This is a genomic window from Jatrophihabitans sp., from assembly GCA_036399055.1.
Taxonomy (GTDB): domain Bacteria; phylum Actinomycetota; class Actinomycetes; order Mycobacteriales; family Jatrophihabitantaceae; genus Jatrophihabitans_A.
Window position 1 is genome coordinate 1 of the sequence record DASWNX010000039.1, and the last position, 57,671, is coordinate 57,671.

Consider the following 57,671-nt stretch of genomic DNA (forward strand, 5'->3'; position numbering starts at 1 on the left):
GTTTGTCTGTGGTCGGTAGGGGCGGGTGCGTTTGTGGATGATGCCTAGCCGAGTGCAGGCATCACGCCAGGCGTGTGAGCGGTAAGACGAGCCGTTGTCGGATAGCACGCGTTCGACGGTGACGCCGCGGTCGGCGAACCAGGCGGTCGCGCGTTGCAGGACGGCGATGGCGGTGTCGGCTTTCTCATCGGCGCAGATCTCGGCGTAAGCGACTCGGGAGTGGTCATCGATCACGGTGTGGACGTAGCCAGTTCCCAGGAGCGGGCCGCCCCAGCCGGCACGGGGTGTCGCGGTGCGTGCCGCGGTCGCCCACCGGTTGCGGCGGCCCTGCTCCTTGCCCACGTAGCGCCAGCCGCCGCCGTCGGGGATGTTGCCGAACTTGGTGACATCGACGTGGATCAGCGAGCCGGGGTGATCGTGTTCGTAGCGGCGGATCGGCTCGCCGGTGACCCGGTCGATCCGGCTCAGGCGGTTGATCCGGCAGCGGACCAGCACCGCGTGCACCGTCGAGGCCGGCAGGCCGAGCCGGCCGGCGATCTGCACAGGCCCGAGCCGCGACCGCCACCGCAGCCGCACAATCCGCCGCACCATGGCCGGCGGCGTCTTGGCTGGGCTCGTGCGTGGCCGTGAGCTGCGATCGAGCATGCCGGCCGGGCCTTCGAGGCGGTAACGATCGGCCCACTTACGGGCCGTGCGCGGGGCAACCATGAACATCTTCGCCGCGCTCGAATACGTCCACCCGCCTTCGACGATCAACATCGCGAGTCGGAGTCGGGCGCGAGGGGTCAGAGCAGCGTTAGCGTGGGACACGAAGGCCTCCGGTCAGTGAAGCGGTTCCTAGACAGCTCCACTTCACAACCGGAGGCCTTCCCTCGTCTCAACGACAGGCCGACGTCAGCTCAGACGGGACAACGTCCCTGGGCATCACAGCTAGGGCAACGTGGGAACCGGCTCTGGACCGGGGGTCGCCGGCGTCCGGATCAAGCGGTGGATGAGATCCGGGCAGCGGCTGGCGACCAGCACGGCAATCGCTGACAAGCGCCGGACGTCGACGGCGGTCAGTGTTTTGTCCAGAGCGGATCGACCGCCCGGACAGGTGGCGGGGAGCGCGCCCAGGCCGGTAAGACATGAGGAGCGACAGTGCCGACGATTCTGGGTTCGGTTCGAGGACTGGTGCTGGCCCCGTCACTGGAGGAGGTGAGCTTCGACGGCAGGGGGTTCGGGGTGAGCCCGACACCGGCCACCGACCGGCTCGAAGCCGTGCCGCAGGCTGTGGTGTGCGGATTCGAGTGGGCCATCGCCGCCCGCGATCTCACCGACGTCAGGCGCAGGCTGCGCCTGGTAGATGAGGAGCAGCGCGGCTTCGCCTACGAGGGCGCGGCGATGGCGTGCACCATCCTCGACGCCGTCCGGGGCAACCGCACCCGTGAGCTGCTCAGCGGGGCCGGCGAGAAGTACATTCTGCTTGCCTACATAGGCATTGGGTTCGCGATGGCCAGGTTGCCGCGGCCACTCTGGAAGAAAGCGCTGCCTGACCTGGCCTCGCGTTATCACCCGACGATGAGCTGGCTGGCGGTCGACGGTTACGGCTTTGACCGCGCGTATTTCCAGACCGAACGCTGGGTCGACCGGCAGGAGATCCCGGCTGCCTATCCATGGCAAGGCTCGCCGGAGTACTTCCCGCGCGCGGTGGACCAGGGCATCGGCCGGGCGCTGTGGTTCATCTGCGGCGCGGACCCGGCCAAGGTGAGCACGGCGGTCCGTCGCTTCGCGCCGGGCCGGCAGGCTGACCTGTGGAGCGGGGTGGGTCTGGCGGCGACGTTCGCCGGTGGCTGCCCGCGCGCCGGGCTGGCCGAGCTGCGCAAGTCTGCCGGTGACTACTGGCCAGAGCTCGCGCTCGGGTCGGTGTTCGCGGTCAAGGCCCGTGCCTACGCCGGCTTCGTCCCCGAGCACACGGTGCAGGCCAACGAGCAACTGACCCACCTGTCCATCGAGGGCGCAAACGCGCTGGCCGACCGCACCGAGGTCACATCCCTGGCCAGCGGGTCGCTGCCGGCCTACGAGATCTGGCGCCGGCGCATCCGTGAGCAGGTCGCGGCGGTCTGAGTCCGGCTCACGACGTCACCGACAGGAGTCCGCCGCCTGCCAACCCCCAGAGGCTGACAGGACAGGCCCGCCGCCGTGGCCCCGGTGAGTAGGCACGACGGAGTAAGCGCCCCGCCCCTGCCGCTGACAGCATTCGTTCATCGAGGAATCCGGTCGTGAGAAGACCCGTCGAGGGAGAATAAATTGCCCGGCTTGAGAGCGCTACGGCGTCGCATCCTTACCCCGAACATGTCCGCGACGAAGCTGGATGTCCGTGGTTTCAACGAGAAGGACCAGGCGGCCAAGCAGTTGCTGGAGACGGTGGGCGCGACGTTCCTCACCGGCTACGGCTACGCCGTCCAGGCGCGGACGGTAGCTGAGTGCGAGCAGCGGCTGGAGCAGATCGCCCCGCAGTTTCGAGGCTTCGGCTACGAAGGCGCGGCGATGGGCTACGCGGTGCTGGACGGCCTGCCGATCGGCGGCTCCCGTCATGTGTCGGAGTTCCTGGCCGGCCGGGGCGCCCAGCACGCCTACATGGCCTACATCGGGGTGGGTTGGGCGATGGCGAGGTTGCCACGGTTTCGGTGGTCGAGGGTCACCGTCGCCGATCCGCTGATGCGATGGCTGGTGCTGGATGGCTTCGGCTTTCATCAGGCCTACTTCAAGACCGACAAGTACGTGACCCGGCAGTACCAGGAGCCGGAGTTCCCGTGGCCCGCCGAAGGCCAGCAGTGGTATGCCAATCACGCGATCGATCAGGGCATCGGCCGGGCGATGTGGTTCGTCGGAGGCGCCGAGGCCGAGCTGGTGGCCAGCATGATCGAGAAGTTCCCCGAGTCCCGCCAGCCCGACTTGTGGAGCGGCGCCGGCTTGGCGGCCACCTACGCCGGTGGCGCTGACGAGCAGGAGCTGCTCGCGTTCTGGCATCGCGCGGGCAAGCACCGCCCGCAGGTCGCTCAGGGTTCTGCCTTCGCCGCGACCGCCCGGCTGGAAGCCGGCCTGGTGACCCCGCACACCCGCCTGGCCACCGAGGTGTTCTGCGGCATGAGCCCGGAGCAGGCCTCCCAGGCCAGCGCCGACCTTCGTCCTGAGGGGCCGGCGGCCGATGACCTGCCGGTCTACGAGCTGTGGCGGCAGCGGATCGCTGACTCCTTCGTCAGCCTCGGACGGGTCTAGCCTGATGGCCGAATCGACCGTCACCCTCGCTCTGCCACGGCGCACGCCGCCCGGACCGCCCCGCTCTGCCACCCTCGGACTGCTCACCAAGCTGACCTCGGACCGGCTGGGTTTGATGAACCTGGCGGCGTCGAACTACGGCGACGCGGTTCGCCTGTCGATCGGCCCGAAGACCTTGTACCTGTTCAACAATCCCGAGTACGCCAAGCATGTCCTGGCTGACAACGCCGGCAATTACCACAAGGGCATCGGCCTGGTCCAAGCCAAGCGAGCGATCGGCGACGGCCTGCTGACCAGTGACGGCGAGTTGTGGCGCAAGCAGCGCAAGATAATCCAACCGGTGTTCAAGGCCAAACGGATCGCCCAGCAGGCCGGCGTGATCGCGGTCGAGGCGGGCAGGTTGGTGCAACGGTTGCGCCGCTACGACGGCGGCGGACCGGTTGACATCATGCAGGAGATGACCGGGCTCACCCTGGGGGTGCTGGGGCAGTCCTTGCTCGACGCCGACCTTGGCGTCTACGCCGGCGTCGGCCACTCGTTCGAGGCCGTCCAGGACCAGGCGATGTTCGAGATGGCGTCGATGGGACTGGTCCCCATGTGGGTGCCCCATCCCAAGCAGTCGCGCTTTCGCAAGGCCCGGCGCCACCTCGAGCACGTCGTGGACGCGCTGGTGGCAGACCGGATCGCTCGCGGCGACGGTGACGGCGATGACGTGATGTCGCGGTTGATCGACTCGACCAGCCGTGAACCGGACCCGGCCGTGGGAAAGCAGCGGCTGCGCGACGAGCTGGTCACCTTGCTGCTGGCCGGTCATGAGACCACCGCGAGCACTCTGGGCTGGACGTTCTACCTGATCGACAAGCATCCCCATGTCTGGCAGCGGCTGCACGAGGAGGCCGTGGAGGTGCTCGGTGACCGGCCGCCGACGTATGAAGACCTGCGCCGCTTGACCTATACCTCGATGGTGGTCGAAGAGGCGATGCGGCTCTACCCCCCGGTCTGGATCCTGCCGAGGCTGGCGCAGGCCGATGATGAGATCGGCGGTTATCACGTGCCGGCCGGCGCCGATGTGGTGGTCTGCCCGTACACGATGCACCGCCATCCTGAGTTCTGGACCGATCCGGAGCGTTTCAATCCGGAGCGCTTTGATCCGAGTGACACGACCAGCCGGCCAGGCTATGCCTACATCCCCTTCGGCGCCGGGCCGCGGTTCTGCGTGGGTAACCATCTAGGCATGATGGAAGCGGTGTTCGTCCTCTCCTCGGTCGTGCGAGAGTTGCGGCTGACCAAGCTGCCCGGTTACCGGGTGACGCCGGAGCCGATGCTCTCACTGCGGGTCCGGGGTGGGTTGCCGATGCTGGTCAGCTCCGTCGCCGAGCCCGCTTGAGCTTCCTCACCGGAGTAGAGCTGGTGCGTCTGCCGGCAGGCGCACCAGCTCTGAGGCTCTGTAGCTCTGAGGCTCTGTCCGGTGTGGGCCCCCGCGGCCGGACGTGAGCCCGGCAGCCTCAGCCCACCACCAGGCAGGAACTGCCGGCCCAGGTCGTGCTGGAATCGGCGTCGGCAGCGCTTCGTCGCTGCTGACCTGGCGCAGGCCGCGCGTCCACCACTGCGGGCGCCGCCGGCGTCCGGCTGTCCAGCTCGGGTAGAGCCAGCAAGATCGGCAGGTCGGTCAGCCGCGGTGGGCGCAGCTCGATGTTCGCGGTCACGGTGCGGCCGGCCACCACCCTGATCGGCCGTCCGGCTGCCACCGACACCGGCCTGCGCGTCCACGGCCGCGGGTCCAGATCGCGCACCGCGACCGCGGTGGCGTGAAGGAACCACTGCCCCTCCGGCACTGCGTTGAGTTGGTAGCTTTCGGCGCCGTCGAGCACCGCGTATGCGACCGGTGTCCCCTGCGGGATGGCGCTGTCGAACAGCGACACGTACACCCTCATCGGCACGTCGGCCTCCGGAGCCGTCACCGTGCCTCGCAGCCCACCAAGGCGCTGGCCGGTCGCCGCCATGACCTGCGGAGCCGGGATGCCGACCTCGGACAGGTAGCGATAGCGCGCCGGTGAGATGCTGACGCTGCGGGTGAATCGGCTGGAAAACGTGCCAGGACTGTTATAGCCGACCTGGTATGAGATGTCGGTGACACTCATGGTGGTCTCCAACAACAGGTTTTTGGCCTTGTAGAGCCGGATGGCGGTCAGGAACCTGCCGGGTGACGTGCCGGTGATGCCGCGGAAGACGCGGGAGAAGTAGAACCGGCTGAACACCGCCAAGTCCGCCATCTCTTCGAGGGACAGCGGTTCGTCGTACCGCTCCCACATGCTGGTGATCACGCGTTCGACGGCAGTTTGCACAGTTCCTCCTTGGATCTGTCGTACCAAGTGCGAGTCCGGCATCTGTTTGATGCGCGAGGGGGTGAACGAAGGGGCAAGGGTGGGGAGGTGATCACGGCGTCCGCCACCAGCCGCCACCACGTTGATTCCGTAACGGCAAGACGCCTGACTCAGAGCAAAGTCAAAGATCATCGAGCCAAGAGCAATATGTCGCTCGGCATATTTCGACTCGGCTATTATGCTAATGGGTCTGGACAAAGACATAAATGTGCCCACCTGGCATTCGTAATGAGTATTTGCTGCATTAGCCGCCTCGTGGAAGCCGACCTTAGCAGCATGTATGTAAAAGCGACATACCGACTTCGGACGTTACCCACAGCATGTGGCCTGTCGCTGTGGGCCAACTTTAGTCTGCCGCTCCGGACGCTGAAAGGAAAGGTTTGGAGCAGATTGCGCACATTAGAAGAAGCGAACCTTAGTGTCTGCACGAAGCTCTATTTCGGGCACTGGATGGCTCTCTGGAAGTGGTGTTCGCTAGTGCTGAACTGGGACCGCATACGGCCTTGCAGGGCCGGAAGCGAGCGCTACTGAGCCTGGGAGAGCAGTGCGACCCGGCCGGTGGAGACACTCCAAGATCGGCCTGGGGTTGCTGTCCTGGACTGGCGACGGCGATCGGAATTCTGCTTGTCAGGCGCAAGTACGGGAGTTGTATGCAACCAAACCTGTTGGTTTTACTGGGGTTTCCCCCTCATCGTGGCTACCGCGTCGGCGGCCGGCGTCAGGTGGCGGGTCCTGTCTCCAGCTCCCCGGCCCGCTCGGGCCAGACTGCGACTTGGCGCACAACGGAACTGTGATGGTGTATAGGGGGCCTAACTTGGTGTCTGCAATATTGTGAAAGTCGAACGATTTTCATATTGCATATGGACACAGTCGTGCGCATGAGGTGACCGGGCTGGCCGATCGAATGCAAGGCGTCGCTGAGCCGTTGCGCAGTGACGCTGAAGCGCAAGTCGAGCGGCAGGTGGACCGATTATCCAGGGTTCAACAGTTTCCTCGCTCAATGATTTATCTTGACGGCCGGAAGGGCTCTGCGCAGCAAGTCCCACAGGGGCTCCCACCGAACTCACCGATTCAGCTCGGCGCTTTCGGGCCGCTGGCCTTGCGGGCTGGCAGCCCACGCCGCCAAACCCACCAGCTCTGGCGCGTCCGGCGCAGACGGCGATGTCGATATTCAATAAAAGTGCGACTGCGGCCTCGCGCTGATCGCCAAGACCGCCCGTGCCGTGACGGGCACAAAGCCGGGTAATAGTCCGCGGCCGCCCTGGTCACAGGTCTGCCCGCGCTCGCAGTGGCTGGCGCGTGCGGCGGCGCGTGCGGCAGCGCGTCGGTGCGAGGCGAAAGGGTGTGCACCCACGGCGCGGGCGAGGCGGCAGGCGAATTCCGCCTGATCCCGAGCTGTTCGGATCGCGGGCAGACTGCGCCTCTGATGCTCACCCGCGGCGCTGCAGCCGCAGCGCCGCAGCCCGCGAGGCCGTGCCGCCGCGAGGCTTGAGAGACTGAGCGGAGCGCGAGGCTGTGGCGTCGGCAGGACGCGGTAAGGGCAGGCGCGCCAGGGCCCCGCTCGTGACCCACCCAGTGGCCGCGGCCTGCCCTCGCCAGGGCCGAATGCCGCTCAGATGTAGAGCGTGTTGGGCTCCTTGCCGCACAGGACGCGGCCGTAGAGCTCAGAGTTGGTGTCCGGGTGCATCAGGGCGTGCAGGTTGATGGCCTGGACGTCACGCCAGATCCGCTGCATCGGGACGTGGGAGTAGATCGAAGAGCCGCCGCTGGCCGAACTGAGGATCTCGACGGCATCCTTGACCAGCTTGCACACCGCGCCCATGTCAGCACGCGCCTTGGCCCGCTCCTCGATGCTCCACTCCGAGCGCTGGGCGCATTTGGCGTCCACCACAGAAGCCAGCCGATGCGCGTGGAACTCTGCCGCGTCGATTTTCATCGAGGCCTCCGACACCTGAAGGTGGGTCAGCGGCGCCTCGCTCTGGCTCTCGTAGGTGGTGTAGCTGATCTTCCGGTCCGGAAGCCATTGGAGAAAGGCGTCCCTGGCTGCGAATCCGAGGCCGAGCACGGCGCCCACGGAGGAGGCCGAGGCCACCGGCAGCAGCGGCGCGTTGTAGATCGGGGACTGGGCGTTGACCGTGGAAGCGCCCTGCCCCTGCAGTATCGCGGGCAGCGGCATGATCCGTTCCTGCGGAATGAACACCTCGTGCGCGACGGTGCTGACGCTGCCGGTGCCCTTCAGCCCAGAGGTGTGCCAGTCGTCGATGACCGTCAGGTCAGACATCGGGACGAGGGCGATGACCGGCATCGGCTCGCTGTGCGGACCGACCTGGATCGCGACGATCTCCTGCCAGTGAGCATGCGGCGCGCCGCTGATGAAACCCCACTTGCCGTTCACCACGACGCCGCCGTCAACCGGGGTGGCCATCGCGGTCGGGCTCAGCGTTCCGCAGATCCGGACATCCGGGGTCGAGAACACCTCGTCCTGCACCTCGTCGGGGAACTGGCATGCCATCCAGGTCGGGATCCAGTACACCGACGCCGCCCACGAGGTGGAGCCGTCCGCCCGGCCGAGCTGGGCGGCGACCTCCACCAGGGTGCGGGTGTCGGCCTCGTAGCCTCCGTATCGCGCCGGTGTCCGGAGGCGGAACATGCCGGCAGCGGCGATGGCGTCGATCACCACGTCGCTGATCCGCCGGTTCTCCTCAGCCCAGGCAGCATGCTGCTGGATGAGCGGCGTCAGTTCCGAAGCTCGATGGACCAGCTCAGACCGCGTCGGAACTTCGGTCGTCAACACATTTTCCTCCTAGACAGGTATCCGATTCCAAGAGCTGTTCGTTCAGCGCTTGTCATCACCGGCGATGCTCGAAGCAGAGACCGCCCGCGCGGGTGGGTCTGCGCTGGACCACCAAGCCCACGGCAGCGCTCGGAGTTCCGGTTAGACCGTCGCACCCCTCGGCTTTGTCCGGCATCTCTCCCAGTGCGGAGTAGCGGCGCGCGTCCTGCCAGGCGCAGGCCGGCTGACGGGGGCGCCAGGCGTACGCGGCCATATCGCAACCGACTTGTCTGCGCGCGCGAATCAGCAACGGCGATCGCGAGGATCTGCGTCACGCCCGGCCGCGGGAGGACGCCACGCTGAGCGACAGCCGCCCGGCCCTGCGGCGCCAGGGCGGGCGGCTGTCGGGCATGATGTCGCTGCCACACCGGCTTACAGCAGAGAGGCCGTCGCATGAGCTCGACCAGGACCGAGACGGTGGCGGTGCCCGGAGCGCGGCTGCACTGCGAGGTCACGGGCTCGGGACCGGTGCTGCTGCTGATCGCGGGCGCGGCCGCCGACGCTCGAGTCCTGTCCGGCCTGGCCACTCGTCTTTCAGGCAAGTACCGGGCAGTGACCTATGACATGCGGGGGCTGTCGCGCAGTGAGCTCGACGGGCCGGCCGAGGACGTCGGCATCGAGGCGCTGGCTGATGACGCGCACCGGATACTGGCCGCGTTCAGCTCGGAGCCGGCCTACGTGCTCGGCTCCAGTGGCGGGGGCCTGGTCGGGTTGGAGCTCACGGCCCGCCATCCTGAGCAGGTGCGGGCTCTGGTCGCGCACGAGCCGGCGGCGATGGCGCTGTTGCCCTACAGCCAGCAATGGCAGGACTTCGTCGGCGAGCTGGAGGAGCTGCATCGCAGCGCCGGCGCCGGCGCGGCGATGGGCCGCTTTCTGGACGGCATCGAGGCAGTCCCCGGCCCCGGCGTCGCCAAGCTCGGGCAGCTGGCCACACCACCGGCCGGCCAGCCACCGCAGGTCCGGATGTCGGCGCGGACCCGCGCGTTGATGCGCCGCTCGCAGGCGAACCTGGACCACTTCTTCGCTCATCAGATCCGCCAGGCGGCGGGTTACCTGCCTGATATCCAAGCCCTGAGCCGGCTTGGGGGCCGGATCGTGATCGGAGTGGGGGCGACCTCCCGGGGCCAGGCGCCTCACGAGGCCGCGCGTGAGCTGGCGCACCGCCTCGGCGTGGACGTCGTGGAATTTCCGGGCGGACACCAGGGATTCGCAACCGCGCCCGGTGAGTTCGCCAATGCCGTGGACCGGGTGCTGTCGCTCAGCTGAGGCTGATCGGCCGGCGCAACGGCGGCGCCGCGAGCGACACTCGACGGTGGGCCTGCTGCTTGCTGGACCTGCGTGGCCTAGGGACCGATCCGGAAGGTGTTGGCGAATTCGGACAACAGCTCGGGGTCACCGGTCACGTGCACACTGCCGTTCTCCAGAGCCTCTGCCGCGCTGATTCTGCCCGTGAGCAGGGCGGCGAAACCGTGGCCGGTCTCTATCACCAGGTCAGGCTCGGACTGCGGGCCGTCCGTGACGCCGAGTTGGCCGTCCTGCACGGTCAGGCCGATGACGACCCCCGTGACCCTCAACTCGTAGGTGACCGGCTCCGGGGCGGCCGAGGAACAGCCGCCCTGGTAGGAGGCGCGCATGGCCATCATCAGCGAGTCGGCGGTGTAGATGTCATCGGCGTCCGGAGGGCCCAGCGATTGACTGCCCCACCGCCCCAGCGCCAGCAGGATGTCATCGAGTTCACGGCCGTAGGGGGTGAGCTCGTAGACGACGGCCGTCGCAGGGCGGGGCAGGATGCGCCGCTGCAGCACTCCGTGGTGCTCCAACTCCTTGAGCCGGGCTGAGAGCACGTTGGTCGGTATGCGTGGCAGTCCCTGCCGCAGGTCGGTAAAACGCTTTGGGCCGATCATCAGGTCGCGGATGATGAGAAGCGCCCAGCGCTCGCCCACGATCTCCAGGGCACGGCTGAGCCCGCAGATCTGCCCATAGCTTCGTCGTGCCATAGCCGAACTCTACAGCTTGCTTGTTTTGAGAGAGTGGCAAAGTGGCGCATTATGTTATGAAATATCCGCGAAAGCGTGCAGACTCTAGCGTGCGTTTGCTTTCGTTATCAGCAGGGCGATTAAGTACGCCTGAGGATGAATGGCTTGCTAGCACCAGCGACGACGTCCTCAGCGACTCAGAGTCCGTGCCCGCTGCCGTGCCTGGGTGGCGCCCGGCCCATGCGGCCGGGCGCCACCGATCAGCCCGATCCCCCCGTCAGATCTGCTGGACGCCGGCGAGAGTGGGCGCCTGCCCCGCCGGGCCGAAGGAGGTCGTCGCGAACGGCGCCAGAGCAGCGCGCAGGGACTCTGGCACCCGGGTCGGCTTGGTGTCGGTGTTCGGTCCGCGCATGCACGCGATCCGTTGCCGGCCCCGGGCCACCAGCACCTCCATGTCGTCGCCTAGCCGGACGTAGTCGAAGGCGAAACCGATCTGGGTCTGGGTCAGGTCTTCCAGCCGCATCCTGATCGAGAGCTCGTCGAAGGCGGTGATCTCGACCAGGTACTCGCACTCGCATCTGAGCGTGAACAGCTTCAGGTCGTTCTGCAGGTCCTTCAGCACTGCCGGGGCCCGCTCCCGCAGGAACATCTCCCGGCAGCGGCCCTGCCACCTCAGGTAATTGACGTAGTAGACATTGCCCACCAGATTCGTCTCCTCGAAGCCGACCAGGTGCCGGTACTCGTAGTACTGCCGCATCGTCAGTTCCCGCCTTCGCTCAGCATCGTGAACACCACTGGGTCCTTGACATCGCGAACCGTGGTCGGGAACGTCGTGATCCGCGCGGCGCCCGAACGCAGGACGACCCAGCGGTCGGCCCGCTGCTCCTCGACCGTGATCGGCTCGATTCGAGCCCGGCCCACCTTGCGCAGGCACTCCACCGCACCCCATACCCGGGTGGCGGCCAGCGACAGCTCCTCACCCTGTTCGGCGGCCAGCAACCGCGCCAGGGCGAACGGCTCCCGGCCGAGCAGCTCGGCCCAGTCCTGCTCGGACCTGCCGATGACCACTTCCACGTCGCAGCTGACCGGCTTGGAGCCGCCTGCCACCACGAAGGTCAGCCCGGCCGAGTGCGAGGACGACACCTCGACGCCACCGTCGACCTCGGGCTTGCCGTCCGGGCGGTAGCGCACCGTCGTGGGCTCGCCCAGCGCCCAGCCGAGCGCCTTGGCGGTCTGCTCGCGCCGAGCAGTCTGGCCCTGGGCCGGATAGGCCCCGTCTGGCAGCACCGCGCACCGCAGGTCGAGGTCGCCCAGGATCAGCTCGGCGCGCCGCTGCAGATATGGCCCCAGCAGGCTGGCAAGCCACGGACCGGTTCCGTCCTGCTTGCGGACCGCCTGCAGTCGCAAGCCTTCCCAGCGCTCGACCAGCTTGCCCGCCAGATCGCAGACGTCGAGGTCGTAGAGGTAGGTGTCACCCTCACGCAGGCGTTCCACCGCATGCAGCGTGACCTTCTCCTGGGCCAGCACGTCGCGGCGGTCGGCCAGATACAGCCGTTGGATGCCGGCCGGCAGCAGCGTCGCCTCCGGCACGCAGCACTGGATAGCGTGCATCAGGGCGTCGCGGGTCCCCGGGTCTGCCAGCACCAGATCCTGGGCGAGGAAGCCTGCGAACCAGTCCTGCGAGGGCTGGTTGCCGATCTCGGCCACGCAACTCTTGGCAGCCAGCTGCCGGTAACCCAGCAGCCGCTGGAACCGGCCGCCCTGGAACAGGATCGAGCCGTAGAGCTCCCGCGCCGGATCAAGCGGCAGCAATTCCGACCGCCCGCTCGAGCCGACCGTCTCAGGAAGGCTCTCCGAATACCGCAAGATCGCCCGGAAGTGGTCGGCCTGGAAACCGGTGTCACTGCTGCGGATCACCGCCTCGACGTCGCCGTTGTCGGTGACCAGCGCCGCGATACGGATCGTGGTGCGGCCCTGCGCCGGCACCACGATCGGGCGCAGGAACTCCACGTCGGTGAGCACCGGTGGCCGCTCGTTGCCGGTCAGGGCTGCCGCGGCCTGCGCCATGGCCTCCATTCCCAGCACCGCCGGAAACAGCAGGTCGCCGTCGAGCAGATGGTCGGCGAGGTAGAGGTCGGCAGTGGCCGACAGGTCGGCCTCGGCGACCAGTTCCACGCCCGGGTAGTGCACCTGCGTCCGGTCCAGGAACCGCGACAGCGCAATCTCGCGCTGCTCGAACGTGATCGTCGGCAGTCCCTCCGCGCGGCCCATCACCACCATGGTCGTGGGCGCGCTCGGATCGGCGAGCGCCCTGTTCAGAATCTCGATGCCGTCCTCGGTCCGGATCGGAGAGATGCCTTCCCGCATCAGCGATTCCAGCACCCCCAGGCGCTCACCCATGCCCGAGCCTGACCACACCGACCACTCCAGTGCCAGGCACCGGCAATGGGGGTAGTCCTCGGCCACCCGGGCAGTCAGGTCGGTGAGCCAGTCGTTGGCGGTGGCGTAGTCGGCCTCACCCCGCAGGCCCGCTCGGCCGATGATGCTGCCGAAGGTGACCAGCAGCCGCAGCGAGCCCGGATCGGTTGCCGCGAGCACTGCCTCCAGCCCGCTGATCTTGGGCGCCAGCGTGCGCTCGAACGAGGGTTGGTCGAGGTTGAGCAGGGGCTTTGGCTCATTGCGGCCGGCGCCGTGCAGGACGCCGGTGACCGGTCCGAGCGCGCCTCGGATCTCCTCGACCGCGGCCTTCACCTCATCGGCGGAGGTGACGTCGGCCCGGACGTAGCGGTAGCGCACTCCGGCCGCGGCCATCCGCTCCAGATTGGCGGCTAGCTCCGAGTCGGCCTCCGGGCCGGACCGGCCGAGCAGTCCGATCGCCGCGCCGGTGCCCTGGGCCAACGCCAGCGCGCACTCGGCCGTGATCCCCTTGCCGCCGCCGGTGACCAGCAGGACGTCCTGCGGACCCAACGGCGAGCGGCCCTCAGCGCCGGCGCCGAGCTGCAACGGGCGCAGCACCGGAACCCGGCGAGTTCCGGCAGCGTCGTAGCCGACCTCGCTGAAGCCGTCGGTGGCGACGACGTCGGCGATGATGCGGCGCACCGCGGTCCTCACCTGGTCAGGAGTCAGATCCAGCGGCAACGGCAGGGTGATCACCGTGGTCGACACCGTCGGCGACTCCAGGCACAGGGTCTTGGCCAGGCCAGCCGCGCCGCGACGGTCACCGACCACCACGAAGCGGGCCGGCGACGGCAATGCCAGCACCGCCTTGGCGGCGGCCAGCATCAGCGGCACATGGCTCTCATCGCAATCGCGCGGTAGGCAGAGCGCGACTCCGTCGCCGAGCTGAGCACCTTGCAAGGCCTGCCGCAGCTCGGTAGCCAGCGGATGCCGTTCACTGGCGAAGACCTGCCAGCTCCCAGCGCCCGCGGGCCCGGCGGCTGGTCCGGCCGCTGCCGGCGTCTGGTCGATCGCGAAGGCCCGCACCCAAGGCGCGACCCCCAGCGCCGCGGCCGTGGGCTCCTCCTGCGCCAGAGCGCTTCCGCCCAGATCATCGAGCATCTGGGCTAGCTGGGCCAGCGTGGAGGTGGCGAACGTCGAGGTCGCCATCGGGGCGGCCAGCCCCAGCTCACGCGAGGCCTGGTTGACGATCTGGCCGACCGTGATCGAGCTCAGGTGCAACTCATCCAGCGGATGGCTGCCGGCGCTGACCGCCTCCAAGGGCAGTTCGGCCCGCTCGGCAGCCAGCCGGCGAAGGACGTCCACCGCGCTCTGCGGCGGCCCGTCCGGCACGGCCTCCGCCGGCGTGGCCTGAGCCTCAGGCTGGCCCGACGGGACGCTGTCGGGCGCCGCCGGCGCCGGTGGCCGGGGGGCAGGCGATGGCAGCGCCCGGACGGCCGGAGCCGCCGGCGTGGCTGCCGGTCTTGGCATCCCCAGCTCGTCGGTCGGCGCCTGCTCGCAGGGGCTGGCGAAGAACCGGAACTGCTTGCCGGGTTCGAGGACCCTGGTGAACCGATCGCGGTGCAGTTCGGCATGGCGGACCGGCGCGCCGAGGACGTAGCACGCAGCGACCGCCCGCAGCAGGCCCGCGAGTGAGTCGCTGTCGGTCTCGAGCGAGATGGTCGGGACGAACGGGGCGATCTCGCTGGCCAAACCGCGCAGGATGGTGCCCGGACCGACCTCGAGCAGCAGGTCGACGTCACCGGCCAGGGCCGTCACCGCCTCGGCGAAGCGCACCGGCTCGCGGACCTGGCGGGCCAGCAGGCCCGGCAGGTCGGTGTCGGCGGCCAGGGTGTCCCCGGTCACCGTGGACACCACCCGGCGCCGCACCGGTGAGAACCGGTGGCCCTCCAGGTGGCTGTGCAACGCCTCGGCAGCCGCCGACACCAGCTCCGAATGGAAGGCGTGGGACACCGGCAGCCGCATCACGGTCAGCGACTGGGCCGCGGCCCTGGCGCAGACTCGATCGACGGCGTCGGCCGGGCCGGACACCACGGTCTGGCGGGGGCCGTTGTAACCGGCGATCACCACCGGCTCGCCTGCCAGCATCGGCGTGACCAGCTCGGGCGCGGCCATCACGCCTGCCATCGCGCCGTCGCTGCGGCCGGTCTCAGCCATGATCTGGCCACGAGCGGCTGCCAGCGAGAGCAGGGCGCTCTGGTCATATGCGCCGGCCCAGTGCAACGCGGTCAGCTCACCGAGGCTGTGCCCGGCAGCGGCCACGCCCTCGATCCCGAGCAGGTCCAGCAGCCGGAGTCCGGCCACCGACGAGGTGGCGATTCTCGGCTGGGCCGCCGCGGTGTCGGCCAAGCTTGCGCCCGCCGGCAGCGGGTGATCGCGGTAGAGCTCCTGGACCACCTCGAAGCGGCGGGCGATGGCGCCGCCGTCACTGCGTCGGCCGGCGCCCTGGCCCGGGAACAGGAACCCGATGCGCGGTGTGCCGCCGGCGGCGCCGAGGAAGACACCACCGTCGGGGTCGAGCACAGACCTGGCGCCGTTGTCCAGCAGCATCAGCAGCTTGCCGAACTGGCGCTCGGCTTGCTCGGGGCTGTTGAGGACCACCGCCGCCCTGATCGGGCGGTCGGCGAGGCCGGCCTCGAGGGTGCCGGCCAGGTCACCGAGGTCGGCGAAGGACATCCGCGTCGACATGGCCGCCAGCTGGCTGATCTTGCCACGCAGGTCGGCGATGCTGTCGGCGTCGATCAGCAGCAGCTCGCAGTCCTGCCTGGAGCGCACCAGCCGCGCCACCTCCGGGGCGATCTCGGTCCGGCGCTCGCCGTCGGACTGCTCGAGGACGACATGGGTGTTGATCCCGCCGAAGCCCATCGAGGACACCCCGGCTCGGATCGGCCCGCTGGCCGGCCACAGCTCGGCCGAGCTGGGAACGCGCAGCGCGGGACGCTCACCCTGCAGCTCCGGATGCGGATTGATGTGGCTGGTCGCCGGCGGGATCACCTGGTGGTGGACGGCCAGGACGGCTTTGAGCAGGCCGCCGACCCCCGCAGCCGCCTTGGTGTGCCCGATGTTGCCTTTGAGCGTGCTGATCGCGGCCGGCGGGGCGTCGGGGTCGGCAAGCCGGCGGGCCGTGGAGAAGGCCCGCAACTCGGTGGCGTCACCGACCGCGGTCCCGGTGCCGTGGCCTTCGAGATAACCCACCGTCTCAAAGCCGAATCCGGCGCTGCGATAAGCGCGTTTGATGGCCAGCTGGTGACCGGCTGCCTCGGGCCGGGTGATCCCGCCCTTGCCGTCAGAGGAATAACCCCAACCGACGATGCTGGCGTAGCGCTTGAGTCCCTGCTCGATCGCGTCCTGCTCACGCATCAGGACCAGCATTCCGCAGCCTTCACCAGGCCAGAACCCGTTGGAGTCCTTGTCGTACACCCGCATCTCGGTGGTGGCCAGCGCGCCGGTCTTGGCGAATCCGATCACCTCGAACGGGTCGATGCTCAGGTCGACCCCGCCGGCGATCACGGTGTCGAGCTGCCCTTCGGCCAGCGCGTTGCACGCGGTGGTCACCGACAGCAGCGATGAGGAGCAGGCGCCGTCGACGGTGTAGCCGCCCCCGTTGAGATCGAAGTGATTGCAGATCCGTCCGGCGATGGTGTTGGCCAACCCGCCGGCCAGCATGTCCTCGTCGACCGGCGCGAACGGGCTCTTGTAGCGGGTCTCGAGCTGATCGAGGAACCCGCTGAGCGCGGCGTCGTCCCAGCCCTGCTCGCGCAGGGCGGCCCCGACGGTGCGCCGGACGTAGGGCCAGCGCAGCCGCATCATGCTCGCCCGGCTGAACTCGCCGGTCAGGCTGTTGCCGATCACCACGCCGGTGCTCTCACGCTTGAGGCCCTGGCCATCGGCGAACCCGGCGTCGGCCAGCGCCCGGGCGGCGGTGTCCAACGCCAGCCAGTGCGTCATGTCGGTGGAGCGGTAGGTGCTTCCGGCGACTCGGTACTTCACCCGGTCGAACTCGAAACCCTCGATGACCGCTGCCTTCTGCGAGTAGAACCGGTCAGGTGCGGCGGGGTCGGGGGAGTAGTAGTCCTCCAGCCGCATCCGCTCGTCGGGCAGCCGGCGAAACGCCCGTCGTCCGGCGAGCACGTTCTTCCAGAGGTCCTCGGGGGAGTCGGCGTCGGGGTAGCGGCAGGAGATGCCGACGACTGCGATGCGATCGGCGCTCATACCGCCACCGCCGCGGGGGCCTGGCTGATGGAGCGCTCGGCGCCTGCGGCCCGACGCTGCTTGGACTTGGCGATGAAGTGCGCGCCCCACCAGCCCAGACCGCGCAGGGCACACACCGCGGTGGTGGCGAAGAACAGCGTGTAGACGACGTTGAACTGCATCATCACCGCGTAGACGAAGGCGACCGAGGCGCCGAACATGAACTGGCTGCGAGCCTTGAACGGCGTGGTGCCGGGGTCGGTGATCATGTAGTTGGTGAACAGCACGAAGGCGACTCCGGTCATCGCGCCGAGCGCGGAGAACAGCGAGACGTCCCAGATCCAATGCCGGACGAAGGCCTGGATGGCGAAGGCGCCCAGCCAGCCGACGATCAGGGGGATTTTGCGGGTGAGCATGGCGTTGATCACCGTTCCGGAGGTGACGATGATGAGGGGGATCATCACCCGAAAGAATGTGTTGGCGTTCTCGGTGAACTGGTAAGGCGGGGCGATGCTGCACCAGTGGCTGAAGCAGAGCAGCACCGCGGTGATGCCGAAGTTGGACGGGTTCATGAAGTGCCGCATCCGCCCGGCGATCGGCGCCTGCAGGACATGCTTGGCGCCGACGCCCACCACCACGCCGAAGGCGACCGGCCAGAACTGGTTGTTGGTGTAAAGCAGCATGCTGACGGCGAGGCTGGTGATGTGGGCCGGCAGCAGTGACTCGTAGAGGCCGCGGAAGCCGTTGCCCCGGTACTTCGGCTGCCGCCGGTGCACCCACGCGCTGATGGTCTCGAAGAAGATCTCTGTGGAATAGCCCACCAGCACCGACAGGATCGGCCACAACCACGGTTGCTCGAAGCCGAGCCACGCGTAGCCGAAGATGTTGAGAACGCTGATCGAGATGGCGAAGTTGCGCAGCGCGATATAGCGAGGGTCGGCCTTGGGCTTGCCGGCCGGCGCTGGAGCCGCGACCAGCGGCGATGGGCTAGGCGCAGCCGGTTGCTGCTGGATAGTGGCGGTCATCGGCTTGATACCTCCTGGACAGTGTCCGTCAGGACGAGGGAGTGGACGCCAGGCGTCATCTTGAGTTGTTGCTTGTGCAGTCGGCCGTCGACGTCGCGCCATTGCAGCTCCACGTCGGCTTCTGCGCTGAAGTCACCGAGGCCGAAGTGGACCTCGAAGCTCCGGAAGCCGCCGTGACCGCCGCCGCCGTCGAGTTGAGAGATCCTCTTTCCGTCCGGGGTGGTCACGGTCACCGTCGCGTTGTAGGCCGGCGCCCCGATATTGGCCAGTCCCTTGCCAGCTACCGCGCTGCTGTCACTGGCAGGGCGGTAGAGGTGCAGGTTGAGGTAGTTGCCCTTGTTCGGAGACTGGTTGGCGTAGAAGGCCGGTGGCCCCCACTGCCGTGCGATCGCGAAGTCCAGGGCTCCGGTGCCGGTGGTGTCAGCCGTGGCGAGCCCGCGGCTCGGAATGGGCACATCGGTTCCGATCTGAGAGCTGATGTTGACGTACTTGCCATCGGAGTTCTTGGCGTAGAAGGCCATGTGCTGATTGCCGGCGACGTCGTCACCGGGGCCGACGTTCGGCCACATCGCGGGGTTGCTGAGCAGGTCGTCGTTGGTCATGGCCATCTCCTGTAGCCATGGCCACCGGTCGATCTTGCCCTTGACGAAGCCGGTCGCCTGCAGGACGGACAGGTCACCGTTGTTGAGGAAGTCGCCCATCTTGACGTCCCAGCACCAGCCGGTCCAGCCCATTCCGTACTTGACGGCCTGCTGCTCGAAGGGCGCGATGCCGGCGTCGAGCTTCTTCTTCATCTCGGCTTGGTCCTTGGCCTGGTTGATGAAGATGAAGTTGCTCTCCTGCAGGCCCCACTTGGCGGTGATGTTGCTGACCGCGAGGTCGAACTTGCCGGTGCGGTTGAGATCACCGAAGTCCGCGCCCATTCCCTTGAACGAGTCCTTGCCGAGCACGAAGGACTTGGCAGTCGTCGGCGCGCGCTGCCCGCTGGCCTCCTTGAACCTGATGTCGCCCGGGGTCGAGATGTTGTACAGCAGGTGGTCGTGGCCGAAGTCGTTGGCGATGTAGATGTCAGGCAGCCCGCTGCCGGTCAGGTCGGCGCCGGTGATGGCCAGCGTCCACCCGGTGGAGACCTGGTAGGGGATGGCGGCCTGCTGCTCGATGTAGTGCACGGTCGGCTTGTCGCCGGAGGTGGCGCTGTGCCAGCGCAGCACCCGGTCACCGCCGCCGTTCTTGGCGGTGGACAGCGAGTTGTTCATCTCGACGTTGTTCTGGCCGTGGGGATTGAGCACGTCGGACTCGGGGAAGTAGTTGCCGATGATGATGTCGGGGTGGCCGTCGCCGTCGAGGTCGCCGACATAGTCGGCGTCGGTGTTCCACCGCGGGCCGTGGTACCTGCCGTCCAAAGACTGCGAGGGAATGAGCTCCTGGGGCCGGTAGGAGGCCATGGACAGGGTGGTGGCGCTGCTCTTGGCCAGGAACAGGATGGGGGTCCGGCCCCAGTAGGTGACCAGCAAATCCATCCGGCTGTCGCCGTTGAAGTCGCCAGGGTTGCAGCCTGTCGGCGCCATCGCGGCGTCCATCGGCAACGGGCTGGGGTCGAGCACGAACGGCGAGAACCGGTCCGCCGCCACCGCGGTCGGCGTGTAGGTGACGATCACGTCGTTGGTCCGGGTGTCCACGATGCACATGCCGTCCGAGCGCCCGTTGCCCACCAGGTCATTGATCGCGATGCTGGCGCCGACCGAGGAGATCCAGGCCGCGATCTTGGCGTATGCGCGGTTGACCGGGCGGATGGTCTCCATCTTCTGGTCGTTGTAGCCGGCAGGCATGGCGATGGGCAGCTCTTTGAACTTGTACTTGCTCGCCACTGTCTCCGCGCCGTAGGTCGCCACCCGGCTTTGAGCGACCACGTACAGGGAGACCAGGACCACGGCGGCCACCAGGCCGGGAACCAGCTTGCGGACACGTTCACGGGACACTGCCATGATTAACCCTTCGCGGAGTAACAAGATCGACTGCATTGACGTTGCTGTCGGGGGGATCGGTGCGAAGTGCAAGCGCGACGCGAGGCGACGCCTGGGCCACCGTCCTGCTGTGAGCAACAGGACAAGGCCTCAGGCGCCGCTTTGCCTGCCTGCCATCGCCTACCGTTGTGAATTGGCCACCTTCGTCGATCAAGAATGCGACCCGGCCGGTTCGCTGGCCTCTCCCACCTTGCCCGGCTAACGCCGATGGTCTTTCAACATGTTTTCAAGGCGATAACGAATCCGACGAGCTCCGGGTCGAACTGCCCAGCGGGCGCCAGGCGCCTGTCATCAGCCGGCGACGCAGCCGGCGATCGAGGACTGCGCCAGGCGCGCTCAGCAGCTGATCTGCAACCAGCTGGCGATCTGGCGGGCGGCTGCCATGCTGGCCCACGAGGTGGTGGCGATCAGCGCTTGGTCACCGGGCTGCTCGCGGCCGAAGGCGTCGATGACCGACTGGTCGACCTGGAAGGGCGCCAGCGCGGTGAGCAGCACGAGCCGGCCGCTGGCCTGCTGGCCGGCCGGCAGCGCCAGCACCTCTTCCTCAACCCAGGACCGGCTCAGGCCGAGCTGCCGGCCGTCCCAGCCGGCCAACCGTGACCGCAGCGCAGTCCGCACGGGTGTCGGGACGTGCGTGTGACCGGCCGCCTCGATGGCTGCGCTCGCGCGGGCGAACGCCTCGGCGATGTGCGGGCTGCCGGCCGCCCACCACAGCTCCGGCGGCAGCGGCGCCGCGGGCAGTAGCTCCAGTGAGGCGCCCGGCTGATGAGGATGACCGGCGGTGGCGCTGATGAACCGTCCGAGCACCCGCAGAACGCCGCCGCGGGCCAGCGTGGGAAGGGCCGGCGGCAGTGGCGAGTCGTCGAGGAAGATGTCGACCATCCGGTTGACGTAGTGAAAGGAGACGGCGACGCCGGCGATCTCGGGCGCCTGCTCCAGAGAGAAGGGCGCGTCCTGGGGTCGGCCGTCTGGGCGCATCCCCGACCGGCGCGCCCACTGGGCCAGCGCCCGCACGTCAGGATCTGCGATCGAGTCCATGTCGCCGGAGGTGACCGCGGCCGCGGTCGGGCCGCCCAGCAGCCCGGACAGCGTCGCCGAGTGCACCGTGACGCAGTACGGGCACGCGTTGCCCAGCGACACGGCCGCTGCGACGGCTTCCTTGGCGCCCCGCGAGACCTGGCCGTCAGCCAGCAGCGGCTCCCGCAGCATCATCCAGCTGGCGGCCAGCGGCCCGGGCGCCGGCGAGTGCAGCGCCACCGGCGGCGCCAGCATGCCGAAGTCCCGCTCGGCCTGCCGGTAGACCCTGGTCACCATGTCGTCAGCGCCGCCTGTTCGGGCCGGGGTGACGTGCTTGATGCGATCCAGCGATCGGCGAAGCGCCTTCTGCAGAAGTGACTTGGCCATCGACGCTCCTAGTGGGTGCACATGGGCCGACGTCAGCCGGCGAGCAGCCGAGCGGCTGCCTTGTCGGCCTGGTTGCGGGCGCTGACGGCGCCGTCCGGAGACGGGGCGCCATAGCGGACGTCGACACCGCGTCGCTGGGCCGCCCGGATGATCGCCGGCATGGCCCGCTCGGCCAGGGCGGCGATGGTCATCGCCGGATTGACGGTCAGCGCGCCGGGCACCGCCGAGCCGTCGGTGACGAAGATGCCCGGATGACCGCGCAGCTCGTGGTCAGCGTCCAGCGCCGAGGTCTTCGGGTCGTCGCCGATCCGGCAGGACGCCAGCGGGTGCACGGTGACCGCGCCCACCACGTCATTGGTCCAGGGCATCACCTTGGCCAGGCCGTCCTTCTCCAGGATGCTCCTGACCGCGGCGTCTCCCTTGGCCCAGCCGTTGAGGGTGTTCTTGGTCGGCTGGTACCTCAGCGGGCCCAGACCGAACATCTGCTGGGACACCCGCATCGAGCTACCGGTAGGCGGCGGCGGTCCGAAGACGCCTTCGTTGTCGTCCTCGGACATGATGAAGACGGTCAGCCAGGACTGCCAGCGCCGCAGCATCTCCTTCTTCTCCTTGCCGAACCAGGTCGGTCCGGTGGCGTCGGCCACCTGGGCCAGGGTGGTGCCCAGCCCCGGTGGGAAGTACAGCTGCTCCAGGGAGAACCGGTCGTACTCCGGCAGCGAGCCGTCCTGCCAGTCCCAGCACGCGGCGACCGGGCCCTTGCCGATCTGCCCTGCCTCGAAGGCCTTGCCGCCACCGCGGTTCAGGCCCAGCACGTCACGAACCCGGTCCTCGTTCAGCACGGCGGTGTTGAGGCGCTCGCCGTTGCCGGAGAAGTACTTGCCGACCGCCTCCGGCATCGTGCCCAGGCTGGGCTCCGAGCGCCGCAGGATGACCGGTGTCGCCACCGAGCCGGCCGCCAGCACGATGAGCTTGGCGTCGATGACGCCGTTGCCGGTCTGCTCGCGGTAGTCGACCTCGTCCAGGGTGTTGTAGTGCACCCGGTAGCCGCCGTCGGAATCGCGGGTGATCTGCTGGACCTCGTGCAGCGGCCGGATCTCGGCGCCGTGCGCGAGCGCGGCGGGAAGGTAGTTGAGCAGCAGTGAGCGCTTGGCGTCGAACTTGCAGCCCGACATCATCCAGTTGCAGTTGACGCACCGCGAGACGTCGACCGCGGCCGGAGCCGGATTGCAGGTGTGACCGGCGTTGGCGCACGCCGCTGCCCACAGCCCGCCGGCGTAGGGCACGGTCTCCCACGTCTGCTTGGTGACCGGCAGCGACTCGGCCACCCGGTCATACCAGGGCTCCAGGCTGTCCCGACTGACGGCGGCCGGCCACATCCGACGGCCGACGCTGCCCTGCCGGTCGAAGATGAAGCGCGGCGCGCGCGGCATGGTGGCGAAGTACACGACGCTGCCGCCGCCCACGCAGTTGCCGCTGAGCACGCTCATGCCTTCGCCCACGGTGAAGTCGAGCATCCGGGTGGTGGACGAGCCGAGTGCGAAGTCATGCTCGAAGTCCTCGGCCTCCAGCCATGGGCCGCGTTCGAGCACCACCACCCGGGCGCCGCCGGCAGCCAGGTGGTAGGCCGCGATCGCGCCGCCGAAGCCGCTGCCGATGACGAGGACGTCGGTGCTTTCGGTGCTGCTCATGCGGGACTCCCAGAAGCGGTGGTGGCCGGATGGATCTCGGCGAGCTGACGGCCGTAGGTGTAGTCGGGGAACCGCCACAGGCCGTCGGCGTCCGGCGGCCTGAAGCCGAGGGTCAGCAGGCCGGGGTGTCCGCCGGCCAGCGCGTCGACGGTGTGCAGGTGCGCGCCGCTGTCGAAGGACATGGTGGAGAACATCGCCAGGTTCACCCAGCCCTGGCGCTCCGGGTGATCCCCGGCGGTCAGCCGCAGCACCAGGGCGGCCCGGTGGTCGTAGTCGAGGCTGACGAAGGCCGGGACGCTGTCATCGAGCTCGATTCCCTGCTCGCCCGCGTACTCGCGGGCGTGGCCGTTGAGCATCGCGGCCAGGATGGGCAGGTACAGGGACAACCCACCCGCCGGGGATTCGAGCAGTTCGACGGCGCCCGCCGCCACCGCCCCGCCGTCATGGGACACCCCTGCCACCGCCCGGTCACCAGGCCAGCGCTTGTTCCCGGGAACGATCGTGTCGGCGAAGGCCTCGAGGGTCATCACCTTGATCTGCTCCTCGTCGGAGGTAGTCGGTTCCATCGCAAGCCTCTCCTGTTGCGCCGGTAGCTGGTTCTGGCCCGGAGCCGCCTCAGCGACGGGCGGCCAGCGTGCTCAGGTGGTGGTGAAACTGCCCGGGCCGGCGACCCTGGCCGGCCGGTCCTCGGTAGGCCTGAGCGATCTGGAGCCAGTGCTGGGCGTCCGGGCCGACGGCGGTGATCGCGAGGTCCTCGGGGTGCCGGCGGCGGGTGACCAGCAGGCAGAAGTCCTCCGCCGGGCCGCTGATCCGCTGGTCGGCGTCCTCGGGACCGAACTGCCACTGGGCGCCGGAGGGCGCGGTCAGCTCGAAACGGAATCGCACGTCCGGGACGGGCTCATCGCGAGCCAGGTAACCGAAGTCCCAGGTGCGCACCGCGAACGCGACGAGGAATCTGATGCGGTCAGTGCGGCGACGCTGGACGCCGAGCGTGTCGGCGATGTCCTGGCCGTGCGCGAAAGCCTCCGTCATCCCGGCCATCATCAGGATGCCGCGCGGCAGTGGTCTGACCAGCCACGGCACCAGCTGGTCCGCGGGCACCGAGGCCAGCGCCTGCATCGCGGCGGCCCGCTCGGCCCGCCAGCGGCTGAAGAGCACCTCGGGCGGGTGGGGCAGGTACTGGCTCAACGCGTTGGCCACGCTGACGGTGAAGTCCGGGTCGAGTCCTCGCATCAGCGCGATGAAGGCATCCGGATCGGAGGCGGACAGCCCGGCCATCCGGAACGTCGCGGCCAGGTGCGCGACCTGATGTGCCACGGTCCAGCCAGGCGCCGGGGTGGGCAGCTTCCACTGCTCGTCGGCCAAGCCGGCCAGCAGCTCGTCCAGCTCGTCACATTCGGCTGTCAATGCCTCGGTCGGGTCCGGGTGCTGGATCACGTGATCGTCCTCTCGCCGCTGCGTCGCTGCGTGCCGGTTGTCGCTGCGTGCCGGTTGTCGCTCCGTGCCGGTTGTCGCTCCGTGCCGGTTTGTCTGATCGAGCGTCCTGCAGCGCCTTGGCGAGTGTTTCTCTGTCCGTGCCCGGAAGGCGGCAGTCGGCCGGTTGGAAGTCCGGGAGTCCCGGGCCGCGGCACCCGCGGCTGAAAGCGGCGAAGCGGGCGGGTGGCGAGGCAGCCAGGGAACCGTTCGCACCTCATCTGAATCTCACATCGGTTACGCTGCGCGTATGTCATGGAAACGGTGCGTGATGAAGTGGAGGTCTCCGGCGCGCCGGGCGACCGCGCTGGTCACGGCCTGCGTCGTGGCGAGCCTGAGCACTAGCATGCTGCAGGCGCCGCGAGCCTCGGCTGCCTCGCCCGCGATCACGGCGAGCTTGCAGGCGCCGGCCACCGTGCTCGCCGGCAAGCCGGTGAGCTTCACCCTGACCGCCGCGAACCCCTCGGCCGCCGGTGCGCAACCGGAGTACAACACCTCGTTTCGCGATCTGCTGCCGCCGGGCCTGACCTACCAACCCGGCTCGACCACGCCCGCCGACCTGGGCGAGCCGACCGTCCTGACCGACCCCGGCAACGGCCGGCAGACCCTCATCTGGAGCGACGTCTTCGACCTGGCCATAGGATCCTCGGCCAGCCTCAGCTTCTCGGCCACCGCGAGCCTGCCGGTCGGCAGCACGGCGAACAACGTCATCACCGCCTATGCCAGCACCGAGCCGCGCTACGTCGCGCACTTCACGGCGGCCGGCCTGCCGATCGCCGACTCCCGGATCCAACCGGCGGCCAGCAATCAGGGCTCGACCGTGATCACCGCCTTGCAGCTGAGCAAGACCGAGTCCAGCCCGGCCGCCAAGCTGCTACGCGGCGCGCACCAGCATTCCACGGTCTACACCCTGCGGCTGGGCAACAGCAGCCAGGCCGCCACCACCGGCGTCACCGTGCTGGACTACCTGCCGGCCGCGCAGGAGTTCCTCGGCTGCGGCCAGCTGGACAACACCGCCGGCGCGACCGTGGAGTACCCCGGGGCCGCGCGGCTCAGCACGACTCCCGCGGTAGGCACTGACTGCCTGGCGCCCACCTCGGTGGACACCGTGCTCAACCCGCCCGCGAACGGAACCGTCAGCTACCCACCCGGCGTCTACACCAAGCTGACCTGGACGCTGGGCACGCTCGCCGCCGGCCAGGTCAGCACCATCCGCTATGCCGCCGCCGTCGCGCTGAGGCAGAACGCGCTGTTCGCCTCCGGCCCGAGCCCCGCCTCGCTCGGCCAGGCCGCCAACCTCGACAACAACACCGGCGCGAGCACCCGTCAGCTCAACGACGCAGCCCCGCTGGTCAATTACGCCCACGCCGAGGGCAGTTACACCGGCGCCGCCATCGGCGGCGCGGCCAGTGTGTCGGACACCAGCCATCAGGTGAGCGTGCACGATCTGCGGATCCAGAAGTCGGTCACCCCGTCGGAGTTCGTGGCCGGCGGCCTCGCCGGTTACACCCTGCGCCTGGACTCGGGGGAGTACACCGACGCCTCGGCCATCGTGATCACCGATGTGCTGCCCAACGGGACCTGCCCGCTGGACGAGAACGGCAACCACGCCGCCGGGGCCCCGGCCGACTGCGCGCCGGGCGCCGGCTTCGCGCCGTCACTGCCTTACCAGTCGGTCAGCCAGAACCCCGACGGCAGCTTCACCGTCGTCTTCCAGCCGGTCGCGGTGCCCCGCAACGGCTCACTGAGCATCACCTACGCCGCCCGCAACCGGGCCAGCTACACCGGCGGCCCCCTGGCCGGGTTGCCGCCGGCGGCCGGCGACAGCTTCACCAACACCGCGACCGGGCAGGGAACCTCGACACCGGCGCCGGGCACCGGCGTGACCGCGGACCAGCCGGTCCGCGATGCCAGCTCGGCGACCCAGACCAGCTCCACCAGCACCCTGAGCGCCTCGGTCGCCGCGCGCACCACCCCGATGGACTGCTCGGCCCCCGGTCTCAGCTACGGCGCGGGCAACCCGGTGTTCGCCAAGGGCGATCGGATCTGCTTCCAGCTGCGGGTCGGGTTGTCAGCGGTCAACCAGACCCGCAACGCGGTGCTGACTGACTTCCTGCCAGTCGACACCGCCTACGAGGACGGCAGTGTCAGTTACCCGGCCGCCAACACCGTCGACCCGGCGCAGATCAGCTTCGACGCGGCCGCGGCCGCCAGCGGAGCGCTCAGCTGGCGGCTGGGGACGACCCAGGCCGACGGGTCCACCACGGTGGCCGCGGGCAAGGTGTTCGTGGTCCGCTTCAGCGTCCTGGTGACGGCTCCGGCGCCTGGCCCCGCGCCGGACAAGCTGGGCAACATCGCCAAGCTGCGCAGCACCGACAGCGCGGGAAAGGCCAGCTCGCTGCGGGCCGGCGCCGACTTTCAGATAGCGGCCGCGCCGCCGGTCGCGATAGCCAAGGGGGTGGCCAGCCTCAACGGCGCCGTGCCGGCGCCGGGCCCCAACGCTGACCACGTGCTGGTCCGCCAGGGCGATTCGGTGGTGTTCGAGATCGAGGTCGACAACACCGGCAGCGCCGCCACCAGCAACGCTGTCGCCGTCGATGACCTGCGACTGTGGGACGTGCTGCCCGCAGGCCTGCGGTGCGCCCAGCTGAGCGCCGTCAGCGACGCCGGCGTCTGCACCGATCCGGCGGCGCCAGGGCACCCGGCCTTCACCGGCGACTCCAGCCTGAGCGCCCTGGTGTGGAGCGGCGCCGCGCTGCCCGCCGGCGCCCGCAAGAGCTACCGGTACACCGTGACCATTCCAGCCGGGGTGAGCGTCTCGACGGTCTTCGACAACACCGCCGCGGTGCGCTCGTACTCCGCGGGCACCGACCTGCCCGGAGCCGGGACCGGCAGCGCCACCTTCTACCCGAGCGCCAACATCGAGAGCACCGTCCTGCCCGGCCAGTACGACGCCCCGGCCGCCAGGGACACCAGTGACGTCTACCTCCGCAATGTCACCGTCAGCTCCGGTGTCAGCTCCGCCGTCGCCGAGACCGGCAACATCGGCGCCGAGCCGAGCCCTGCCGGCAGCACTCAGGCCACCATCGGCGAGCAGCTGAGCTGGACGGTCACCGCTCGGGTTCCTGCCGGCTCGAGCGTCTACAACGCCTTTCTCAGCAGCCCGTTGCCTGCCGGGCTGTCACTGGTCAGCGCCGTCGCGACGTACACCGCAGACGCCGGGTCGCCGGCCGACCAGCCGCTGCCCGCCGGCTTCACCTTCGACCCCGCCGCGCCGAGCATCCGTTGGCCGGCCAGCTATGACAACAGCACCGGCGCCGACCACCTGTTCGCCCTGACGATCACCGCCCGCCTGGCTTCGGTGGCGGCGAACCAGCATGGGGTGAGCCGTACCAGCACCGCCGCGTTCAGCAGCGCCACCGCGGTCACCGGTGGCGCCCTGCTGCCGGCCCGGACGGCGGCCTCCAGCGTCACCGACGTGGAGCCCCTGCCCTCGCTGACCAAGACCAATGACGCCGGCGCCGGCGTGGCCGGCGGCCAGAGCGTCTCCTATCTGGTGAAGGCGGCCAACGCCGCCGGCCGGCCGGCGCTGCACGACAGCTGGGTGGCCGACTGCCTCCCGCCGGGCCTGACCTTCACCGGCTACGCCACGCCGCCTGCCGGGGTGAGCGCCGCCGCGGCCACCGCGGGGGACGGCAGCAACGGCTGCCCCCCGGGCACGACCCTGCTCAGCTGGAACGTCGGCGACCTGGCCGGCGGCTCGTCGCGCAGCCTGGCCTACAACGTCACCGTCGACCCGTCGGCGTCGGGCAAGGCCAGTTATCCCAACCTCGCCGCGCTCACCGGCAACAGCCTGACCGGCGTCCGCACCTCGCCTGCCCAGCAGGGCAACCCGGCCGGCCGGCAGTACAGCGCCGGCGCCACCAGCACGGTCCTGGTCGTCGGCGCCACCGCGCTGACGTCGGTCGCGCCGGCCTCGGCCACGGTCGGCGGCGTCGTGAACTACACCACCTCGGCGGTGCTGCCGGCTGGAGTGAACTTCTACAACCTGTCGCTGATCGACCAGCTGCCGGCCGGCATCGACCCCAGTTCGGTGACGCAGGCTGCGATCAGCTGCGCCTACGCAGACAGCTCGCCGTGCACTCCTGACACCGCCGTCCGGCTGTCCTCGGCCGCCGGAGCGGGCGCCGCCACCCTGATCGGCTGGCTGCTCGGCGACGTGCCCACCGCCAGCCAGACCAGGACGGTCAGCGTCCAGTACTCGGCGCGCGTCGCCGACATCGCCGGCGTCAGCGCCGGCTCGGTGCTGCCCAACTCCGCGCGCGTCGGCTGGGACAACGCCGCCCGGACGCCTCCGGCCGGGGCAGGCGCGGCCTACGAGCAGTCGAGCCCGAGCGCGGCCGCGGCTGTCACGGTGCTCGAGCCGGGACTGTCGGTGGCCAAGGCAGTAAGCAGGCTGCATCCCGAACCCGGCCAGAGCTTCGGCTACACCGTCACGGTCAGCAACCGCAACACCGCTGCCACGAGCGCCGCCCACAACATCACGGTCACCGACACGGTGCCGGCCGGTGTCGTCGTCGACCCGGCCAGCGTCTCCGGCGGCGGCAGCGTCAGCGGCGCGCACCCCACCACTGGCGGTGGGGTGCTGTCCTGGACCCTGCCGGGCCCGCTCGCCAAGGGCGCCTCGCTGCCGGGACTCAGCTACACCGCCACCCTGGCTCCGTCGGGCTCGGTGACGGCCGCGGCGCTGGTCAACACCGCGCGGATCACCGGCTATGACTCGTTGCCGGTCGGCGGCCGGCACTACACCGGGCCGAGCGCGACCGCCACGATCACCGCGTACTTCCCCAGGGTGACGACCACCAAGTCGACGCCGGCCACCAGCACCGCCTACATCGGCGAGTCGTTCAGCTGGCTGGTGACGGTGCGCAACACCGGCTCAGGAGTGGCCTACCAGGTCGCCAGCACCGACACGTTGCCGCCGAACTGGAGCTATGACGCCGGCAGCGCGCGGGTGTCGGTCGCAGGCGGTCCCGCCACCGCGGTCGAGCCGGCGGTGGTCAGCGCCGGCGCGGTTCAGACACTGAGCTGGACCGGCTTGGGCGCCCTCAACCCGACAGCGGCGCTGACCATCGCGTTCACCGCGACACCCCAGCCTGGCGTGAGCGGGTCACCCGGCGTGGGCCTGACCGTCAACCACACCAACTCGGCCTCCTCCAGCGCGCAGGACGCCACCGGCGCCAGCGCCAACGGCGCCGGCGGCTACACCGCCGGCCCGGGCAGCGCCGCGGCGCGCATCGCCTCCGCCGACCTGAGCCTGACCAAGGCGGTCGGAGCGGCGCCGGTCGCCGGCGGCAGCGGCAGCTGGGTGCTCACGGTGCGCAATAACGGGCCGAACCCGGCCACCGGTCCGTTCACCGTCGTCGACCAGTTCAGCAACCCCTCGCCCAGCGCGGTGAGCTCGATCAGCGCCTCGGGCGCCGGCTGGTCCTGCAGCACCGCCTCGCCGATCAGCTGCCAGCGCACCGCGGCCGGCGACACCCTGGCCAGCGGCGCGTCCTTCCCGGCCATCACGATCGGCTACTCGGTGGATCCCTCGGCGCCTGAGGGCAGCACGCTGTCCAGCGTCGCGACCGTCAGCGCGCGAACCCAGGACCCCGCCACCGCCAACAACAGCGCCAACGCCGTCGCGACCGTGCGCGCCCGCGCGGACCTGGCGGTCACCGTCGGCCTCGCCTCGCCCCAGCTGATCGCCGGAGCGCCAGCCAGCTACCAGGTGGCCGTCACCAACTCCGGTCCTTCCAACGCGGTCGGCCCGATCAGCGTCGACGCCTCGCTGCCGGCGGGCAGCAGCTTCGTGTCGGCCTCCGGCGCCGGCTGGAGCTGCGACCCGATCGCGGCTGGAACCACTGGCGCCGTCCTGCACTGCACGATGCCCGGCCCGCTCAGCGTCGGCGCGGCGCCGGCCGCCGTGTCGGTGACGGTGGCCATCGCCTCCTCCCAGACCGGGCCGGTCACCGCCACAGCCAGCGTGGCAGCGCCCACCGCCGACCCCACTCCCGCCAACAACTTCGACGTCCAGACCGACACGCCGTCGCTGCGCGCCGACCTGGTGATTCAGAAGCTGCACCTGACCGACCCGTTCGTCGCCGGCGGCCGGGCCGACTACCAGATCCAGGTGCGCAACGCCGGTGAGTCCGACGCGAGCGGGGTCGCAGTCAGCGACACCTTGCCGGCCGGGCTGAGCTATCACTCCTTCGACTCCACTGACCCGAACTGGACCTGCTCGGCGGCCGGGCAGCAGGTCAGTTGCGGTTACTCGGCATCGCTCGTGGCCGGCGCCGGCTCATCGTTCACCCTGTCGGTCAACCTGGCGGCCGGCTTCGTGGGCCCGGCCTCCAACACCGCGACGGTGTCGGCCAGCACCCCTGACCCGGTGCCTGCAAACAACAGCGATGTCGATGACTCCTCGGTGTCCCAGGTCGCCGACCTCTCGATCGCGGCCTCGCACACCGGCAGCGCGATCGCCGGCAACCTGCTGACCTTCGAGCTGGCAGTCCACAACGCCGGGCCCTCCGACATCACCGGCCCGGTCACGGTGCTCGACTCGCTGCCGGCCGGCATGAGCTTTGACTCCGCCACCGGCGCCGGCTGGAGCTGTGACTACGCCAGCGGCGCCAGGGTGCTCAGCTGCGTCCTGGCAGCCGGCCTGGCTGCCGGCGCCGGGGCCGGCAGGCTCGACGTCGTGGTGCGCCTGAGCCCCGACACCGGACCGGCCACCATCGCCAACACCGCGACGGTGAGCAGCGGCGCCGCCGACTCCGACCTGGCCGACAACGCCGACACCGACCAGGTCGGAGTGCTCACCAGCGCGGCGCTGAGCCTGACCAAGACCCTGAGCACGCCAACGCCGGTGCTGGCCGGCGCCACCGCCAGCTTCGTGCTCTCGGCCAGCAACGCCGGTCCCAGCGATGCCGTCACCGTCACCGTCACCGACACGCTGCCGGCCCAGCTGAGCTTCCGGTCCTACACCGGCAGCGGCTGGGCCTGCTCGGTGGCCGGGCAGTCGGTGGTATGCGCGCGTGATCGGCTGGCCGCCGGCGCCACGGCGCCGGACCTGGTGCTGAACACGCAGGTCTCGGCGTCGACGCCGGTGACCCTGCCGGCCGGGGCCGCGACCCTGGTCAACAATGCCGGCATCGAATCCAGCACGGCAGGCAGCCGGACGAACCCGTCACCGGTGCCGGTCGCGGTGCGAGCCCAGGCCGAGCTGGCGCTGGTGGTCGCGCCGACCCGCCCGCAGGCCGACGCCGGTGAGAGCCTGGGCTGGCAGCTGACGGTGAGCAACACCGGTCCCAGTGACGCAGCCGGGCCCATCACCGTCACCGACACGCTGCCCAGCTACCAGAGTTATCTGTCGGCCAGCGGTGGCTGGGACTGCTCAGCCGACGCGGCTCCGGCGCCGCCGTCAGCGACGGCGCGCCAGACGGTGACCTGCGCTTTGGACCAGTCGCTGGCCGTCGGTGAGACAGCGCCGGTGCTGCAGCTGCAGGTGCAGCTCGATCCGCTGAGCCCAGCAGGCGCCGAGACCAACCAGGCGCTCGCCAGCTCGCCCACCCCGGGCACGCCCGCCAGCGGCTCGGCCACGGTGGTGGTCGGAAAGCTGGCTGACCTCAGCTTGGCGATGCTGCACACCGGCAACGGGCGGGTCGGTGAGCCCATGGACTTCACCCTGCGAGTGCGCAACGCCGGGCCCTCGACTGCCGGTCAACTCACGATCAGCAACCCGTTGCCGGCCGGCCTGAGCTTCGTCTCGGGCGCCGGCAGCGGCTGGACCTGCGCCGCCGACGCCGACCAGCTGGTCAGCTGCGCGCTCAGCGATCCGGTGGCTGCCGGCGCGGACAGCGCCGCCCTGACCCTGCGCGTGCTGGTCGGCGCGGCGGCTTATCCCAGCGTGGCCAACCCTGCCACGGTGAGCTCGGGCGATCCGGCGCTCACCGGCAGCGCCGACGCCACCGACCAGCTCGCGGTGGACCCGGCAGCCCAACTCGGGATCACCCTCAAGCACCAGGGTGATCTGGCGGTGGGGCGGTCAGCGAGCTATCTGATCACCGTCACCAACTCCGGCCCGACCGCCAGCCCTGGACCGATCCGAGTGTCTGACACCTTGCCGGACGGCCTCAGCTACCGCTCGGCCGCCGGAGCGGGCTGGAGCTGTGTGGTCAGCGGCCAGCAGTTGACCTGCGATCACGACGGGGCGCTGCCGGTGGCCGGGACCACCAGCATCACGGTGACCGTCGCGGTGACGGCCCGCGCCTACCCGGAGGTGACCAGCGCCGCCACCGTCACCGGTCCGGGCTCGTCGCCGGCGACCGGTTCGGACACCGCGCCGGTGCAGCCGTCGGTGGCGCTCAGGTTGGGCAAGTCGCTGATCTCCTACGTCAACGGCGTGGCCAGCTACCGGCTGACGGTGACCAACCAGGGCCAGAACGCCACGGTGGCGCCGGTGATCGTCACCGATCCGCTGCCGACCGGCCTGAGCTACGCCTCGGCCACGGGCGACGGCTGGCTCTGCACCCGGGCCGGGACGGTGCTGCGCTGCGCGCACCAGGCTTCTCTGCCGATCGGGCCCGCGTCGCCGATCACCTTGGTGACGCTGGTTTCGGCAGCGCCGGCAACAGTGATCCGCAACGTCGCCACCGTCACCGGTGGTGGGGGCCAGAGCTCGAGCACCGTCGTCGCGAGCGACGCGGCCATCCTGACGGTGAGCCTGTCCGGCTCGGGATCGTCTGGTTCGGGATCGGCTGGCTCCGGGCCGTCTGGTTCGGGACCGTCTGGCTCGGGGCCGTCTGGTTCGGGACCGTCCGGCGCCGGGCCGTCTGGCTCGGGCGCGGGATCGCTGCCCCGCACCGGGCGCGAGCTGGGCCAGCCGGTCGCGCTGGCGCTGCTGTTGCTGCTGGCGGGTCTGGGCCTGCGGCTGTCCGGCCGTCGACGCACCGGATGAGACCGGCTCACTGACCGGGTTCGAACACCGCCCGGACACAGCCGTCCTTGTGGTTCTTGAACAGGTCGTAGCCGTGCGCGGCCTTGGCCAGCGGCATCACGTGGGTGGCCAGGTGCCGGGTCTGCAACTCACCGCGTGCCATCCGCTGCAACAGCATCGGGATGTAGCGGTGACCGTGCTGCTGCGCGCTGCGCAGGGTCAGGCCCTTGTTCATGATCGCGCCCAACGGGAACTTGTCGACCACGCCGCCGAACACGCCCAGCACGAAGACGCTGCCCCCTTTTCGGCATGTGAAGATCGCCTCGCGCAGCGCGAGCGGCCGGTCGGTGCCCAGCCGCCGTTGCTGTTTGAACTGGTCATAGCCGTACAGCGGTGACGGGCTGCCCGAGACCATTCCGACCGCCTCGATGCAGACGTCGGGGCCGCGGCCGCCGGTTCGCTCACGCAGCTCGGCAGAGACGTCACTGGTGCGGTAGTCGATGAGCTGCGTGCCGGGCTGGGCGCCCGCCTGGCCCAGCCGCTCGGGGACGCCGTCGATGACGATGACCTCGGCCGCGCCGAGCGAGGTCGCGGCCTGGGCGGCGAGTTGTCCCACCGCCCCGGCGCCCCAGACCGCCACCACATCGCCGGGTTGGACGCCGCCGAGGTCAGCGCCCATCCAGCCGGTGGGCGCGGCGTCGGATGCGAACAGCGCGGTCAGGTCATCGACCTCGTCCGGAATCAGGAACATCCCCTGATCGGCGTAGGGGACCCGGATGTAGTCGGCGTGGCTGCCGGCGAAGCCGCCGAGAGCGTGCGAGTAGCCGTAGCAGCCGCCGGTGGCGTGGCCCCACAAGCTCTCAGAAACCGCTGGATTCGGATTTCCGTTGTCACACAGGGAGAAAAGCTGATGACGGCAGTACCAGCAGTGCCCGCAGCTGATGAACGAGCAGACCACCACCCGGTCCCCGACATGGCGGCGGGTCACGGCTGAGCCGACCTCGACCACCTCGCCCATGAACTCGTGACCTAGCACGTCGCCGGGGCGCATCGTGGGCAGGTAGCCGCCCAGCACATGCAGGTCCGAACCGCAGACCGAGCTCAACCGCACCTTGACGATGGCGTCGTGAGCGTTGAGCAGCCGCGGATCGGGAACCGTCTCGACCGACAACTCATCGACGCCCGACCAGCACAACGCCTTCACAGCACGCCTTCCTGATCGGTGTCACCGGTCATCAGATCCACCAGCAGGCCCGCAGCCGGCTGTCTCCGTTTGCCGGCCGGCTGCGGTTCGATGGCCAGCACCTCACCGACCTCGACGAGTTGCTTGGCGTGCAGCAGCGCGTTGCGGATCTGGCGGTGCGGGTCTTCGCCCTTCCACATCGTCGAGTCGGGTTTGGGGCCCGGTCTGGTACGCGCTGAGAGTCGGGTGCCGCGGTCGCCCGGCGCCGGGGCAAACCTGGTCTCGATCAGCCCAGCCAGCTTGGCCAGCGGCTCGGGCAACCGGCCCTGCGGGGCAATGGCTTCCGGCGTTGCCAGAATTGTGACGCTCTGCCATTGAGAGGGGTCTGACAGCGTTTCCTCGTCAACCCATCCAGACGCCTCAACCCGCTCAGACAGCCGGCGCCGGAGCGCCTTGGCCGAAGAGGCGCCGCAGGACCGGAGCAAGGCGGGGAATCTGAATACCTTCATTTTGGGACTCCTGGCCGACCGCCGCACGGCCGACGCCTGATGCGCCGAGCTTTACAGGCGCGCTTCACGCTGTGCGCCGCGCCCCGGTCCCAGCTACGCGACACCAGGAGTCTTCGCGTCCGGCCCTGCGCAGTCAAGGCGGCTTGGTCGCCACCACACCCCGTCCTTGCCGCCGTCGAACCGATAAGTGTCACCCTCGCCCTCCCTGCCGTGTCGCGGGTGTGAACCGGCGCTGCCCCGACTTCGCGCCCGCACGCCGGTCCTCGTGCCGGCGACGCCTTGCGGGTCGAAGGGGGATGACCCCCAGCGAGTCGCTGCCTGGGGGAAGAAATATGCCACGTGCACCGGGGTTTGTGCCCGTCACCTCCTGAAAGCCGCAACCGCTTCGCCCGGCCCACGGGTAGCCCACTTATGATCGATCGATGACAAGCCGAGGCCCGACGCAGGTCGCGTCCTTGGCCGAACTCGATGCCGCGGTCGCCGATTGCCGGGCCTGCCCGCGGCTGGTCTCCTGGCGCGAGGAGGTGGCGCAGGTCAAGCGCGCCGCCTTCCGGGACTGGGACTACTGGGGCCGTCCGGTGCCCGGCTTCGGGCCGGCGGACGCCGCGATGGGGATCGTCGGGTTGGCCCCGGCCGCGCACGGAGGCAACCGGACCGGCCGGATGTTCACCGGTGACCGTTCCGGTGACGTGCTCTACGCCGCGCTGCACGCGGTGGGCCTGGCCTCGCAGCCGACTTCGGTGTCAGCCGGTGACGGCATGCGCCTGTCAGGCGTGCGGATCACCGCTCCGGTTCACTGCGCGCCGCCGGATAACCGGCCCACCCCAGCCGAGCGGGACACCTGCCGGTCGTGGCTGCTGCGCGAGCTCCAGCTGCTGCGGCCGACGCTGCGCACGGTGGTGGTGCTGGGCGGTTTCGGCTGGCAGGCCCTGCTTCCGGTGCTGGCGGCGTCGTCCTGGCGGCTGCCCCGTCCGCTGCCGGCGTTCGGCCACGGCGTCATGGTGCGGCTACCGGCGGCCGACGGCGGGCCGGAGCTGAGCCTGTTCGGTTGCTACCACGTCAGCCAGCAGAACACCTTCACCGGACGGTTGACTCCGGCGATGCTGCGAGAGGTGTTGGCTGCCGCCGGGGCCGCGGCGGGACTGCTGCCCTCGGGAGCCGGTCCAGAGCCCGGAAGGTGAGCCGAAGATGAGCGGCGCCAGGATCACCGCGGCGTTGGACCGGTATCAGCGGCGGCATCCGTGGGCCGGTCTGCCGTTGGCGGTCATCTATAAGTTCATCGACGACCAGGGCAACGTGTTGGCGGCGTTGATCACCTACTACGCCTTCGTCTCACTTTTCCCGTTGTTGCTGCTGCTGGTCACCGTGCTCGGTTATGCCCTTTACGGCAACGAGGAGCTTCAGCGGCAGGTGCTCAATTCCGCACTCAGCCAGTTCCCGGTGATCGGCGAGCAGCTGCAGACCAACATCGATCCGCTGCAGGGCAAAGTGCTGGGTCTGGTCGTCGGAATCCTCGGCAGCCTGTACGGCGGCCTCGGCGTCGCCCAGGCGGGCCAGAACGCGATGAACAAGGTGTGGGCGGTGCCGCGCAACGCGCGTCCGAACCCGATCAAGGCGCGTGGCATCAGCCTGTTGCTCTTGTTGCTGCTGGGCGGCGGCGTTCTGACCACCACTGTGCTGTCGGCGCTGACCACCAGCGCCGACGAGTACGGCAGCGACCTTGGGGTCGGAGCTCGGATCCTGAGCACCGTGCTGTCGGTGGCGGTGAACGCCGTGCTGTTCGTGGTGGCGTTCCGGCTGATGACCGCCGAGCACATCCGGGCTGATCAGGTCCGCGGCGGCGCGCTGGCGGCAGCGGTGGGTTGGCAGGTGCTGCAGCAGATCGGCACCTACTACGTCGGCCACGAGCTCAAGGGCGCCAGCGCCACCTACGGAGTGTTCGGACTGGTGCTGGGCCTGCTCGCCTGGATCTACCTCGGCGCGCTGGTCATCGTCCTGTGCGCCGAGTACAGCGTCGTGCGGGCCAAGAGACTGTGGCCGCGCAGCCTGCTTGCGCCGTTCACCGACAATGTCCGGCTGACCGAGGGTGACCGCCGCGCGTACTCCTCCTATCCCATGACCGAGAAGCACAAGGAGTTCGAGACGGTCGAGGTGGACTTCGACGAGCCGGATGCCTCGGCCGGGCCGAAGGGTCCTGACGCGCAGGAGCCTGATTGACGCTCCGGCTGACTCCCGCGCCGACAGTCCTGCGCGACCGCCCGACTACTCTGAGGTGATGGCTGAGCGACCAGGAGCGGGAGCGTTGTGATGATCGGCAAGCGGACGGCGGCTGTGGTGGCACTGAGCGCGGCGGTGCTGTTGACCGGTTGCTCCAGTGACGACCCGCCGGCAGACGCGCCCGCGATGGCGACCGCGCCGGCCTCGTCGGCCGCGCCGGCCGAGGTCAGCTTCAGCGGGGTCGTCCTTGACCGCGCCGCCGACCTGACCGCCAAGCCCAGGGTGGCCGCCAAGTCGGCGACCAAGCCCACGGCCCTGCAGGTCAAGGATGTGGTGACCGGGACGGGCACCGCCGCCACGCCGAAATCCGTTGTCACCGTCCAGTACGTCGGTGTCCGCTATGCCGACGGCAAGCAGTTCGACGCCTCCTGGGACCACGGCGGCCCCACCAGTTTCTCGCTGCAACAGGTCGTGCCGGGTTTCACGCAGGGCATCGGTGGCGCGCCGGGGGCCGAGCCGATGAAGGTGGGCGGTCGCCGCATCATGATCCTGCCTGCGGCGTTGGGTTACGGCCGCACCGGAAGTCAGGACGGCAGCATTCCTCCGGACGCGCCGATCGTCTTCGTCGTCGACCTCATCGCCGTGAAGTAGCCGGGGTCCGGTAAGCGGCGCAGTCCCGCGCCAGAGCTGTCTGCTGTCTGATAGCGCTGACAGACAGGGGGATGCCCTGTGGCCTTCCCCTGCCGGCCCTCCCGCACCCGGGCGACCGGATTCAGCGCCATCTCACCGCGCTGATCGGCCGCGCCGACTGCCCGTTGTGCGGCATGCTGGTGCTTTAGCGTATTCCAGGAGGCAATGACAGTGGCTACCCGCTCCCGCGAGATCCAGTTGGTCGCCCGGCCGCGTGGCGAGCCGGTGGAATCGGACTTCCGGATGGTGAGCACGGAGGTGGCCGATCCCGGCCCGGGCCAGGTGCTGGTGCGCAATGTGGCGATGTCGGTGGACCCCTACATGCGCGGCCGGATGAACGACGTGCCGTCCTACGTGCCGCCCTGGCGGCTGAACCAGCCGGCCGACGGCGCCGCGGTGGGCGAGGTCGTGGCCTCCCAGGCCGACGGCCTGCCGGTCGGCAGCCTGGTCACGCACGGGCTCGGGTGGCGCGAGTACGCGCTGGCGCCAGCCCGGCAGGTCGAGCGGGTGGAGTTGGTGGCCGGGCTGTCGTCCTCGAGTCACCTCGGCGTGCTGGGGATGCCTGGCCTGACGGCCTATGCCGGGCTGTTCGAGGTAGCCGGGTTCAAGGCGGGGGAGTCGGTGTTCGTCTCCGGCGCGGCCGGCGCGGTCGGCAGCCTGGTGGGCCAGTTCGCCCGGTTGCGTGGCGCCTCTCGGGTGGTCGGCAGCGCCGGATCGGCTGCGAAGCTGCGTTTTCTGACCGAGGAGCTCGGCTTCGACGCGGCGTTCGACTATCACGAAGGCCCGGTCGCTGACCTGCTGCGGCTGGCCGCCCCCCAAGGGATCGACGTGTACTTCGACAATGTCGGGGGTGAGCATCTGGAGGCCGCGCTGGATTCGCTGTCGGTGCACGGCCGGGTAGCCCTGTGCGGCGCCATCTCGCTCTACAACAGCATCGAGCGGCCGGTCGGTCCGGCCAACCTCGCACTGGCGATCAGCAAGCGGTTGAGCTTGCGCGGGTTCCTGGTCACCGACCAGGCCCATCTGCGGTCGGAATTCCGAGACGTGGTCACCGGCTGGTTGACCTCGGGCCAGCTGGTGGTCGCCGAAACCGTGGTGGAGGGCCTGGAGCAGGCGGTGCCGGCATTCATCGGCATGTTGCACGGCGCCAACACCGGCAAGATGGTGGTCCGGCTGGCGCCGGACCCGGCCTGAGCCAGGCGGCGATACCACGGGGCCGGCCCAATCCACCACGGTGAGCTGATCCGAATTCCTGTCAACGCCAGTCAGGAGCCACGATATGAGCACCCATGCTCGACAACGAAACAGCTTCGCGCTGACCGCCGCCGACCGCTGCGACCGGTGCTCGGCACGAGCCGTCGTGGTCACCGTCATGCGCAGCGGTGGCTCCCTGCTGTGGTGCGCGCACCACTACGGCCTGAACGAGGCCGCGCTTCGGGACGGCGCGGCCGTGGTCATGCGTGACGAGCGGCCGACCCGCTAGGGCCGTGCCTGGCGGCCGGCAGCCGGCGGCGCGGTCACGCCCGGCGGGGGATCGAGTCAGGCACGCACCACTACGACCGGGCAGGTGCCCTGCCGGACGCAGTACTCGGCCACCGAGCCGAGCAGCATGCCGGGAAACGCCGCCCGACCCCGCGCCCCGACCACCAGCAGCGTGGCGCCGGCGGACTGGGTCAGCAGCGCGGGTCCGGCCGGGCCTTCGATGACGTGCTTGGTCACCGGCACGGTGGCGGCCGCCTGCGGGTTCTCGGCCAGCACGCCGTCCATGATCTCGTCCAGGACCTCGCCGGTCTCCTGTGCCAGGTCCACTCCCGGTGGCACCCGGGTCAGGTAGTTGGGCCAGCGCCAGCTCGACACCGCGCGCAGGCCGGTGCCGGTGAGCGCGGCCTGACTCAGTGCCCAGCGCGCCGCGTCCCGGCTGGTCTCTGAGCCGTCGACGCCGACCACGATCACCTGCGACGGGCTGGTCATGACGGGTTCACCGGGTGCGGCTCGATGCGCAGCGGCCGCAACGCGCGCCACAGCAGGAAGAGCCCTCCCAGCACCAGCATCCCAAGGCCCAGCCAGAGGTTGATGTTGATCCCACTGGCCTTCTGCCGGGCGGTGTCGGAGGTGAAGAAGCCGGCGACGGTCAGCATCACCCCGTAGACGGTGAACAGCCCGCCGATCAGCAACCGGATGTCGAACAGCTTGTACATCGCGGACTTGGGCGCGTCCGGGTCTGCTGAGGTGCCAGCCGAGTTCGACGCCGCGCTGGCGCCGGAAACAGGTTCAGACATGGTGGCCTCCTAGGCGAAGATGATGGACAGGACGACGACGATGCCGAGCGCGGTGAAGCCCAGCAGCTTCGGTGAGGCCCACCAGACCGGCTTGGGCACCGACTCGGGATTCGGCGCGCTCGGATCGTGCACGCCCCACACCAGGCCGGCCAGCTCGGCCACCGGCTTGGGCCGGGTGACCAGGGTGACCGCGACCGTGACCGCGGCGTCGGCCACGAACGCGGTGATCGCTCCGTAGAAGTTGAGCATCTGCGCGTTGATGGTCGAGTGAGTCGGGTCGTAGACGCCGCCGGGGTAGAAGTAGGCGAAGTTGTAACCGGCGAAATGCATCACGCCGGCGCCGAGGGTGCCCGCCACCAGGCCCCAGAAACCCGCCCAGGGCGTGGTCCGCTTCCAGAACATCGCGATGATGAAAGTCGCGAACAGCGGTGCGTTGAAGTAGGAGAACAGCAACTGGATGTAGTTCATGATGTTGCTGTAGCCCGAGGCGATGAAGGCGGTGCCGATACCGACCAGGATGCCCAGGACGGTGACGATCCGCCCGACCTGCAGGTAGTAGCTGTCCCGGCGGCCCTTGACCACATATGTTTGCCAGATGTCATAGGTGAACACGGTGTTGAACGAGCTGACATTGGCCGCCATGCCTGCCATGAACGCGGCGAGCAGGCCGGCCAGCGCGATGCCCAGGGCGCCGTTGGGCAGGAACCGGTTCATCAACAACGGGATGGCGTCGTTGTAGGTGAACTCGCCTTCCTGTCCGAGATTGGGTATCAGCACCAGGGCGATCAGGCCTGGCAGGATGGTCAGCGCCGGGATGAAGATCTTCGGGAACGCGCCGATCAGCGGGGTGCGCTGCGCGGCGGACAGGTCCTTGGCCGACAGGGCGCGCTGGACCTCGGCGAAGTTCGTCGTCCAGTATCCGAACGAGAGCACGAAACCCAGGCCCATCACGATGCCGATCCAGTCACCCAGCGGGTTGGTCCAGTTTCCGACGTTCGTCCCACCCCAGGTGGAGAAGGCCTCCGGTCCCAACTCGGTCTGGCCGACCTTGTCTTTCAGCCCGCCGTAACCGCCCACGTTGTGCAGGCCGATCACCACCAGCGGGATCAGGCCGGCGACGATGACGAAGAACTGCAGCACCTCGTTGTAGATCGCCCCGGACAGCCCGCCCAGGGTGATGTAGGCCAGCACGAACAATGCCGACAGCATGATGGAGACCCAGATCGGCCAGCCGATCAGCGCGTTGATGACCAGGGCCAGGGCGTAGAGGTTCACGCCGGCGGTCAGCACCGCGGCCGCCGCGAAGCTCAGCGCGTTGAACAGGTGGGTAGGCCGATTGAACCGCCGCAACAGGAATTCCGGAACGGTGCGCACCCGGGAGCCGTAGTAGAACGGCATCATCACGATGCCGAGGAACACCATGGCCGGCACCGCGCCGATCCAGTAGAAGTGCAGCGTCGCCATGCCGTACTGGGCGCCGTTGGCGGCCATGCCGAGGATCTCGATGGCGCCCAGGTTGGCCGAGATGAAGGCCAGTCCGGTGACCCAGGCGGGCAGCGACCGGCCCGAGAGCAGGAAGTCCTCGCTGGTGGCGATCGCACGTCTGGCCATCACGCCGATCCCCACGACGAGGATGAAGTAGATCGCCAGAATCGTGTAGTCGAACAAGTTCACATCGAGCCGAAGCACAGTGCCGACCTCCTGGACGCCGCGACTGGCTGGCGTGTCCGCGCAGCCGGATCCGTCCGGGTGAGAGGTGAGAGGTCAGCCCTGAGCGGGCCGGAGAGGAGCCGGCCCTGGCGCGGATCGCCGCATCAGCGCACCCGAACTAGGCTGCCGGTTCGAGCCTTCCTGCGAAACTACTCAAACCGACGAGGTTTGCAAGCGGCGGCCATTGTTGTGCGCTGGGCGCGCCTCAGTCCGACCATGTGTGCACCGGCTCGTTGCTGTGCATGTGCTCGACGTAGCGCCCGAGCATCTCGCGTAGGGAGTCCCGGCGGTCAAGTGGCCGCTTGTCGTCATCGATGCGGTGGAAGGCCTTGACCTGCCATTCCGCGCCGTTGACATGGCTGGTGCAGCGCTGCTCGATGATGCCCAGCAGCCGGTCGCGCACGGCCGGGTCCATGCCCCACCGGTCCAGGCCTTCGTAGGCCATCGGCAGCAGCCTGCGCAGCACCAGCTCGGTGGCGGGCACCTCGCCCAGCCCTGGCCAGTAGATCTGGGCGTCGATGCCGTGCCGCGCGCCGGCGTAGAAGTTGTCCTGGGCGGCGGCGAAGGAGAGCCTGGTCCAGATCGGGCGGTCCTCCTCGGCCAGCACCCGGAGCAGGCCGTAGTAGAAGGCCCCGTTGGCCAGGATGTCGACCACGGTCGGCCCGGCCGGCAGCACCCGGTTCTCCACCCGCAGGTGCGGCTTGCCGCGGAAGACGTCATAGACCGGCCGGTTCCACCGGTAGACGGTGCCGTTGTGCATCCTCAGCTCCTGCAACCGCGGCGTGTCACCGCGGTCGAGCACCTCGGCGGGTTCCTCGTCCTCGCAGATCGGCAGCAGGGCCGGGAAGTAGGTGACGTTCTCCTCGAACTGGTCGAAGATCGAGTTGATCCAGCGTTCGCCGAACCAGACCCGCGGCCGCACCCCCTGGGACTTCAACTCGGCCGGCCGGGTGTCGGTGGCTTGTTCGAACAACGCTATCCGGGTCTCGCGCCAGAGCTCCTTGCCGAACAGGAACGGCGAGTTGGCGCCCAGGGCCAGCTGGACCCCGGCGATGCTCTGGGCGGCGTTCCAGTTGTTGGCGTACACCTGAGGGCTGACCTGCAGGTGGAACTGGACGCTGGTGCAGGCGGCTTCGGGCGCGATGGTGTCGGCGTAGGTGGACAGCTTCTCGGGGCCGTCGATGGCGATGTGCAGGTCTTCGCCGCGGGCGGCGAAGATCTGCTGATTCAGCAGCGCGTAGCGGGCGTTGGCGCTCAGCGCATCAGAGGTCAGGTCGGCGGCGGTCAGCGTCGGCAGGATGCCGATCATCACGATGTGCGCGCCCTGGCTGCGCGAGCGCTCCTCGGCGTCGTTCAGGCTCGCCCGCAGGACCGCCTCCAGATCCTGCATCGACTGCCCGGCCAGCTCCCGCGGCGGGACGTTGATCTCGATGTTGAACTGGCCCAACTCCGTCTGGAAGTCGGGGTTGGCGATGGCCTGCAGCACCGCCGCGTTGCGCATCGCCGGATCATGGCCTGCTCCGATCAGGTTGAACTCGATCTCCAAGCCGGTCATCGGCCGTTCGAAGTCGAACTTCGACTCGGTCAGCATCCGGGCGAAGACATCGAGGCAGCGCCGGACCTTCTCCCGGTAGCACTGCCGGTCCTGCCGGGTGAACTCCACTCTGTCGACGTCGTCACCCATCTCGAGGCGCCTCCCTGCTCGTATGACCCCGGCTTGGAACTAACAGCTTGGCAGAGTTCGCCGGTTCAGGTCGAGGCTGGTGGTCCTCGGGGGGTGAGCGACTGGCCGGCGTCGGCGCTAGGGTCACATTCGATGACTACTATCGCGACCTCCGCCGGCCCGGTCGTCGACGCCATCGGCGTGACCCTGCGGCTGCACGACCCGCATGCCCGCTTGCGGGGAGTCCGGCTGTCCCAGGACATCCGGATCCCCGGGGATCAACTGGATTTCAGCTACCGGCGAGGCTGGTGGACCTTACGGGTGCAGCGCCCGGCGGTGGACCGGATGGAGTACCTGCTCGAGCTGCGCCACCCCAACGAGGGCCGCGAGACGATTCCCGACCCGGCGAACCCGCTGCGCGTGAGCGGGGCCTTCGGCGACAAATCGGTGATCGAGTTCCCCGACTACCACAGGCCGGCATGGCTTGACCTGCCGCTCGCGCCGGCGAGCGTCGCCGATCTGGCGATCGGCAGCCGAGAGCTCGGCAGCACGATCCGCGGCCGGCTGTGGTCGCCCCAGGCGCTGGAGGCCCAGCAGCCGGCGCCGCTGCTGATCGTCCACGACGGGCCGGAGTACGACTCGCTGGCAGGGCTGACCACCTTCACCGGCGCGCTGATCGAGGCCGGCCGGCTGCCGATGCTGCGGGTGGCGTTGCTGGCCCCGGGAGACCGCAACCGCTGGTACGCGGTCAACCCCGCCTACGCCCGGGCGCTGGCCGGCGAGGTGCTGCCGGCGCTGGCCGAGGCGGCGCCGAGCACCGTGCGAGTCGGCGCCGGCGCCAGCCTCGGAGCGCTGGCGATGCTGCACGCCCACCGGCAGTCCCCGAACTCCTTCGACGGCCTCTTCCTGCAGTCCGGCAGCTTCTTCAGCGTCGAGTCCGACGCCCACGAGCGGCGGTTCGCGCGGTTCGGCCCGGTGACCAGGTTCGTGCGGGAGGTGGTCCAAGCCGTCGCGGACCCGCATCCGCTGCCGGTGAGCATGACCTGCGGGGTCATCGAGGAGAATCTGGCGAACAATCAGGCGATGGCCGCGGCGCTGCGCCGCCTCGGCTATCCGGTGGAATTGCGCGAGGTGCGCGACGTGCACAACTACACGGCTTGGCGCGACGCCTTCGACCCGCAGCTGGTCGAGCTGATCCAGACGGTGGTGGGCTCGTGAAGCGGCAACAGGTCGAGCTGGCCGGACGGCACTTCACCGGCACGGTGGTGGCCCACGGCCACTACGGGCGTCCGGTGCTGGTCTTCGCCGCGGAGGGTGGCAGCGCGCACGACTTCGAGAGCAACGGGATGCTGGCGGCGGTGGCCGACCTGGTCGAGGCCGGCCGGGTCAAGTTCTACTGCGTCGACAGCGGCGACGCCCACAGCTGGTCGGACAACAGCCTGCCGACCGAGGAGCGCGCCTGGCGCCACGGCGGCTACGAGGCGTGGGTGCTGGAGCAGGTGGCTCCGTGGATGTCTGACGACAGCGCCGGCGCCTCGGAGTTCCTCACCCTCGGGTCCAGCCTGGGCGCCTACCACGCGGCCAACTTCGCGCTCAAGCGAGCTGACCTGTTTCCGCTGGCCCTGTGCCTGTCCGGCAACTACGACCCGACGACCTGGCATCCGTGGGGCGAACTGGGTTCCCAGACCTACTTCAACAACCCGATGGCCTACGTGGCCAACCTCTCCGGCGATCACCTGAACTGGCTGCGCAGCCGGGTCAACCTGCTGCTGGTGGTCGGCCAGGGCGCCTGGGAGGTGCACCCGACCCAGTCGCTGCCCAGCACCCGGGCCTTCGCCGGCCTGCTGGCCGCCAAGGGCATCCGGCACGAGCTGGACCTGTGGGGCTTCGACGTGCCGCACGACTGGGAGTCCTGGCGTGCTCAACTGGCACACCATCTGCCGCGATTCTGCTGAAGGAGCATGATCATCCCATGACGGAGACGACACACCTGCTGGGCCTGCTGCTGGGCACCGAAGAGGACTGGCCGAGCGCGTTCGAGTCGATCGTGCGGCGGATGGGCCCGGTGGGCACCGGCGCCAATGCCGAGCAGCTGCACCACTTCGACGTCGAACGGGTCACCATCGAGCCGTTCGACCTGCGGTACAAGCCGCGCTATGACCTGGTGATCGACCGGCTGGCGTACTGGTACTACGTTCCGCGGGAGTGGTTGAAGAAGGCCGCGCTGATGGATGACATCTACCTGCTCAACAGCCCGTTCACCTTTCAGAGCATGGAGAAACACGCCGCGTACTGCGCGATGATGCGGCTCGGGCTCAAGGTTCCCGAAACCGTCCTGGTGCCCTACAAGAACCCGCCCGAGCACGCCAAGTACGCCTACACAGCCGCCCGCTACAACCAGCCGTTCGACCTCGACGTGATCGCCGAGCGCATCGGCTACCCGATGTTCATGAAGCCCTACGACGGCGGCGCGTGGGTCGGTGTGAGCCAGATCCGTGACCGGGAGGAGTTGCACCGCGCTTATGACCAGTCCGGTCAGCGGTTGATGCACCTGCAGAAGTCGGTCGCCGGCTATGACGTCTTCGCCCGGAGCCTGTCCATCGGCGCCGAGACGATGGTGATGAACTTCGACCCCGACCAGCCGATGCACGCCCGGTACTCGGTCAGCCACAATTTCCTGACCCCCGAGACCGGCGATGAGGTGCTGACCATCGGCCGGCTGGTCAACGCCTTCTTCCGGTGGGAGTTCAACTCCTGCGAGACGCTGGTCAAGGACGGCGAGGTCTATCCGATCGACTACGCCAACGCCTGCCCCGACGTCGCGCTGACCAGCCTGCACTACTACTTCCCGTGGGCGATGAAGGCGCTGGTGAAGTGGTCGGTGTTCTGCACGGTGACCGGGCGCAAGGCCCGCTATGACCTCGACACCCGCCGGTACTTCGACATCGCCGACCGGCAGGAGCTGTCCTATGCGGACAAGCTGGCCTGCTACCGGCAGCTGGCCGACGACTATTTCGACGTCGAGCGCTATCAGGAGTTCTGCGCCAGCAGGCTGGCCAACCTGGACGAGGTCGTGCTGGAGTGGGTGGCCGGCCCGGAGTTCGACCAATTGCTCGTCGACACCGTCCGCTCGACCTTTCCCTCACACGAGCACGACCACTTCATCGACCACTACCGCGGGCTGCTGGGCGCCTGGGTGCGCGACGAGCAGGCCGGCTCCTGAGCCCGCGGTAGGCAGCAGGCCTCGCGCACCTGCACCTGCACCTGTACCTGGGCCGCTCAGCTGTACATGAGCGAGCCCGGCGTGGTCAGCACCTGTCCGGTCTCCAGCCAGGTCTTGAGACCGGACAGGATCATCGGCCAACCGCCGTAGAGCTGCTCGTTGGCGCCCTCGCGCAGTTGGTCGTGGGTGACCACCAGCCGGCAGGAGTCCCCGACCGGCTCGATCTCCCAGGTGACCCGGGAGGTGCCCTCGTCCTTGACCTCATCGCTCCAGAGCGCGCGCATGCTCTGCACCAGCCGGCGCGGCGGGTCGACCTCGAGGATCTCGCCCTCGCCGAGCGGGCCGTCGGCCTTCGGGCTGGTCTGGGAGAAGCGCGAGCCGACGGTCCAGTCGCAGGTGATCTGCACCCCGAAGTTGTACTTGCTCCTGATCTCGCTGTCGGTGATCGCCTCCCAGAGCCGTTCGGGGGTCGTGCGGATGTAGATCTCGAACACCTTTTCCATCGGAGTCTCCAATCGTTGCTTGAGCTCGCTGAGCGCCGCGGCCCACGGTTCGGCGTACTTGCTCACCCACCGGTCGTGGACGAGCCGGATCGGCACGGGGTTGAGGTAGTGCAGCTTCTCCCGGCCCTGACGCCTGGTCACGACCAAGCCGGCCTCTTCGAGCAGCTTGAGGTGCTTCATCACGCCGAAGCGGCTCAGCTCGAAGCGGGCGGTCAACGCGTTCAGGCTCTGGCCGTCCTGCCGGAACAGCTCGTCCAGCAGGCTGCGCCGGGTCGGATCGGCCAGAGCTCGAAACACCGCGTCCACCGGACCGACGATAGGTGACTATTTAGTCACCTGTCAAGGCCCGGGCAAGGCCGCCGGGCATCACACGTGGTTCGCGTCGCTCATGCCGTCCGTGCGGCGCGGCAGCTCGCCGTTGCTCTGTTGGCCGCGGCTGGCAGGCGGAAGAACTTGGGGAAGCGACCCGCCAGGGACGGTCCACTGGCTCCGTGAGGTCAATCGGCCGACACTGTTGGGAAGCGTACGGTAATGCCCGGCAGCCTTAGATATGCTGCTCAGACCTTGTGTCCCGTATGCCTGATGGAGCTCCGCCTTGAACCCGTTTCTAACTTGCCGGGCCGGGGAGTCGTGACTAAGGCAAAGGGGCGAATGCGGAACTCGGCCGGCTTGGTCGACATGACTGTTAGGCCGGAACCTCCGAGGCCGTATCAGCCCCCGCCTGCCTCACAGTGCGAGGTTAACGAGACAGACTCGAACATCACAGATACGGATCGAGTTTATCTCCGAGTGCACAGTTACAAGAACCGCATAGTGGACTTCGCGCTGATGCAGTACCGTAAATACGGAGGAGAGTGGGTAGAAGTACTACGCATAGACTGCACGCACGGGTCAATACACAGACACGAGTTCGACCCCGACGGAACCGAACGCCGCATCGAAATGATACCGATCCCGACATCGACTGGCAGGGGCCAGCAGTCTTGGGATGTTGTGGATGCTGGATACCAGGAAGCGTACGACTGGATGTTCGGTACATGGGACGAACGAGCGAAGGCGTGGTGAGGCACATGAGTGACCGCAGGGATGACAGGCTGCGCGCAGGTCGTGCTCTGGCGCGCCACCTCGGCACCCCTGAAGGACGTGAACTCTTCCAGCAAAATCGCGTGCGAAACTCAGATGCCTTGCTTCTGGTCCTCGATAGCGATTCCACGCGGGAGGTCTACCAGAGGATCGTCAAGGAGGTCCCAGAGCCGCCTGCCGCGCTGGGTATCTACTTCGCGGACTCCGACCGGTTGGTCTTCATGACGCTGTCCCCGACTCGTAGTACTAAGCCAGCCGAGTCGTCTTCCGAGGGGGGTGGATCCAACTCCAGCAGTAGCTGGGAGGAGGACCCGCACGACGTCCACGGAGATACCACTATTGGCCAGCTGCATGAGTACATGACGGCAACCAAGCGTGCGTCCCTGAGCGTCGTTCTGAACAAGACCAACGGCAGCAGCGCGATTGCAGCACCGTACCGGCCTACCAAGACCAAGCAGAGTGCTCCGTCCAACGACCTCTCAAGCATCGTGGGACGACGGTTCGTGCTCACCCCTAACTGACTGACGCGCGTGCCCTTCATGCCTCTGCTCAGCCGAGCAGAGGCATACGCATGCGTGCCTCAGGCCCGAGAATTGTCCTGCCTAAATTCCGTCAGCGCATAACGCGACTCGGACGGCTCCGCCGCTTCGAGTTCTTACGGTCACCGACGGCTATAGGCGGAAGCTAGTCGAGTGGCAAGGGACGGCCAAGCAGGTAGCCCTGGCCGTGATTGCACCCCAGCGCCCGAACCGAGGTCAGCTGCTCCTGGGTCTCGATGCCTTCGGCGACGGTGGTGATCCCCAGTTCCTGGCACAGCCCGATGACGCTGCGCACGATGGCCCGGGCGCTGCGGTCGGCGGCGATGGGCGCGACGAAGCTGCGGTCGATCTTGACCGTCGACACCGGCAGGTCGCGCAGCAGAGACAGCGAGGAATAGCCGGTGCCGAAGTCGTCGAGGGCGATCCGGACGCCTAAGTCGGCAACCTCACGCACCTCCTTGATCGCCGCCGGTGAGGCCTCGACCAGGGCGCTCTCGGTGATCTCCAGGTGCAGCCGGTCCGGGGACAGGCCGCTCGCGTCGAGCCCGCGCCGGATCTCAGGCACCAGTTGGCCCCTGCCCAACTGGCTGCCGGAGGCGTTCACCGCGACCCATTGAGCGCTGCCGCCGGTCAACCGGGCGTCGCCGGCCGCCCGGCAGCAGGTGGCCAGCATCCACCAGCCGAGCGGGACGATCAGGCCGGTCTGCTCGGCCATCGGCAGGAAGTCGTCCGGGTCCAGCAGGCCTTGCTCGGCGTGCTCCCATCGGACCAGCGCCTCGTGGCCGACCGCGGTGTTGTCGAGCAGGTTGACGATCGGCTGGAAGTAGGGCACCAGCCCGCGGTTCTCGGCCAGCGCGCTGCGCAGCGAGTGCTCCAGCTCAAGCTCATGCAGGGTGACGGGCTTGTCCTGCGTCGGGTCATACATCTCGATCCGCGACCGGCCCCGGCGCTTGGCGCGCAACAGGGCCAGGTCTGCCTCGCGCAGCACCTCGTCGGGGTGGTCGTGGCCGGGGCCGCTGACGGTGATCCCGATGCTCAGGCTGGCCGTGTGCAGATGCCCGCGAACCACCAATGGCTGCTGCAGCGCCGACGCCAATCCCTGGGCCAGGCCATGCAGCCGCTCCGGATCGTTGACGTCGGGCACCAGCGCCACGAACTCGTCGCCGCCGACGCGGCCCAGGGTGACGCAGGCGGGCAGCGCGTCGCGCAACCGGTGCGAGAGCACCAGCAGCAGCTCATCACCGGCCTCGTGACCGAGGCTGTCATTGACGATCTTGAAGCGGTCCAGGTCGCAGTACAGCACTCCGGCGGGCCGGCCGGAGTTGAGGTAGCCGGCCAGCAGCTCCTGCAGCAGCGTGCGGTTGGGCAGTTCGGTCAGCGGGTCGTGCATCGCCCGGTGAGCCAGCCGGTCCTCGGCCTGCTTGCGCTGTGTCATGTCGTTGATCTGGGCGACGACGTTCTGCAGCTCACCGGCCGAGTTGCGGATCACGCCCACGTGCAGCAGGCCGTACACCAGATGCCCATCGGCGTGCACCATCCGCTTCAGGCTCTCGTAGGTGTCGCGAGAGCCGCCCACCAGCTGGTGGAAGACCGCGGTGTCCAGGTCGACGTCATCGGGGTGGGTCAGCTTGTCGAAGCTGCGGCCCAGCAGCTGCTCGCGCGAGAAGCCCAGCATCTTGGCCAGTGACTCGTTGACCTGGACCAGCACCCCGGAAGGGTTGACGATGGCCGCGCCGATCGGGCTGCGCTCGAAGGTCACCTGCCAGCGGTGCTCGGCTTCCCAACGGCGTGCCTCGGCGTGATCGCGTGCCCGGGACTCCGCGATCGCCACCGCGGCCTGGTTGGCGAACAGCTCCAGCACCGTCCGCTGCTCGAGGTCGGGCCGCTCGCCGCTGGCCGGCTGGTCGACGCTGAGGACGCCCAGCAGCGATCCGTCCTGGTCGAACAGCGGGGCGAACAGCAGGTCCTCGTTATGCCAGTCGCCGGGCTGGGCGGCCCCGGCGTCATTACCCGTCCAGGTGGCGATCCGGTCGAGCACCTGGCGGTCCTGCTTGTGGCTGAAGAACCGCAGCGAACCCCATGGATCGGCTGCGTCCAACAGGTCCTGCCAGTCCCGCACCGAGCTGCCGCGGCCAAGCAGCTGCTCGATCCCGGGTGGGCCGGCCACGGCCCGCACCACCACCTGGCCGCCGGCGTCCACGACGTTGATGGCGGCGGCGCCGAACTCCAGGAACTCAACGGTGGCTTCGGCGATGCGGTTGAGGGTCTGGTCGATGTCGCTGATCGCCCCGAGCTCGCGCACCACGGCGAGCAGCCGCTCCAGCCATGACCGGCGCAGGTTGCTGACCCTGGGCCGCGGCGAAACCATTATGGCAGTTTCACACATAGCGCACGGTCTAACCAGCCGGTCGTCCAATGGGCTGCGGATCATCAGCAATGTACTGGGACCATTTCGGCCACGTTCTGGTCAAGGACACCGACAAGGCCGCCCGGCTGCGCGCCGAGAAGGCCGTGATCGACGGCCAGCCGGTGGACGCCAAGGCCAACCTCTGGCAGCGCCTCGCGCGGGTCTGACGGCGGGGGTATTTACCTTAAATGACCTAATAGTTATAGAATGCGGCTATCTACCCCCACCCAGAGGAGAGGCCGCCATGCGCCACAAGACCACCCTGCGCGCCAGCCTCGCTGCTGGCGCGCTCGCCCTGGGGCTCGCCGTCGCCGGGGCCACCCCGGCCAACGCCGCGACCCCGCTGGACGACGACTTCAGCAGCTACACCGTTGGCCAGAAGGCCGAGGGCACGACCTTCGGCAACTGGACCAACGTGTTCGACGGCGCCCGCTGGAACCCCGACAACACCTACACGCGCGGCGTCACGTCAATCATCCAGCCCGGCGGCGTGGGCACGACCAAGTACCTCCAGCAGTCCCCGCCGCCCGCGCTCGCACCGGGCCAGACGTTCTCCAGCCTCACGACGTCCAACGCCTCGTTCTCGGGCGCGTACACCCTGCTCGCCGAGTACGGCAACGAGGTCCAGCTGCGGCAGGGCTCGACCCCGAACCCGTGGGAGCGTGGCTGGCTGCTCTTCAACTACACCAACAACAACAGCTTCGTGGCCGTCGTGCTGAAGACCAACGGCTGGCAGCTGTCCAAGGAGTACACCGACCCGGTGGACGGCTCCCAGCGTGAGTGCTTCCTGGCGACGGGCACGTCCCCAACGTACTCGCTCAGTTCCTGGAAGCGCGTCACCGTCACCCAGACCGTCAACGCCTCTGGCCAGCCGACATGGGTGGTCCAGGCCCGCACCGGCTCGAACGCACTGACCACGCTGACGACCTACACCGACACCGGCGCCTGCGGTGTCACGCCGTACACCTCCGGCAAGATCGGCTTCTACACCGAGGACGCCAAGCTGCGCTGGGGCTGGGCTCGCGTCACCACCCCCTGATCGGATCGCGGCCAGGTTCTTGATCACACCCGACAGGCGCAGCATGCCGCCGACCCGCTGGATCAGTAGCCCCAGTCAGGCGCTGGCGGCGGGTCGGCGGCTTGCGCCGAAGGCGGCGGCGTTGCCGAGGCGGCCCTGTAGCTCGCGCAGCCCGGTTGGCCACGGACCTCTAAGTGCGGGCCAGGTCCCCGCTCGCGCTGCTGAAGCCCTTGGTGATCTTGATCATCATGCGTGCAGGACGACCGCCAGGCCCTGCCCGACGCCGATGCAGATCGCGGCCAGGCCGTAGCCCCCGCCCCGGGCCTTCAACTGGTGCGCCAGGTGCGTGACCACCCTCGCCCCGGAACAGCCCAGCGGATGCCCGAGGGCGATGGCGCCGCCGTGGATGTTCACGATCGCCGGGTCGAGTTCGGGCCAGTCGGCCAGGCAGGCCAGGGACTGGGCGGCGAAGGCCTCGTTCAACTCCACCATCGCCAGGTCGCCCCAGCCGATGCCGGCTCGGCTCAGGGCGGTCCGGGCCGCCTCGACCGGGCCGATCCCGAAGAGCTGGGGCTCGACGGCGGCCACCGCCCGCGACACAATCCGGGCCAGCGGCTGCCGTCCGGCGGCCCGTGCGCCGGCCTCGTCACCGATCAGCAGGGCGGCGGCTCCGTCATTGAGAGGGCTGGCGTTTCCGGCGGTCACCGTGCCGTCCGGCCGGAAGGCCGGCGCCAGTTTGGCCAGCGCGGCCAGCGAGCTGTCGGCGCGGATGCTCTCATCGCGGCTGAGCTCCACTCCCGGATAGCCGACCACCTCGGCGGAGTAAGCGCCCGCATCCCAGGCGGCGGCGGCTTTCTGGTGGCTGGCCAGGGCGTACTCGTCCTGGGCCTGTCGGGTGATGCCGTACTTCTCGGCCAGCAGCTCCGTGCACTCGCCGAGGGAGACGGTCCAGTCGCCGGGCATCGCGGGGTTGACCATCCGCCAGCCCAGCGTGGTCGAGTGCAGCGTCTCGGAGCCGGCCGGAAAGCCCTTGGCCGGCTTGGGCAGCACCCAGGGCGCGCGGGTCATCGACTCGACGCCACCGGCGATGGCCAGCGAGGCGTCACCGACTGCCACCGCCCGGTTGGCCGCGATCAGCGCCTCCATGCCCGACCCGCACAGCCGGTTCAGGGTGACGCCCGGGACCGAGGTGGGCAGTCCGGCCAGCAGCGATGCCATCCGCGCGACGTCCCGGTTGTCCTCACCGGCGCCGTTGGCATTGCCGAAGAACACGTCATCGAGCAGGGCCGGATCGAGTTCGGGTGATCGTGTGACCACCGAGCCGATCACATGGGCTGCCAGGTCGTCCGGGCGGATTCCGGCCAGCGCGCCGTTGTAACGACCGATCGGGGTTCGAACCGCGTCAAGAATGTAGACATCAGTCATGCGTTCTATTTTGCCCTGCCCGCGGCCGGCGCGGGTGTCCGGCCGGTCACGTTGGCGCGCCGGTGGCCACCGTCGCGACCTCGCGCCGGACGCCGGCGTTTGAAGTCGCGTGAGCGCCGTGACAGGCTGGCGCAATGGCCGCCGCAGATCAATCCCCGTCCGACCCGAGCGCTTCAACCGACCCGAGCGCTTCAACCGGCCCCGCCGCGCCGACCGAGGCCGAGCAGCCAGCCGACGCCGAGCACCCAGCCGACGCCGAGCACTCAACCGCGGAAGCGGCCGACGTCAAAGCGCGATTCCGCGACGCGTTGGAGCGTAAGAAGAGCCAGCACGCCGACGGCGTGGCCGGTGGGGGACCCAGCTCGGCCAAGATCCATGACGTGCACTCTCGGGCCGGCGGCAAGCGCCAGTTCCGGCGTAAGAGCGGCGGCTGACGGTCAGCCCTGACCGTCATGACCCTGGCCGCGGCGGGCGCCGTCACCGTCGTCGCCGGCTCGCCACGCGAGATCGCCGACACCCTGCTGCGCCGCCGGGATCGCCTGGGCCTGTCCTCCGGTCGGCACGGCGATCATCGAGCGTCTGGGCATCGCTGAGGATCAGCGGCATCTCGACATCGCCGCGGGCACGGGCGAGCTGGTCTGAGCATCGCGCGACTGGCCCCGAACGCAAGGGTGGTGCTGACCGACCTGGTAGCGGAGATGCTGGACATCGCCGTGCGACGTGCCCGAGTGCAGGGGCTCGCCCAATATCGAGACGACGGTATGCAGCGTCAACGGTGCTAGTTCACGTGGAGGCACGCAGGCGCAAGTTGCTTGGCCTGGCAATGGCCGCCGCCGGTGTCCAGTACCCGCTTCGCCGGCAGCGGGGGCAGCAGGCCCGAGACGTGTGGGGAGATGCCACCAGTAAGCCGTAGCGACCGTGCCGGTCGGTCCCGGCCGTGGGACCGTCCGGTTGGGATCGGCATTCTGACGAGCATTTCGGGGCCATAGCTCAATGGCAGAGCGTCGCCTTTGCAAGGCGGAGGTTAGGTGTTCGATTCTTATCTGAAGATGGATAGCTAGAGGCCAGACAAACTGGGCGTTGTATCGTCCTGGAGGTCTCCAGCACGCGGGGCCATAGCTCAGTTGGCAGAGCGCCGCCTTTGCAAGGCGGATGCCGGGGTTCGAGTCCCCGTGGCTCCACTCGGGAAAGTGCCGTTCCGAACCGCACCGCCAAGCCGACGTTGACCAAACTCGCGTTGGTCAGGCGGGGCGGCCATCGGCTGGGGAGAATCGCGCAGTGGGCATCTATGTCGAACTTCGAGACCACACGGGTCGGGCGGTCACCGGCTTGACGGACCCCAACGGGGGAACCTTCGATGCGGCTGGTGACTTCGACCGATTCATCGATCGCCCGCCCTATGGTCAGGTGTCAGGGGACATGCCGGTCATCACGTCGGTTGACCCCTATGGAGAGACGAGGCTGCCTTCCGGGGTCATGGGCCAATTGATCGCTGACTGCACTAGGGCGCTAGAGGTCGCAGAAGACGGTCCAGAGCGAAGGGGTCTCATCCGACTACGCGCGCTTGCGCAGGAGTGCTCACGTCGCCCGGACTCGGCCCTCTTCTGGATCGGGGACTAGTTGCAGCCGTTGGCCCTATAGGCGTCGCCGGTCGGTCTTGCGCCGAAGCTCTACCAGCTCAGGTGGCCCGCACCCAGTCCTGCTGCTCACGCAGAACCTCGGCGAGGTCATCGGGGATTGGGAAGCGTCGCCAACGGTCGGTCTTGAACCTGCACGAACTCGATCCAGTAGCCGCCCTCCCCGTTGTGCCAGAGGGCGTCGAACGGCATCGCGATCAGTGTTTCGGCTGAGGTTTGACGCCAGTGCCTCAGGAGCGGACCCGGGCGGTGTGTGATGGGCTGGCCGCGGCGTTGCGGCTGCCCGCAGCAGCTTCTCATCGCTCAAAGAACTGCCAACGGTGGGATATCGCCAGCCGCCTTTTCCGCATTGCTCTCCCACTCGGCACCGCGCGGACCCGTCGTCCGGCGTAGTAGCTGCCTGTGAATTCTCCAACGTTGCTAAAGGGGGCTCAGTGCGGGCGGAAGCCGAGACAGCGGGCTGAGTTACTGAACCCCGAGCAGGGCGTGACTATCGAAGCTATTGGCGACTGGTTATCTGTGAATCATTGCGTGACGCGCCGACTCTAACCAGCCACTTCACGAAACTGATACGTAAGGTACCCACTCCGTGTGCCGATATGTAACGGTATGGGGAATGGAGGCAAGAGCGATGGAGTGTCCGCCAACTTCCAAAATTTGTCCGCCGCCTTGGCATTCCCAAGAGTCTCCCCGGCGGCCCGTAACCGAATCGGCGAGTACAACAACGGTCTCCGTTCGACCCTCAGCTTCGCCATGTAAACGACCGCAGCTCGATAACTCCAATTCGCATCTACCTTAGGGGAACAATGCACAGTCAGACACGACCACGGCGCCGCCTCGCGACCGTCACTGCAGGAGTAGCGGTATCGCTCGGGCTGATGGTGAGCCAGGCGCTGCCCGCCTTCGCCGCGGCGGTGTACACCCCGCTGATCGCTTCCGACGCAGCCGCGTATTCCCGGCTCGGCGAGTTCCTCGCGGTGTCGACCGACGGCAGCACGACGATCGTGGGAAGCGCAACTCGCTACACGGGTGCGACTCCTACCTCGGCGGATCGGCCGGGCGCCGCCTATATCTACAGCGGCATCCCGGCCGAGACCGGGCTCACACGAACCGAAGACGCCATTCTGGTCGCCGACGACGGGATGTACGAGTCGCTGAACGATTGGTTCGGTTCCGCTGTTGCCCTCTCGGCGGATGGCAACATCGCGGCTGTCGGTGCGCGGGGCTACCAGAACGGCGTCGGTGCGGTTTACATGTTCGAGCGTTCCGGCGGCGTCTGGACGAAGACTGCGAAGATCCTCACCCCGTCGGCAAAGAACTTTGGCTACTCCGTTTCACTCAGCGACAACGGGTCCACCCTCCTGGTGGGCGCGCCGGGGTTCCTATATTCGAATTCGGAGCCCAGCGCGGCTTACTTCTTCACCCGGGACGCCTCCGCGGCCTGGACCTACAGGACGTCGGTGTCGACCGGACTCGGCGGTGTACAGCTCGGCACGTCCGTCGCGCTCAACGGTACCGGCACGACGGCCGTGGTCGGCGTGCCCAAGTACTACACGACCGTCTCCGGCGTCAGGAAGACCCAGCCGCGCGCCCAGACGTACACCTTCAACGGCATCGCCGCCGCGACGCAGTACGTCTACACCGACCCCAGTACCGACACCTCATCCAACTTCGGCGTCTCGATCGACATCTCGTCCACCGGCGCCGCCGTTCTGGTCGGAGCGCCCGGCGTCGACTCCAGCACTAGCGGTACCACAACGACCTACCGGCCCGGAGCCGGCTACCTTTTCAGGTCTGGAAGTAACACCGCCACTATGTTCAGCGCCACGCTCCCCTCCTCCGGCCACGCCGGTGCACACCTCGGCGCTTCCGTTGGCATCTCCCCC

Annotated in this window: 41 protein-coding genes and 1 tRNA gene (1 of these 42 running past the window's edge); 20 read left to right on the forward strand and 22 right to left on the reverse strand. The window is 68.8% G+C overall.

The genetic code is table 11. The features are described from left to right. A partial coding sequence (locus VGB75_17560; GenBank protein HEY0168856.1) for an IS481 family transposase occupies nt 1–810 on the reverse strand: 810 nt, incomplete at its 3' end. 330 nt (nt 811–1,140) lie between these two features. On the opposite strand from VGB75_17560, the gene VGB75_17565 reads away from it, so the two are divergent. The 3 genes from VGB75_17565 to VGB75_17575 all read left to right on the forward strand — a co-directional run bounded on the left by VGB75_17565 (nt 1,141) and on the right by VGB75_17575 (nt 4,648). After that, nucleotides 1,141–2,106, forward strand: coding sequence for a DUF1702 family protein (locus tag VGB75_17565; protein ID HEY0168857.1), 966 nt, complete (start codon nt 1,141–1,143; stop codon nt 2,104–2,106). A 192-nt stretch (nt 2,107–2,298) separates the two neighbouring features. After that, a complete protein-coding gene (locus VGB75_17570; protein ID HEY0168858.1) occupies nt 2,299–3,261 on the forward strand; it encodes a DUF1702 family protein in 963 nt (320 codons plus the stop codon). Between the two features lie 4 nt (nt 3,262–3,265). After that, entirely contained in the window at nt 3,266–4,648 is a 1,383-nt protein-coding gene (locus tag VGB75_17575) for a cytochrome P450 (protein HEY0168859.1), read from the forward strand. A gap of 118 nt (nt 4,649–4,766) precedes the next feature. On the opposite strand, the gene VGB75_17580 is transcribed toward VGB75_17575, so the two are convergent. Both VGB75_17580 and VGB75_17585 read right to left on the reverse strand, forming a co-directional pair. Further along, nucleotides 4,767–5,606 (reverse strand): helix-turn-helix transcriptional regulator, encoded by an 840-nt coding sequence (locus VGB75_17580; protein HEY0168860.1) that lies wholly within the window; start codon nt 5,604–5,606, stop codon nt 4,767–4,769. Nucleotides 5,607–7,257: 1,651 nt separating this feature from the next. Next, the gene (locus tag VGB75_17585) at nt 7,258–8,439 is read right to left on the reverse strand and encodes an acyl-CoA dehydrogenase family protein (GenBank protein ID HEY0168861.1); all 1,182 of its coding nucleotides are present in this window, start codon (nt 8,437–8,439) and stop codon (nt 7,258–7,260) included. Nucleotides 8,440–8,871: 432 nt separating this feature from the next. Between VGB75_17585 and VGB75_17590 the strand changes: the two genes are divergently transcribed. Then, nucleotides 8,872–9,744 (forward strand): alpha/beta hydrolase, encoded by an 873-nt coding sequence (locus VGB75_17590; GenBank protein ID HEY0168862.1) that lies wholly within the window; start codon nt 8,872–8,874, stop codon nt 9,742–9,744. A gap of 77 nt (nt 9,745–9,821) precedes the next feature. Here VGB75_17590 and VGB75_17595 read toward each other — a convergent pair whose 3' ends face one another. The 9 genes from VGB75_17595 to VGB75_17635 form a co-directional block, all read right to left on the reverse strand. Further along, the gene (locus tag VGB75_17595; protein ID HEY0168863.1) at nt 9,822–10,475 is read right to left on the reverse strand and encodes a winged helix-turn-helix transcriptional regulator; all 654 of its coding nucleotides are present in this window, start codon (nt 10,473–10,475) and stop codon (nt 9,822–9,824) included. Between the two features lie 256 nt (nt 10,476–10,731). Beyond that, complete coding sequence (locus tag VGB75_17600) at nt 10,732–11,211, reverse strand: acyl-CoA thioesterase (GenBank protein HEY0168864.1); 480 nt, start codon at nt 11,209–11,211, stop codon at nt 10,732–10,734. Between the two features lie 2 nt (nt 11,212–11,213). Continuing rightward, nucleotides 11,214–17,123, reverse strand: a complete 5,910-nt coding sequence (locus VGB75_17605) for an SDR family NAD(P)-dependent oxidoreductase (GenBank protein HEY0168865.1) — start codon at nt 17,121–17,123, stop codon at nt 11,214–11,216. Next, on the reverse strand, nt 17,120–18,127 hold the full coding sequence (locus VGB75_17610) for an enediyne biosynthesis protein UnbU (GenBank protein HEY0168866.1): 1,008 nt from the start codon (nt 18,125–18,127) through the stop codon (nt 17,120–17,122). The genes VGB75_17605 and VGB75_17610 overlap by 4 nt, the downstream gene beginning before the upstream one ends. Then, the gene (locus tag VGB75_17615; protein ID HEY0168867.1) at nt 18,124–20,112 is read right to left on the reverse strand and encodes a CRTAC1 family protein; all 1,989 of its coding nucleotides are present in this window, start codon (nt 20,110–20,112) and stop codon (nt 18,124–18,126) included. Before VGB75_17615 ends, VGB75_17610 begins: the two co-directional genes overlap by 4 nt. Before the next feature lie 375 nt (nt 20,113–20,487). Beyond that, nucleotides 20,488–21,555: a hypothetical protein gene (locus VGB75_17620; GenBank protein ID HEY0168868.1), complete on the reverse strand. Its 1,068-nt coding sequence runs from the start codon at nt 21,553–21,555 to the stop codon at nt 20,488–20,490. A gap of 32 nt (nt 21,556–21,587) precedes the next feature. Then, on the reverse strand, nt 21,588–23,243 hold the full coding sequence (locus tag VGB75_17625) for a GMC family oxidoreductase (protein HEY0168869.1): 1,656 nt from the start codon (nt 23,241–23,243) through the stop codon (nt 21,588–21,590). After that, the gene (locus VGB75_17630; protein ID HEY0168870.1) at nt 23,240–23,809 is read right to left on the reverse strand and encodes a DUF5987 family protein; all 570 of its coding nucleotides are present in this window, start codon (nt 23,807–23,809) and stop codon (nt 23,240–23,242) included. The genes VGB75_17625 and VGB75_17630 overlap by 4 nt, the downstream gene beginning before the upstream one ends. Nucleotides 23,810–23,858: 49 nt before the next feature. Then, the gene (locus VGB75_17635) at nt 23,859–24,680 is read right to left on the reverse strand and encodes a TIGR03084 family metal-binding protein (protein HEY0168871.1); all 822 of its coding nucleotides are present in this window, start codon (nt 24,678–24,680) and stop codon (nt 23,859–23,861) included. Nucleotides 24,681–24,966: 286 nt separating this feature from the next. On the opposite strand from VGB75_17635, the gene VGB75_17640 reads away from it, so the two are divergent. Beyond that, a complete protein-coding gene (locus VGB75_17640; protein ID HEY0168872.1) occupies nt 24,967–33,720 on the forward strand; it encodes a hypothetical protein in 8,754 nt (2,917 codons plus the stop codon). A gap of 7 nt (nt 33,721–33,727) precedes the next feature. Here VGB75_17640 and VGB75_17645 read toward each other — a convergent pair whose 3' ends face one another. Together VGB75_17645 and VGB75_17650 are read right to left on the reverse strand one after the other, a co-directional pair. Continuing rightward, a complete protein-coding gene (locus tag VGB75_17645) occupies nt 33,728–34,903 on the reverse strand; it encodes a zinc-dependent alcohol dehydrogenase (protein HEY0168873.1) in 1,176 nt (391 codons plus the stop codon). Beyond that, entirely contained in the window at nt 34,900–35,391 is a 492-nt protein-coding gene (locus VGB75_17650; GenBank protein ID HEY0168874.1) for a hypothetical protein, read from the reverse strand. The genes VGB75_17645 and VGB75_17650 overlap by 4 nt, the downstream gene beginning before the upstream one ends. Before the next feature lie 422 nt (nt 35,392–35,813). Between VGB75_17650 and VGB75_17655 the strand changes: the two genes are divergently transcribed. The 5 genes from VGB75_17655 to VGB75_17675 all read left to right on the forward strand — a co-directional run bounded on the left by VGB75_17655 (nt 35,814) and on the right by VGB75_17675 (nt 39,781). Continuing rightward, nucleotides 35,814–36,572: a uracil-DNA glycosylase gene (locus tag VGB75_17655; protein ID HEY0168875.1), complete on the forward strand. Its 759-nt coding sequence runs from the start codon at nt 35,814–35,816 to the stop codon at nt 36,570–36,572. A 7-nt stretch (nt 36,573–36,579) separates the two neighbouring features. Next, nucleotides 36,580–37,608 (forward strand): YihY/virulence factor BrkB family protein, encoded by a 1,029-nt coding sequence (locus tag VGB75_17660; GenBank protein HEY0168876.1) that lies wholly within the window; start codon nt 36,580–36,582, stop codon nt 37,606–37,608. Between the two features lie 90 nt (nt 37,609–37,698). After that, entirely contained in the window at nt 37,699–38,259 is a 561-nt protein-coding gene (locus VGB75_17665) for an FKBP-type peptidyl-prolyl cis-trans isomerase (GenBank protein ID HEY0168877.1), read from the forward strand. A 204-nt stretch (nt 38,260–38,463) separates the two neighbouring features. Then, entirely contained in the window at nt 38,464–39,492 is a 1,029-nt protein-coding gene (locus VGB75_17670; GenBank protein HEY0168878.1) for an NADP-dependent oxidoreductase, read from the forward strand. A gap of 85 nt (nt 39,493–39,577) precedes the next feature. Beyond that, nucleotides 39,578–39,781 carry a hypothetical protein gene (locus VGB75_17675; protein HEY0168879.1) on the forward strand — a complete coding sequence of 68 codons (204 nt, stop codon included), beginning with the start codon at nt 39,578–39,580 and terminating at the stop codon, nt 39,779–39,781. A 56-nt stretch (nt 39,782–39,837) separates the two neighbouring features. Here the strand turns inward: VGB75_17675 and VGB75_17680 are convergent, their stop codons facing one another. The 4 genes from VGB75_17680 to VGB75_17695 all read right to left on the reverse strand — a co-directional run bounded on the left by VGB75_17680 (nt 39,838) and on the right by VGB75_17695 (nt 43,971). Beyond that, nucleotides 39,838–40,269, reverse strand: coding sequence for a universal stress protein (locus VGB75_17680; protein ID HEY0168880.1), 432 nt, complete (start codon nt 40,267–40,269; stop codon nt 39,838–39,840). Further along, nucleotides 40,266–40,577, reverse strand: coding sequence for a hypothetical protein (locus VGB75_17685; GenBank protein HEY0168881.1), 312 nt, complete (start codon nt 40,575–40,577; stop codon nt 40,266–40,268). Before VGB75_17685 ends, VGB75_17680 begins: the two co-directional genes overlap by 4 nt. A 9-nt stretch (nt 40,578–40,586) precedes the next feature. Further along, nucleotides 40,587–42,266, reverse strand: a complete 1,680-nt coding sequence (locus VGB75_17690) for a sodium:solute symporter family protein (protein ID HEY0168882.1) — start codon at nt 42,264–42,266, stop codon at nt 40,587–40,589. A 226-nt stretch (nt 42,267–42,492) separates the two neighbouring features. Then, nucleotides 42,493–43,971 carry a glutamate--cysteine ligase gene (locus VGB75_17695; protein HEY0168883.1) on the reverse strand — a complete coding sequence of 493 codons (1,479 nt, stop codon included), beginning with the start codon at nt 43,969–43,971 and terminating at the stop codon, nt 42,493–42,495. Nucleotides 43,972–44,103: 132 nt separating this feature from the next. Here VGB75_17695 and VGB75_17700 point away from each other — a divergent pair, with 132 nt between their 5' ends. From VGB75_17700 to VGB75_17710, 3 genes are read left to right on the forward strand one after another with little or no spacing between them, the layout of a single operon-like run. After that, entirely contained in the window at nt 44,104–45,168 is a 1,065-nt protein-coding gene (locus VGB75_17700; protein ID HEY0168884.1) for an alpha/beta hydrolase-fold protein, read from the forward strand. After that, complete coding sequence (locus VGB75_17705; protein ID HEY0168885.1) at nt 45,165–45,905, forward strand: alpha/beta hydrolase-fold protein; 741 nt, start codon at nt 45,165–45,167, stop codon at nt 45,903–45,905. The genes VGB75_17700 and VGB75_17705 overlap by 4 nt, the downstream gene beginning before the upstream one ends. Nucleotides 45,906–45,922: 17 nt before the next feature. Next, nucleotides 45,923–47,173 carry a hypothetical protein gene (locus VGB75_17710; protein HEY0168886.1) on the forward strand — a complete coding sequence of 417 codons (1,251 nt, stop codon included), beginning with the start codon at nt 45,923–45,925 and terminating at the stop codon, nt 47,171–47,173. 56 nt (nt 47,174–47,229) lie between these two features. Here the strand turns inward: VGB75_17710 and VGB75_17715 are convergent, their stop codons facing one another. Then, nucleotides 47,230–47,982 (reverse strand): metalloregulator ArsR/SmtB family transcription factor, encoded by a 753-nt coding sequence (locus VGB75_17715; GenBank protein ID HEY0168887.1) that lies wholly within the window; start codon nt 47,980–47,982, stop codon nt 47,230–47,232. Between the two features lie 276 nt (nt 47,983–48,258). Here VGB75_17715 and VGB75_17720 point away from each other — a divergent pair, with 276 nt between their 5' ends. Then, nucleotides 48,259–48,741, forward strand: coding sequence for a hypothetical protein (locus VGB75_17720; protein ID HEY0168888.1), 483 nt, complete (start codon nt 48,259–48,261; stop codon nt 48,739–48,741). Between the two features lie 5 nt (nt 48,742–48,746). Further along, nucleotides 48,747–49,280 carry a hypothetical protein gene (locus VGB75_17725; protein ID HEY0168889.1) on the forward strand — a complete coding sequence of 178 codons (534 nt, stop codon included), beginning with the start codon at nt 48,747–48,749 and terminating at the stop codon, nt 49,278–49,280. 163 nt (nt 49,281–49,443) lie between these two features. Here VGB75_17725 and VGB75_17730 read toward each other — a convergent pair whose 3' ends face one another. Continuing rightward, the gene (locus VGB75_17730; protein ID HEY0168890.1) at nt 49,444–51,666 is read right to left on the reverse strand and encodes an EAL domain-containing protein; all 2,223 of its coding nucleotides are present in this window, start codon (nt 51,664–51,666) and stop codon (nt 49,444–49,446) included. 68 nt (nt 51,667–51,734) lie between these two features. Between VGB75_17730 and VGB75_17735 the strand changes: the two genes are divergently transcribed. Beyond that, nucleotides 51,735–51,872, forward strand: coding sequence for a hypothetical protein (locus tag VGB75_17735; protein ID HEY0168891.1), 138 nt, complete (start codon nt 51,735–51,737; stop codon nt 51,870–51,872). A gap of 77 nt (nt 51,873–51,949) precedes the next feature. After that, the gene (locus VGB75_17740; protein HEY0168892.1) at nt 51,950–52,744 is read left to right on the forward strand and encodes a hypothetical protein; all 795 of its coding nucleotides are present in this window, start codon (nt 51,950–51,952) and stop codon (nt 52,742–52,744) included. A gap of 225 nt (nt 52,745–52,969) precedes the next feature. Here VGB75_17740 and VGB75_17745 read toward each other — a convergent pair whose 3' ends face one another. Beyond that, on the reverse strand, nt 52,970–54,148 hold the full coding sequence (locus VGB75_17745; GenBank protein HEY0168893.1) for a thiolase family protein: 1,179 nt from the start codon (nt 54,146–54,148) through the stop codon (nt 52,970–52,972). Nucleotides 54,149–54,282: 134 nt separating this feature from the next. Between VGB75_17745 and VGB75_17750 the strand changes: the two genes are divergently transcribed. Then, nucleotides 54,283–54,582, forward strand: a complete 300-nt coding sequence (locus tag VGB75_17750) for a DUF5302 domain-containing protein (GenBank protein HEY0168894.1) — start codon at nt 54,283–54,285, stop codon at nt 54,580–54,582. Nucleotides 54,583–54,585: 3 nt separating this feature from the next. Here VGB75_17750 and VGB75_17755 read toward each other — a convergent pair whose 3' ends face one another. After that, the gene (locus VGB75_17755; protein HEY0168895.1) at nt 54,586–54,735 is read right to left on the reverse strand and encodes a hypothetical protein; all 150 of its coding nucleotides are present in this window, start codon (nt 54,733–54,735) and stop codon (nt 54,586–54,588) included. 522 nt (nt 54,736–55,257) lie between these two features. Between VGB75_17755 and VGB75_17760 the strand changes: the two genes are divergently transcribed. Together VGB75_17760 and VGB75_17765 are read left to right on the forward strand one after the other, a co-directional pair. Continuing rightward, nucleotides 55,258–55,329 (forward strand) — tRNA-Ala (locus VGB75_17760). A 1,334-nt stretch (nt 55,330–56,663) separates the two neighbouring features. Next, nucleotides 56,664–57,671 carry the 5' portion of a hypothetical protein gene (locus VGB75_17765; GenBank protein ID HEY0168896.1) on the forward strand. 267 nt of this gene lie beyond the right edge of the window, so 1,008 of the gene's 1,275 nt are visible here — the first part of the coding sequence; its start codon is at nt 56,664–56,666; the stop codon falls past the right edge of the window.

Bases quoted from the DNA above. Each gene is read 5' to 3' on its own strand.
- VGB75_17620 (HEY0168868.1), bottom strand. From the start codon at position 21,555: ATGGCCAAGTCACTTCTGCAGAAGGCGCTTCGCCGATCGCTGGATCGC.
- VGB75_17655 (HEY0168875.1), top strand. From the start codon at position 35,814: ATGACAAGCCGAGGCCCGACGCAGGTCGCGTCCTTGGCCGAACTCGAT.
- VGB75_17605 (HEY0168865.1), bottom strand. From the start codon at position 17,123: ATGAGCGCCGATCGCATCGCAGTCGTCGGCATCTCCTGCCGCTACCCC.
- VGB75_17740 (HEY0168892.1), top strand. From the start codon at position 51,950: ATGCGCCACAAGACCACCCTGCGCGCCAGCCTCGCTGCTGGCGCGCTC.
- VGB75_17630 (HEY0168870.1), bottom strand. From the start codon at position 23,809: ATGGAACCGACTACCTCCGACGAGGAGCAGATCAAGGTGATGACCCTC.
- VGB75_17700 (HEY0168884.1), top strand. From the start codon at position 44,104: ATGACTACTATCGCGACCTCCGCCGGCCCGGTCGTCGACGCCATCGGC.
- VGB75_17710 (HEY0168886.1), top strand. From the start codon at position 45,923: ATGACGGAGACGACACACCTGCTGGGCCTGCTGCTGGGCACCGAAGAG.
- VGB75_17680 (HEY0168880.1), bottom strand. From the start codon at position 40,269: ATGACCAGCCCGTCGCAGGTGATCGTGGTCGGCGTCGACGGCTCAGAG.
- VGB75_17595 (HEY0168863.1), bottom strand. From the start codon at position 10,475: ATGGCACGACGAAGCTATGGGCAGATCTGCGGGCTCAGCCGTGCCCTG.
- VGB75_17675 (HEY0168879.1), top strand. From the start codon at position 39,578: ATGAGCACCCATGCTCGACAACGAAACAGCTTCGCGCTGACCGCCGCC.
- VGB75_17600 (HEY0168864.1), bottom strand. From the start codon at position 11,211: ATGCGGCAGTACTACGAGTACCGGCACCTGGTCGGCTTCGAGGAGACG.
- VGB75_17735 (HEY0168891.1), top strand. From the start codon at position 51,735: ATGTACTGGGACCATTTCGGCCACGTTCTGGTCAAGGACACCGACAAG.
- VGB75_17650 (HEY0168874.1), bottom strand. From the start codon at position 35,391: ATGAAGGTATTCAGATTCCCCGCCTTGCTCCGGTCCTGCGGCGCCTCT.
- VGB75_17660 (HEY0168876.1), top strand. From the start codon at position 36,580: ATGAGCGGCGCCAGGATCACCGCGGCGTTGGACCGGTATCAGCGGCGG.
- VGB75_17745 (HEY0168893.1), bottom strand. From the start codon at position 54,148: ATGACTGATGTCTACATTCTTGACGCGGTTCGAACCCCGATCGGTCGT.
- VGB75_17755 (HEY0168895.1), bottom strand. From the start codon at position 54,735: ATGCCCAGACGCTCGATGATCGCCGTGCCGACCGGAGGACAGGCCCAG.
- VGB75_17750 (HEY0168894.1), top strand. From the start codon at position 54,283: ATGGCCGCCGCAGATCAATCCCCGTCCGACCCGAGCGCTTCAACCGAC.
- VGB75_17720 (HEY0168888.1), top strand. From the start codon at position 48,259: ATGGAGCTCCGCCTTGAACCCGTTTCTAACTTGCCGGGCCGGGGAGTC.
- VGB75_17615 (HEY0168867.1), bottom strand. From the start codon at position 20,112: ATGGCAGTGTCCCGTGAACGTGTCCGCAAGCTGGTTCCCGGCCTGGTG.
- VGB75_17730 (HEY0168890.1), bottom strand. From the start codon at position 51,666: ATGGTTTCGCCGCGGCCCAGGGTCAGCAACCTGCGCCGGTCATGGCTG.
- VGB75_17670 (HEY0168878.1), top strand. From the start codon at position 38,464: ATGACAGTGGCTACCCGCTCCCGCGAGATCCAGTTGGTCGCCCGGCCG.
- VGB75_17625 (HEY0168869.1), bottom strand. From the start codon at position 23,243: ATGAGCAGCACCGAAAGCACCGACGTCCTCGTCATCGGCAGCGGCTTC.
- VGB75_17665 (HEY0168877.1), top strand. From the start codon at position 37,699: ATGATCGGCAAGCGGACGGCGGCTGTGGTGGCACTGAGCGCGGCGGTG.
- VGB75_17685 (HEY0168881.1), bottom strand. From the start codon at position 40,577: ATGTCTGAACCTGTTTCCGGCGCCAGCGCGGCGTCGAACTCGGCTGGC.
- VGB75_17575 (HEY0168859.1), top strand. From the start codon at position 3,266: ATGGCCGAATCGACCGTCACCCTCGCTCTGCCACGGCGCACGCCGCCC.
- VGB75_17610 (HEY0168866.1), bottom strand. From the start codon at position 18,127: ATGACCGCCACTATCCAGCAGCAACCGGCTGCGCCTAGCCCATCGCCG.
- VGB75_17590 (HEY0168862.1), top strand. From the start codon at position 8,872: ATGAGCTCGACCAGGACCGAGACGGTGGCGGTGCCCGGAGCGCGGCTG.
- VGB75_17725 (HEY0168889.1), top strand. From the start codon at position 48,747: ATGAGTGACCGCAGGGATGACAGGCTGCGCGCAGGTCGTGCTCTGGCG.
- VGB75_17695 (HEY0168883.1), bottom strand. From the start codon at position 43,971: ATGGGTGACGACGTCGACAGAGTGGAGTTCACCCGGCAGGACCGGCAG.
- VGB75_17640 (HEY0168872.1), top strand. From the start codon at position 24,967: ATGTCATGGAAACGGTGCGTGATGAAGTGGAGGTCTCCGGCGCGCCGG.